50 protein-coding genes and 4 pseudogenes are annotated in these 54,105 nt (G+C 70.0%); 32 read left to right on the top strand and 22 right to left on the bottom strand.

The features are described 5' to 3' along the window. Nucleotides 1-91: 91 nt before the first annotated feature. From crcB (ACZ7OO_RS40535) to ACZ7OO_RS40515, 5 genes are all read right to left on the bottom strand, one after another. A complete protein-coding gene (crcB, locus tag ACZ7OO_RS40535; protein ID WP_471512423.1) occupies nt 92-466 on the bottom strand; it encodes a fluoride efflux transporter CrcB in 375 nt (124 codons plus the stop codon). 46 nt (nt 467-512) lie between these two features. After that, on the bottom strand, nt 513-974 hold the full coding sequence (crcB, locus tag ACZ7OO_RS40530) for a fluoride efflux transporter CrcB (protein WP_471512422.1): 462 nt from the start codon (nt 972-974) through the stop codon (nt 513-515). Nucleotides 975-1,043: 69 nt separating this feature from the next. Next, entirely contained in the window at nt 1,044-1,997 is a 954-nt protein-coding gene (locus ACZ7OO_RS40525; RefSeq protein WP_471512421.1) for an SMP-30/gluconolactonase/LRE family protein, read from the bottom strand. A gap of 382 nt (nt 1,998-2,379) precedes the next feature. Beyond that, complete coding sequence (locus ACZ7OO_RS40520) at nt 2,380-3,939, bottom strand: glycosyl hydrolase 53 family protein (protein ID WP_471512420.1); 1,560 nt, start codon at nt 3,937-3,939, stop codon at nt 2,380-2,382. 149 nt (nt 3,940-4,088) lie between these two features. Continuing rightward, a complete protein-coding gene (locus ACZ7OO_RS40515; RefSeq protein ID WP_471512419.1) occupies nt 4,089-6,110 on the bottom strand; it encodes a beta-galactosidase in 2,022 nt (673 codons plus the stop codon). A 235-nt stretch (nt 6,111-6,345) separates the two neighbouring features. Between ACZ7OO_RS40515 and ACZ7OO_RS40510 the strand changes: the two genes are divergently transcribed. The 3 genes from ACZ7OO_RS40510 to ACZ7OO_RS40500 are packed head-to-tail and all read left to right on the top strand — an operon-like array spanning nt 6,346 to nt 9,490. Then, complete coding sequence (locus ACZ7OO_RS40510) at nt 6,346-7,665, top strand: ABC transporter substrate-binding protein (protein ID WP_471512418.1); 1,320 nt, start codon at nt 6,346-6,348, stop codon at nt 7,663-7,665. After that, nucleotides 7,662-8,588, top strand: coding sequence for a carbohydrate ABC transporter permease (locus ACZ7OO_RS40505; protein WP_471512417.1), 927 nt, complete (start codon nt 7,662-7,664; stop codon nt 8,586-8,588). The genes ACZ7OO_RS40510 and ACZ7OO_RS40505 overlap by 4 nt, the downstream gene beginning before the upstream one ends. Continuing rightward, on the top strand, nt 8,585-9,490 hold the full coding sequence (locus ACZ7OO_RS40500) for a carbohydrate ABC transporter permease (RefSeq protein WP_471512416.1): 906 nt from the start codon (nt 8,585-8,587) through the stop codon (nt 9,488-9,490). The genes ACZ7OO_RS40505 and ACZ7OO_RS40500 overlap by 4 nt, the downstream gene beginning before the upstream one ends. A gap of 36 nt (nt 9,491-9,526) precedes the next feature. Here the strand turns inward: ACZ7OO_RS40500 and ACZ7OO_RS40495 are convergent, their stop codons facing one another. Then, nucleotides 9,527-10,732, bottom strand: coding sequence for an RNA-guided endonuclease InsQ/TnpB family protein (locus tag ACZ7OO_RS40495; protein ID WP_471512415.1), 1,206 nt, complete (start codon nt 10,730-10,732; stop codon nt 9,527-9,529). Between the two features lie 148 nt (nt 10,733-10,880). Between ACZ7OO_RS40495 and ACZ7OO_RS40490 the strand changes: the two genes are divergently transcribed. The 3 genes from ACZ7OO_RS40490 to ACZ7OO_RS40480 all read left to right on the top strand — a co-directional run bounded on the left by ACZ7OO_RS40490 (nt 10,881) and on the right by ACZ7OO_RS40480 (nt 12,875). Then, the gene (locus ACZ7OO_RS40490; RefSeq protein WP_471512414.1) at nt 10,881-11,909 is read left to right on the top strand and encodes a LacI family DNA-binding transcriptional regulator; all 1,029 of its coding nucleotides are present in this window, start codon (nt 10,881-10,883) and stop codon (nt 11,907-11,909) included. A gap of 119 nt (nt 11,910-12,028) precedes the next feature. Further along, entirely contained in the window at nt 12,029-12,379 is a 351-nt protein-coding gene (locus tag ACZ7OO_RS40485) for a VOC family protein (protein WP_351322685.1), read from the top strand. Nucleotides 12,380-12,476: 97 nt separating this feature from the next. Next, nucleotides 12,477-12,875 (top strand): MarR family winged helix-turn-helix transcriptional regulator, encoded by a 399-nt coding sequence (locus tag ACZ7OO_RS40480; protein ID WP_471512413.1) that lies wholly within the window; start codon nt 12,477-12,479, stop codon nt 12,873-12,875. Here ACZ7OO_RS40480 and pqqB read toward each other — a convergent pair. The 4 genes from pqqB to ACZ7OO_RS40460 all read right to left on the bottom strand — a co-directional run bounded on the left by pqqB (nt 12,872) and on the right by ACZ7OO_RS40460 (nt 16,007). After that, nucleotides 12,872-13,762, bottom strand: a complete 891-nt coding sequence (pqqB, locus tag ACZ7OO_RS40475) for a pyrroloquinoline quinone biosynthesis protein PqqB (protein ID WP_471512412.1) — start codon at nt 13,760-13,762, stop codon at nt 12,872-12,874. The genes ACZ7OO_RS40480 and pqqB overlap by 4 nt on opposite strands. Before the next feature lie 62 nt (nt 13,763-13,824). Continuing rightward, nucleotides 13,825-14,937, bottom strand: coding sequence for a hypothetical protein (locus ACZ7OO_RS40470; protein ID WP_471512411.1), 1,113 nt, complete (start codon nt 14,935-14,937; stop codon nt 13,825-13,827). Between the two features lie 49 nt (nt 14,938-14,986). Then, nucleotides 14,987-15,388, bottom strand: coding sequence for an SseB family protein (locus ACZ7OO_RS40465; RefSeq protein ID WP_471512410.1), 402 nt, complete (start codon nt 15,386-15,388; stop codon nt 14,987-14,989). Between the two features lie 268 nt (nt 15,389-15,656). Beyond that, entirely contained in the window at nt 15,657-16,007 is a 351-nt protein-coding gene (locus ACZ7OO_RS40460; RefSeq protein WP_471512409.1) for a hypothetical protein, read from the bottom strand. A 106-nt stretch (nt 16,008-16,113) separates the two neighbouring features. Here ACZ7OO_RS40460 and ACZ7OO_RS40455 point away from each other — a divergent pair, with 106 nt between their 5' ends. Then, nucleotides 16,114-17,073: an ATP-binding protein gene (locus ACZ7OO_RS40455; RefSeq protein ID WP_471512408.1), complete on the top strand. Its 960-nt coding sequence runs from the start codon at nt 16,114-16,116 to the stop codon at nt 17,071-17,073. Between the two features lie 73 nt (nt 17,074-17,146). Next, nucleotides 17,147-17,536, top strand: a complete 390-nt coding sequence (locus tag ACZ7OO_RS40450) for an SCO5389 family protein (RefSeq protein WP_471512407.1) — start codon at nt 17,147-17,149, stop codon at nt 17,534-17,536. Nucleotides 17,537-17,653: 117 nt separating this feature from the next. Here the strand turns inward: ACZ7OO_RS40450 and ACZ7OO_RS40445 are convergent, their stop codons facing one another. Continuing rightward, nucleotides 17,654-18,622 carry a threo-3-hydroxy-L-aspartate ammonia-lyase gene (locus tag ACZ7OO_RS40445; protein WP_471512406.1) on the bottom strand — a complete coding sequence of 323 codons (969 nt, stop codon included), beginning with the start codon at nt 18,620-18,622 and terminating at the stop codon, nt 17,654-17,656. Nucleotides 18,623-18,759: 137 nt separating this feature from the next. Between ACZ7OO_RS40445 and ACZ7OO_RS40440 the strand changes: the two genes are divergently transcribed. Then, entirely contained in the window at nt 18,760-19,446 is a 687-nt protein-coding gene (locus ACZ7OO_RS40440) for a helix-turn-helix transcriptional regulator (RefSeq protein WP_471512405.1), read from the top strand. A gap of 14 nt (nt 19,447-19,460) precedes the next feature. Here ACZ7OO_RS40440 and ACZ7OO_RS40435 read toward each other — a convergent pair. Both ACZ7OO_RS40435 and ACZ7OO_RS40430 read right to left on the bottom strand, forming a co-directional pair. After that, nucleotides 19,461-19,789, bottom strand: a pseudogene (locus tag ACZ7OO_RS40435) (VWA-like domain-containing protein); the annotation flags it as partial. Between the two features lie 38 nt (nt 19,790-19,827). After that, a complete protein-coding gene (locus tag ACZ7OO_RS40430) occupies nt 19,828-20,625 on the bottom strand; it encodes an SAM-dependent methyltransferase (RefSeq protein WP_471512404.1) in 798 nt (265 codons plus the stop codon). Between the two features lie 179 nt (nt 20,626-20,804). On the opposite strand from ACZ7OO_RS40430, the gene ACZ7OO_RS40425 reads away from it, so the two are divergent. The 3 genes from ACZ7OO_RS40425 to ACZ7OO_RS40415 all read left to right on the top strand — a co-directional run bounded on the left by ACZ7OO_RS40425 (nt 20,805) and on the right by ACZ7OO_RS40415 (nt 22,059). Then, the gene (locus ACZ7OO_RS40425) at nt 20,805-21,257 is read left to right on the top strand and encodes an ester cyclase (RefSeq protein WP_471512403.1); all 453 of its coding nucleotides are present in this window, start codon (nt 20,805-20,807) and stop codon (nt 21,255-21,257) included. Nucleotides 21,258-21,367: 110 nt separating this feature from the next. Continuing rightward, nucleotides 21,368-21,757 (top strand): cold-shock protein, encoded by a 390-nt coding sequence (locus ACZ7OO_RS40420; protein WP_352221831.1) that lies wholly within the window; start codon nt 21,368-21,370, stop codon nt 21,755-21,757. A 128-nt stretch (nt 21,758-21,885) separates the two neighbouring features. Next, complete coding sequence (locus ACZ7OO_RS40415; RefSeq protein ID WP_471512402.1) at nt 21,886-22,059, top strand: hypothetical protein; 174 nt, start codon at nt 21,886-21,888, stop codon at nt 22,057-22,059. Between the two features lie 154 nt (nt 22,060-22,213). On the opposite strand, the gene ACZ7OO_RS40410 is transcribed toward ACZ7OO_RS40415, so the two are convergent. The 5 genes from ACZ7OO_RS40410 to ACZ7OO_RS40390 all read right to left on the bottom strand — a co-directional run bounded on the left by ACZ7OO_RS40410 (nt 22,214) and on the right by ACZ7OO_RS40390 (nt 26,515). Then, nucleotides 22,214-23,356, bottom strand: a complete 1,143-nt coding sequence (locus ACZ7OO_RS40410; RefSeq protein ID WP_471512401.1) for an LLM class flavin-dependent oxidoreductase — start codon at nt 23,354-23,356, stop codon at nt 22,214-22,216. Between the two features lie 36 nt (nt 23,357-23,392). Then, nucleotides 23,393-24,577 carry an SfnB family sulfur acquisition oxidoreductase gene (locus ACZ7OO_RS40405; protein ID WP_471512400.1) on the bottom strand — a complete coding sequence of 395 codons (1,185 nt, stop codon included), beginning with the start codon at nt 24,575-24,577 and terminating at the stop codon, nt 23,393-23,395. A gap of 4 nt (nt 24,578-24,581) precedes the next feature. Beyond that, entirely contained in the window at nt 24,582-25,136 is a 555-nt protein-coding gene (ssuE, locus tag ACZ7OO_RS40400) for an NADPH-dependent FMN reductase (RefSeq protein WP_471512399.1), read from the bottom strand. Nucleotides 25,137-25,194: 58 nt separating this feature from the next. Beyond that, a complete protein-coding gene (gene sfnG, locus ACZ7OO_RS40395) occupies nt 25,195-26,316 on the bottom strand; it encodes a dimethylsulfone monooxygenase SfnG (RefSeq protein ID WP_471512398.1) in 1,122 nt (373 codons plus the stop codon). Between the two features lie 118 nt (nt 26,317-26,434). Next, nucleotides 26,435-26,515: a putative leader peptide gene (locus tag ACZ7OO_RS40390; protein WP_471512424.1), complete on the bottom strand. Its 81-nt coding sequence runs from the start codon at nt 26,513-26,515 to the stop codon at nt 26,435-26,437. A 140-nt stretch (nt 26,516-26,655) separates the two neighbouring features. Here ACZ7OO_RS40390 and ACZ7OO_RS40385 point away from each other — a divergent pair, with 140 nt between their 5' ends. After that, entirely contained in the window at nt 26,656-27,588 is a 933-nt protein-coding gene (locus ACZ7OO_RS40385) for a LysR family transcriptional regulator (RefSeq protein WP_471512397.1), read from the top strand. Between the two features lie 39 nt (nt 27,589-27,627). Here ACZ7OO_RS40385 and ACZ7OO_RS40380 read toward each other — a convergent pair whose 3' ends face one another. Further along, nucleotides 27,628-29,415, bottom strand: a complete 1,788-nt coding sequence (locus tag ACZ7OO_RS40380; protein WP_471512396.1) for a PucR family transcriptional regulator — start codon at nt 29,413-29,415, stop codon at nt 27,628-27,630. 394 nt (nt 29,416-29,809) lie between these two features. On the opposite strand from ACZ7OO_RS40380, the gene dnaK reads away from it, so the two are divergent. From dnaK to ACZ7OO_RS40315, 13 genes and pseudogenes are all read left to right on the top strand, one after another. After that, on the top strand, nt 29,810-31,726 hold the full coding sequence (dnaK, locus tag ACZ7OO_RS40375) for a molecular chaperone DnaK (RefSeq protein WP_471512395.1): 1,917 nt from the start codon (nt 29,810-29,812) through the stop codon (nt 31,724-31,726). Between the two features lie 10 nt (nt 31,727-31,736). Then, the gene (locus tag ACZ7OO_RS40370; protein WP_471512394.1) at nt 31,737-32,324 is read left to right on the top strand and encodes a nucleotide exchange factor GrpE; all 588 of its coding nucleotides are present in this window, start codon (nt 31,737-31,739) and stop codon (nt 32,322-32,324) included. A 6-nt stretch (nt 32,325-32,330) separates the two neighbouring features. After that, the gene (locus ACZ7OO_RS40365) at nt 32,331-33,263 is read left to right on the top strand and encodes a DnaJ C-terminal domain-containing protein (protein WP_471512393.1); all 933 of its coding nucleotides are present in this window, start codon (nt 32,331-32,333) and stop codon (nt 33,261-33,263) included. Continuing rightward, a complete protein-coding gene (locus ACZ7OO_RS40360; RefSeq protein ID WP_471512392.1) occupies nt 33,263-33,637 on the top strand; it encodes a chaperone modulator CbpM in 375 nt (124 codons plus the stop codon). Before ACZ7OO_RS40365 ends, ACZ7OO_RS40360 begins: the two co-directional genes overlap by 1 nt. After that, nucleotides 33,628-36,180 carry an ATP-dependent Clp protease ATP-binding subunit gene (locus ACZ7OO_RS40355; protein ID WP_471512391.1) on the top strand — a complete coding sequence of 851 codons (2,553 nt, stop codon included), beginning with the start codon at nt 33,628-33,630 and terminating at the stop codon, nt 36,178-36,180. The genes ACZ7OO_RS40360 and ACZ7OO_RS40355 overlap by 10 nt, the downstream gene beginning before the upstream one ends. Next, a pseudogene (locus tag ACZ7OO_RS40350) lies at nt 36,177-36,479 on the top strand (thioredoxin family protein); the annotation flags it as partial. The gene ACZ7OO_RS40355 and the pseudogene ACZ7OO_RS40350, both read left to right, overlap by 4 nt. A gap of 133 nt (nt 36,480-36,612) precedes the next feature. Next, nucleotides 36,613-39,681: a Tn3 family transposase gene (locus tag ACZ7OO_RS40345; protein ID WP_471512390.1), complete on the top strand. Its 3,069-nt coding sequence runs from the start codon at nt 36,613-36,615 to the stop codon at nt 39,679-39,681. Between the two features lie 110 nt (nt 39,682-39,791). Continuing rightward, nucleotides 39,792-41,993 (top strand): S9 family peptidase, encoded by a 2,202-nt coding sequence (locus ACZ7OO_RS40340; protein WP_471512389.1) that lies wholly within the window; start codon nt 39,792-39,794, stop codon nt 41,991-41,993. A 181-nt stretch (nt 41,994-42,174) separates the two neighbouring features. Beyond that, nucleotides 42,175-42,372: pseudogene (locus tag ACZ7OO_RS40335) on the top strand (thioredoxin family protein); the annotation flags it as partial. 6 nt (nt 42,373-42,378) lie between these two features. Next, on the top strand, nt 42,379-42,642 hold the full coding sequence (locus tag ACZ7OO_RS40330) for a UBP-type zinc finger domain-containing protein (protein ID WP_471512388.1): 264 nt from the start codon (nt 42,379-42,381) through the stop codon (nt 42,640-42,642). Further along, on the top strand, nt 42,642-44,432 hold the full coding sequence (locus ACZ7OO_RS40325) for an FAD-dependent oxidoreductase (protein WP_471512387.1): 1,791 nt from the start codon (nt 42,642-42,644) through the stop codon (nt 44,430-44,432). Before ACZ7OO_RS40330 ends, ACZ7OO_RS40325 begins: the two co-directional genes overlap by 1 nt. A gap of 62 nt (nt 44,433-44,494) precedes the next feature. Beyond that, nucleotides 44,495-45,004: an Hsp20/alpha crystallin family protein gene (locus ACZ7OO_RS40320; protein ID WP_471512386.1), complete on the top strand. Its 510-nt coding sequence runs from the start codon at nt 44,495-44,497 to the stop codon at nt 45,002-45,004. Nucleotides 45,005-45,074: 70 nt separating this feature from the next. Further along, on the top strand, nt 45,075-45,503 hold the full coding sequence (locus ACZ7OO_RS40315) for a DUF2267 domain-containing protein (protein WP_471512385.1): 429 nt from the start codon (nt 45,075-45,077) through the stop codon (nt 45,501-45,503). Nucleotides 45,504-45,600: 97 nt separating this feature from the next. On the opposite strand, the gene ACZ7OO_RS40310 is transcribed toward ACZ7OO_RS40315, so the two are convergent. Then, a complete protein-coding gene (locus ACZ7OO_RS40310; protein ID WP_471512384.1) occupies nt 45,601-46,917 on the bottom strand; it encodes a helix-turn-helix domain-containing protein in 1,317 nt (438 codons plus the stop codon). 185 nt (nt 46,918-47,102) lie between these two features. Between ACZ7OO_RS40310 and ACZ7OO_RS40305 the strand changes: the two genes are divergently transcribed. After that, complete coding sequence (locus tag ACZ7OO_RS40305) at nt 47,103-47,834, top strand: DUF4232 domain-containing protein (protein ID WP_471512383.1); 732 nt, start codon at nt 47,103-47,105, stop codon at nt 47,832-47,834. A gap of 62 nt (nt 47,835-47,896) precedes the next feature. Beyond that, nucleotides 47,897-48,028: a hypothetical protein gene (locus ACZ7OO_RS40300; RefSeq protein ID WP_471512382.1), complete on the top strand. Its 132-nt coding sequence runs from the start codon at nt 47,897-47,899 to the stop codon at nt 48,026-48,028. Between the two features lie 126 nt (nt 48,029-48,154). On the opposite strand, the pseudogene ACZ7OO_RS40295 reads toward ACZ7OO_RS40300, so the two are convergent. After that, nucleotides 48,155-48,584: pseudogene (locus tag ACZ7OO_RS40295) on the bottom strand (ricin-type beta-trefoil lectin domain protein); the annotation flags it as partial. Nucleotides 48,585-48,758: 174 nt separating this feature from the next. Between ACZ7OO_RS40295 and ACZ7OO_RS40290 the strand changes: the two are divergent. Together ACZ7OO_RS40290 and ACZ7OO_RS40285 are read left to right on the top strand one after the other, a co-directional pair. Next, entirely contained in the window at nt 48,759-49,967 is a 1,209-nt protein-coding gene (locus ACZ7OO_RS40290; protein WP_471512381.1) for a L,D-transpeptidase, read from the top strand. Nucleotides 49,968-50,550: 583 nt separating this feature from the next. Beyond that, on the top strand, nt 50,551-52,428 hold the full coding sequence (locus ACZ7OO_RS40285; RefSeq protein WP_471512380.1) for a CocE/NonD family hydrolase: 1,878 nt from the start codon (nt 50,551-50,553) through the stop codon (nt 52,426-52,428). A 269-nt stretch (nt 52,429-52,697) separates the two neighbouring features. Here ACZ7OO_RS40285 and ACZ7OO_RS40280 read toward each other — a convergent pair whose 3' ends face one another. Further along, nucleotides 52,698-53,423, bottom strand: a complete 726-nt coding sequence (locus ACZ7OO_RS40280; RefSeq protein ID WP_471512379.1) for a TetR/AcrR family transcriptional regulator — start codon at nt 53,421-53,423, stop codon at nt 52,698-52,700. Here ACZ7OO_RS40280 and ACZ7OO_RS40275 point away from each other — a divergent pair. Then, the gene (locus ACZ7OO_RS40275) at nt 53,415-53,714 is read left to right on the top strand and encodes a zinc-binding dehydrogenase (protein ID WP_471512378.1); all 300 of its coding nucleotides are present in this window, start codon (nt 53,415-53,417) and stop codon (nt 53,712-53,714) included. The genes ACZ7OO_RS40280 and ACZ7OO_RS40275 overlap by 9 nt on opposite strands. Nucleotides 53,715-53,740: 26 nt before the next feature. Then, a complete protein-coding gene (locus ACZ7OO_RS40270) occupies nt 53,741-53,899 on the top strand; it encodes a hypothetical protein (RefSeq protein ID WP_471512377.1) in 159 nt (52 codons plus the stop codon). Nucleotides 53,900-54,105 lie beyond the last annotated feature (206 nt).

Below are 54,105 nucleotides of genomic sequence, written 5' to 3'. Positions count from 1 at the left end.
GCGTCCGACGAACGATCTGAATCACGGGGCTGTGTCGTGGCCACAGCCAGAGCCTCCCATCACTCCGTGATCCAGATCTAGCCCTGTAGTACTAGGCCCACACCGCCTGGGCGATCGCCGCCCCGGCGAAGGCCGCCCCCAGCCCCGCCGCGACGCTCGCGACGACGTTGGCCGCAGCGTAGAGCCCGGCGCCGGTCTCGGTCAGCCGCAGGGTCTCGTACGAGAACGTCGAGTATGTCGTGAGCGCCCCGCACAGCCCGGTGCCCAGCAGCAGCTGGAGGTGAGGGCTCGCGGCGCCCGCAGAGGCCGCGCCGGTGAGCAGGCCGAGGATCAGGCACCCGGTGACGTTGACCACGAAGGTGCCCCAGGGGAAGACGGAGCCGTGCCTGGCCTGGACGGCGCGGTCGGTGAGGTAGCGCAGCGGAGCACCGACGACGGCACCGGCGACGACCAACAGCCAATTCATAACGACTTCTTACTCTTGGCGTCCGCTTTACCGGAGTTCAGGTTTCTCATCGCTTCCTCCGGGCGAGGACACGGCGGGTCGCGGTGGCCGCGCACCACACCGCGGCGAGGGCGGCGCACAGGGTCGCGGCGAGGTAGGCGAGGCCGGTGGCGGGCCGGCCGTGGTCGACCAGTTTCTGGATGTCGACGGCGTACGTGGAGAAGGTCGTGAAGCCACCGAGGACGCCGGTGCCGAAGAAGGGGCGCACAAGGCGGTGCGCGGGGAGTCCTTCGGTGATCAGTACCAGGAACGCGCCGATCACCGCGCAGCCGATGACGTTCGTCCAGAACGTCGCCCAGGGGAATCCGCCCGCTGCCGTGGGCAGGGCCAGGGCGAGGGCGTAGCGACCCGTCGCGCCAAGCGCGCCGCCCGCGGCGACCGCTGCGACGACCGGTGCCTGGGTACGCCATTCCGGCCGCCGCCGGGGGCTCGGCTGGGCACGGAGGCTCTCGGCTTCCGGGGCTGTCATGGGTCGTACGTCTCCTGTTCGGCACCGCCCCGACGGGTGCACCAGGGTACCGCCGGGTCTACCCGCCGGTCACTTCGCGGTGGGCGCGGCGCAGACGGCGACCCCGGGCTCCCAGACGCTGCCGAGGACCAGGTGGCGGCCGGTCACACAGACGCTGGTGGCCATACGGAAGCCGGAGTGTTGGCGGGCGAGGTGGTGCACGACCCTGCCGTGGTCGTCGAGAGCCGTCACGGCGATAGTGCCGGTGGGGCGGTAAGGGGCGTGTACGACGGCTCGGGCGGCCGCCCTGCGGACGGCGGGCGGGGTGCGGTGGAAGAGGTCGAGCGGCGGGTTGCGCGGACCGGCCAGGGCGACCCAGGTCAAGTCGCCGTCGCGCCACATGTTGTCGGGCATGCCGGGGAGCTCGGCGAAGAACTCGGCGCGGCCGGTCCGCGGGCCGGTGAGCCAGTAGCGGGTGAGACGGTACGCGCCGGTCTCGGCGACGATCAGAAAGGTGCCGTCGCCGCTCACGGCCAGCCCGTTGGCGAACTGGAGACCGTCGCAGGCCACTTCGGCCGTACGGGCGCCGGGCGCGAGGCGCAGCAGGCGGCCGGTGGCGCTGTGCTCGACGATGTCGCCGATCCAGCGGTCCAGCGGGAAGCGGCGGCTGGAGGCGGTGAAGTACACGGTGCCGTCGGGCAGGGCGACCACGTTGCTCGCGAACCGCAGCGGCTCCCCCTCGACCGAGTCGGTGAGGACGCGGACGGCACCGTCGGTGAGGCCGACGCGCAGCAGGCCGCGCTCCGCGTCGCAGACCAGCAGGTCGCCGTCCGGGAGGAGTTCGAGGCCGAGCGGGCGGCCGCCGGTCCGGGCGAGCTCCCGGACCCGCGGGGTGTCCGGGTCGCCGAGCCCGTCCAGGCGCAGGATACGGCCGTCCTCGACGCCGGTCAGGACCCCGCCGTCCGGATCCGTCACAACGTCTTCGGGGCCGCGGCCGCCAATGGCGACGTAGTGGAGCGGGACGAGGCGCGCGGGTCGGTCCATGAACCCCATAGTGACAGGCGGAACCGGTCTCACCAGCCCTTTTCGAAGATCCGGGCCACCTCGGTGATCCGGATCCTGTCGCGCCGGTAGTAGGTGCGGTGCCGGATGCGCCTGGTGCGCACCTGCCCGAGCCGGGTCAGCATGCCCAGATGGGTGCCGGCGAGAGCCAGTCCGGAATGTCCGGGCGACTCACGCTCGTGGAGTTCCTCGGCATCCGACCAGCCTCCGTCCGTCCCCGGCCTCCTCGTAGTTCGTCTTCCCACTGTTCCGCGGCCGAAGCTCCCATGTCAGGGACTCGGTGAGCGTTGTCCGAGACCGAACGGCGGACAGGGCGGAGGGGCCCGGCCGTCCCCTTACGGCCGGTCCCCTCGTCAGTGGTGGTTCAGCGGTGGCTGAACCACGCCATGGAGGACAGCGCCTTGTCGTCGTAGCCGAACAGGGCCTGGTTCTCCCAGCCGTTGCCGGAGGTGGCGTCGGTCGGGTCCCAGCCGTTTCCGGTGACGGCGGTCCAGGTCGCCTCCCAGTAGAAGACGCCGAGGCCACGGCCGTTCGGAACGGCCTCGACGATGTTCGCGACGGCGTTCATCCAGGCCAGCTGGCCGGCGGCGGTGGCCGGGTAGCCGGTGACCAGTTCGCCGCTGGTGTCGATCTGGTTCTCCAGCGAGTCGTCCTGGGCGAGGGTGAACGGGTAGGCGGTCTCAGCGACGAAGACGGGCTTGGAGTAGCGGGAGGCCACATCGTCCAGGGTGGTCTGGGCGGCGGCCAGCGAACCGTGCCAGTAGCCGTAGTACGACAGCCCGATCACGTCGTAGTTGATGCCGTAGGTCTTGGCGTTGTCGAACCACCAGCGGACGGTGGCGTCGTCGCCCGCGTTGGCCAGGTGCAGGGCGACCCGGGTGCTGGAGGAGACCGCCTTGGCCGCGCTGTAGCCGGAGTTGATCAGGCCGGCGAGCTGGGACCAGTTGTCGGTGGAGCCCTCGGACCAGAGCATGCCGCCGTTGATCTCGTTGCCGATCTGGACCATGTCGGCGGTGGTGCCCTGAGTCTTCAGCGCGTTGAGGACGTCGTACGTGTGGTTGTAGACGTCGGTCTTGAGCTGGCTGTAGGAGTGGCCGGTCCAGGCGGCGGGCTTGGTCTGCTTGCCCGGGTCGGCCCAGCTGTCCGAGTAGTGGAAGTCGACCAGCAGCTTCATGCCGGCCGCCTTGACGCGCTTGGCCATGGCCAGGACGTGCGCCTTGTCGTTGTAGCCGTCCGCCGGGTTGACCCAGACCTTCAGCCGCGCGTAGTTCATGCCGGCGCTCTTCAGGATGGTGACCGCGTCTCCGGTGGTGCCGGAGCTGGTCTTGTAGACACCGCCCTTGGCCTCGCTCTTGGCGAGTGACGAGATGTCGGCGCCCTTGATGGACAGGCCCGTCGAGCCGGAGGCGAAGGTCAGGTCGTCGGCGTTGATCCAGTTGCCCGCGTTGGCATCTGAGTTGATGCTGATCGTGCACTGGTTGTTGGTGACCGCGATCGAGGTGACGATCCGCACCCAGCTGCTGGTGGAGACCGGCAGATCGGTCCTCTGCTCGGAACTGCCGCAGTTCTTCAGGGATATGTAGGCGGAGTTCTGCCCGCCGCTGGAGCGGACCCAGGCGGTGAGGGTGTAGGTGCCGTTGGTCAGGCCGGAGAGGTACTGGTACGTCTCCACCTTGTAGGCGGAGGCCGAGTAGTGGCTGAGGCGGTAACTGCCGCTGTGGCCGCCGGACTCGGTGTACGAAGCGCCCGTGTCGCCGTACTCCGACCAGCCGGTGGGCGAGGCCACTCCGGCTCCGTCGGACTCGAAGCCGCCGTTGGTGAGCGTGCCGGCCGCCTGCGCGGTCTGCACGGGAAGGGCGGTGAGGGCGAGCCCGGCCAGAAGCGGCAGCAGCAGGGCTCTGATGGTGCGTCTGGGATGGAACATCATCGTCCGTCGTCCCTTCGACGTGACTGGGGAGGGGTGTCCTCCGGCGGGGCCGGAGGAGGCCCCTCCGCCCACGGCTCTCGTGGCACGCGCGGGCGGAGGGGAGTCTCGGTGGACGCGGGTGCGGCGGCCCGGTCCACGGCCGGGGCTCAGCCGTCGAGTCGTACGACCCGTACGGCACCCGCCGGGACCGCGAGGCGGCCCGCAGCGCGTTCGCCCGTCAGCAGTTCGGTGCCGTGTGCCTCCAGAGGCACCTTGGCGTCGGTGGCGGTGTGGTTGACGGCGAAGAGGAAGGTGCCGTGGTCACCGGTGCGCCGGACCACCTCGACATCGCGGGGCAGGTCGGCGCGGGGTGCGATCCGGGCGTCCTCGGCGGCCCAGCCGAGCAGGGCGTCCAGCCCGTTCGTGTCAAGGCGGGTCGACACATACCAGGCGGTGCCCTCCCCCAGCTGGTGCCGGGTGACGGCCGGGTGGCCGGCGGTGAGGCCGTCGGCGTAGGTCCAGACGGTCTCGGCGCCGCGCGGGACGACGAACTCGGTCCACACGTCGCCGGTCAGCTCGGAGCCGTCCGGGCCGGTCAGCCGCACCCGCTGGTCCCGGAGGAGGGGTGAGAACTCCTCGACGGCGAGGCCGAGGGCGTCGCGCAGGGGGCCCGGATAGGCGCCCTCGTGCACGGCGTCGTGCTCGTCGACGATGCCGGAGAAGTACGAGACGACCAGGGTGCCGCCGCTCTCGACGTATTCCTTGAGATTGTTCCCGCCCGCCTCCGTCATCAGATAGAGAGCCGGTACGACGACAAGGGGATAAGCCGACAAGTCGCTTTCCGGGTGGGCGAAGTCGACCGTGAGGTGCCGGTCGTAGAGAGCCTCGTAGAAGGCGTCGGCGCGCTCGCGCGGGTCGTGGTCCTCGCTCGGGCGCCACTGGAGGTTCTGCGCCCACCAGGACTGCCAGTCCCACAACACGGCCACGTCGGCCTGGGTGCGGCTGCCGCGGATCTGCGCCAGCGAGTCGAGGGACGCGCCGAGTTCGACGACCTCGCGCCACACCCGGGTCCCGGTGCCGCCGTGCGGCAGCATCGCCGAGTGGAACTTCTCGGCACCGCGCCGGGACTGCCGCCACTGGAAGAACATGGCGCCGTCGGAGCCGCGGGCCACATGGGCCAGGGAGTTGCGGGCCATCTGCCCGGGAGCCTTGGCCGGATTGCGCGGCTGCCAGTTGACGCCCGAGGTGGAGTGTTCGAGCAGCAGCCAGGGGGCGCCGGCGGCGACGGAGCGGGTGAGGTCGGCGGCCATCGCGAGGTTGACATGGGTGCGGCGGCCGTCGGTGATCAGGTAGTGGTCGTTGGTGACCAGGTCGACCTCGCGGCCCCAGGCCCAGTAGTCCATGGAGTCGCACTGGCTGAGGGCGGTCATGAAGTTCGTCGTCACCGGGACGCCCGGCGAGAGGCGGTGCAGGATGTCCCGTTCCGCGCGGAAGTTCTCGCGGATGGTGGTGTCCGTGAACCGCTTGTAGTCCAGGGCCTGGCCCGGGTTGCCGACGGTCGGGGTGGCGCGCGGCGGGTTGATCTGCGCCAGGTCGGTGTAGTGCTGGCCCCAGAAGGCCGTGCCCCAGGCCTCGTTGACCGCGTCGATCGTGCCGTGGGTGTCGGTCAGCCAGCGGCGGAAGTGCGCGGCGCAGGAGTCGCAGTAGCAGGCGGAGACGGGGACGCCGTACTCGTTGTGGACGTGCCACAACGCGAGGGCCGGGTGGTCGCCGTAGCGCTCGGCCAGCCGGGTGGTGATGTTCGCGGCGGCCGCGCGGTAGTCGGTGTTGCTGTGGCAGATGGCGCCGCGCGAGCCGAACTCGTAGCGCACGCCCTCCGCGGTCACCGGCAGGGCCTCGGGGTGCGCGCGGTAGAACCAGGCGGGCGGCGCCACGGTGGGTGTGCCCAGGTCGACGCGGATGCCGTTCTCGTGCAGCAGGCCGATGATCCGGTCCAGCCAGCCGAAGTCGTACTCCCCCGGCGCCGGCTCCAGCAGGGCCCAGGAGAAGATCCCGACGCTCACCATCGTGACCCCGGCCTCGCGCATCAGCCGGACGTCCTCGTGCCAGACGCTTTCCGGCCACTGCTCGGGGTTGTAGTCCCCACCGAAGGCGAGCCTGGTCAGGCCCCTGGGGGTGGTCTCCGGCATGGATCTCTCCCGTTTTATCGATCATCTGGGAACGTGCACACACATTGGTCGTGGCGTAAGCCCAACATAACCGCACAGCAACAACCATTGACAAGTGTCCGGGATGTTTCTCTACTGTGAACGCTCACAGAGCAGGACACGGCTCGCGACGGGCGATGCTCCGGGTCCGAAAACGCTCGGTATCTGCATGGCAGGCCCCCGCGTCGGGCGGGGGCCCAGGTCAGGGGAGAGATCCATGCCGCACACGAAGCGCCGCCGCCTCGTGACAACCGCCGTCGCCGTCTCGCTCGGCGCCACCGCCCTCGCCGCCTGCGGCTCGTCCGGCGACGACAGCAAGGCCGACTCCGGTCCGGTCTCGCTCACGTACTGGGCCTGGGCGCCCGGTATGGACAAGGTCGTGGACCTGTGGAACAAGGGCGAGGGCAAGAAGGAGCAGATCACCGTCACGGTGAAGAAGCAGGCGTCCGGCGACACGCTGGTCACCAAGATTCTCACCGCCCACAAGGCGAAGAACGGCCCGGACCTGGTGCAGGCCGAGTACCAGGCGCTGCCGACGCTGGTCAGCAACGACGCCGTCGCCGACATATCGAAGAGCGTCGGTGACGCCAAGTCCAAGTTCGCCGACGGCGTCTGGCAGCAGGTCACGTTGGGCACGGACGCGGTGTACGCGATGCCGCAGGACATCGGACCGATGATGTTCTACTACCGCGCGGACCTCTTCAAGAAGTACGGACTGACCGTCCCCACCACCTGGGAGCAGTTCGCCGAGACCGCCCGCGCGCTGAAGAAGAAGGCGCCGGACGTCGACCTGACCACCTTCTCCGCCAACGACTCCGGCCTGTTCGCGGGCCTGGCCCAGCAGGCCGGCGCCAAGTGGTGGACCACCTCCGGTGACAAGTGGAAGGTCGCCATCAACGACGCGGCCACCCAGAGGGTGGCCAAGTTCTGGGGCGGCCTGGTCAAGGAGGGCGCCGTCGACAACCAGCCGATGTACACCCCGGCCTGGAACAAGGCGCTCAACACCGGCAAGCAGATCGCCTGGGTCTCCGCGGTGTGGGCGCCCGGCACGCTGACCACGGCCGCGCCGGACACCAAGGGCAAGTGGGCGATGGCCCCGCTTCCGCAGTGGTCCGCGTCCGAGGACGTCACCGGCAGCTGGGGCGGCTCCTCCACCGCGGTCACCACCGACTCCAAGCACCAGGAGGCCGCCGCCAAGTTCGCCGCCTGGCTGAACACCGACGGCGACGCCCTCAACGCGCTGGCCAAGGAGAGCGGCATCTACCCGGCGTCCACCTCCGCCCAGCTCAGCGGCGCCTTCTCGAACCCGCCGGACTACTTCTCGAACCAGGCGGACTTCTACACCAAGGCCGCCGAGATCGCGAAGACCACGGCGCCCTCCGCGTGGGGCCCGAACGTGAACGTCGCCTACACGTCCTTCAACGACGCCTTCGGCGCCGCCGCCAAGAACAAGTCGGACTTCGTGACCGCCCTGAACACCATGCAGGACGCCACGGTCGCCGACATGAAGAAGCAGGGCTTCGAGGTCTCACAGTGACCAGCCCCACCAGCCGGAAGTCGTACGGGGTCAAGGGGGCCCCGTATGCCTTCCTTCTCCCCGCCACCGTCCTCTTCGCCCTGTTCTTCGCGCTGCCCATCGGGTACGCGGTCTGGCTCAGCTTCCGCAAGGTGCACGTCTCCGGCCTCGGCCTGGGCGCGGGCGCCCGCACGGAGGTCTGGGCCGGCCTGGAGAACTACACCGGCGCCCTCACCGACAACGAGTTCTACGACGGTGCGCTGCGTGTCCTCGGCTACGGCTGCATCGTCGTCCCGGTGATGCTGGGCCTCGCCCTGCTGTTCGCCCTGATGCTCGACTCCGAGCGGGTCCGGCTGGCCCCCTTCACCCGGCTCGCGATCTTCCTGCCGTACGCCATCCCCGGCGTGGTGGCCGCGCTGCTGTGGGGTTTCCTGTACCTGCCGGACGTGAGCCCCTTCTACTACGTGCTCGACAAGCTGAGCCTGCCGCAGCCGAACCTGCTGGACGGCGGGCTGCTGTACCTGGCCCTGTCGAACATCGCGGTCTGGGGCGGCACCGGCTTCAACATGATCGTCATCTACACCTCGCTCAGGTCCATCCCGGCCGAGGTGTACGAGGCGGCGAAGCTGGACGGCGCCACCCCGCTGCAGACCGCGCTCAGGATCAAGATCCCGATGGTGGCGCCCTCGCTGGTGCTGACCTTCTTCTTCTCGATCATCGCCACGCTCCAGGTCTTCAACGAGCCGACCACCCTCAAACCCCTCACCAACTCGGTCAACACGACCTGGAGTCCGCTGATGAAGGTGTACGAGGACGCCTTCCGAAAGGGGGACATCTACTCGGCGTCGGCCGAGGCGACGCTGATCGCCCTCGCCACGCTGGTGCTGTCCTTCGGGTTTCTGCGGGCCGCGAACCGCCGCAACAAGCAGGAGGCAGCCCAGTGAGTTCTCTTGCCGTTCGCAAGGCCGCCCCCGCGGCCGGTACGACGCCGGGCACCGCCCAGGGCCCGCCGCTGCGCCGCCGTATCGCCCTGATCCCGACGCTCACCCTGCTGCTGGGCGCGATCTACACCCTCCTCCCGGTGGCCTGGGTGGTGATCGCGTCCACCAAGTCCGGCAGCGAGCTGTTCTCCACGTTCACCTTCCTGCCCGGCAGCGGCTTCATGGACAATCTCAAGGACCTCAGCGCCTACCGCGAGGGCATCTACTGGAGCTGGATGGGCAACTCCGCCCTGTACGCCGGTCTGGGCGCCCTGCTGTCGACGTGCGTGTCCGCCTTCAGCGGCTACGCACTCGCGACCTACCGTTTCCGCGGCCGTGAGACGATCTTCAACGTGCTGCTCGCGGGCGTGCTGATGCCGCCCGTCATCCTCGCCATCCCGCAGTACCTGCTGCTCGCCAAGGCGAACCTCACGGACTCCTATCTGTCCGTGCTGCTGCCGCAGATCCTCTCCCCGTACGGCGTCTACCTCTCCCGCATCTACGCGGCGGCGGCCGTGCCGACCGACGTGGTCGAGGCCGGGCGGATGGACGGGGCCAGTGAGTGGCGGATTTTCACGCGGATCGCGATGCCGATGATGATCCCCGGCATGGTGACGGTGTTCCTGTTCCAGTTCGTGGCCGTCTGGAACAACTTCCTGCTGCCGTACATCATGCTGAGCGACGACGAGAAGTTCCCGCTCACGCTCGGTCTGTACACGCTCCTCGAGCAGGGCGCCAACACTCCGGCGCTGTACACCCTAGTGATCACCGGAGCGTTCCTGGCCGTGCTGCCGCTGATCGCGCTGTTCCTGGTCATCCAGCGGTTCTGGAGCCTTGACCTGCTGTCCGGGGCCGTAAAGTCATGACCTTGGCTTCCTCCCCCTCGTGAACGAGGGGGATTCCTACGGCTCGCGCCGTGGGTTTTTCTGCTTCGTCGCCGACTGCCCGCCCGGAGTTCTCCGTTGAGGTCTTACACCGGCTCCACAGACCGACACCGCCAGCCCGGCGGCCAGCAGGTTGTTCGCCGCGTTCACGTCCCGGTCATGGGTCGTACCGCAGCCGTCGCACGTCCACGTACGGACGCCGAGCGGCATCTTCTCCTGCAAGGTGCCGCACGCGGAGCACAGCCTGGAGGAGGGGAAGAAGCGGTCCACGGCGATCACTTCCCGCCCGTACCAGGCAGCCTTGTACTCCAGCATGGAGCGGAACTCGCTCCAGCTCGCGTCCGAGATCGCCCGGGCGAGCGTGTGGTTCCTGACCATGTTGCGCACGGTCAGGTCCTCGATCACGAGCGTTTGGTTTTCACGCACGAGTCGGGTGCTGAGCTTGTGCAGGTGGTCACGGCGCCGGTCGGCGATCCGGGCGTGGATCTGGGCGACCTTGCGCCGGGCTTTGCGGCGGTTGGCGCCGTCCCCCCTCGCCTTGCGGGACAGCTCCCGCTGGGCCTTGGCGAGACGGACACGGTCACGGCGCTCGTGCCGGGGATTGGCGACCTTCTCCCCTGTGGAGAGGATCAGGAGATGGTTCAGGCCAACGTCGACCCCGACCGCCGTGTCAAGGGCGGGAAACGGTCCGACGGTGGGGTCGTCGCACAGCATGGAGACGAACCAGCGTCCGGCCGCGTCCTGCGACACGGTCACGGTGGACGGCCGCACCCCTTCGGGCAGCGGCCGGGACCACACGATGTCCAGCGGGTCCGTCATCTTCGCCAGCGTCAGCGCGCCGCCGTGGAAACGGAAACCGCTGGTGGTGTACTCGGCGGACTTACGCGACTTCTTCCGCGACTTGAAACGCGGGTACTTCGCCCGCCTGGCGAAGAAGTGGGTGAACGCGGTCTGCAGGTGCCGCAGTGTCTGCTGCAACGGCACCGAGGAGACATCGTTGAGGAACGCCAGCTCCTCGCTCTTCTTCCACGCCGTCAGCATGGCCGAGGTGGCGTTGTAGTTGACCCTCTCCTGCCGCGCCCACGCCTCGGTACGGGCCGCCAGGGCCAGGTCGTAGACCTTCCGCACACACCCGAACGTGCGCGACAGCTCAGCTGCCTGCGCATCGGTCGGATGGAAGCGGTACTTGAACGCCCGCTTCACATGGCTCGTGGTCACGCTCACAAACTAAACTTGTTGCAGGTGAGGTTCAAATCTGCCGGTCAGAGCACTGCGATCCGCCCTGGCGGCGAATCCCCGCTCCCTGCCCTGCTCCGCAGGGGTCTCGATTCCTCCCCCGGCTGAAGCCGGGGGTATCCACGAAAGGACTCAGATGAGCAGCAATGCGGGGGGCCGGCGCAGACCGCCGACGATCCACGACGTGGCGCGCGAGGCCGGTGTCTCACGGGGAACCGTCTCGCGCGTGCTCAACGGCGGACACTACGTCAGCCCCGCCGCGCAGGAGGCCGTCAACGACGCCATCCGCCGCACCGGGTACGTCGTGAACCGGCACGCCCGTTCGCTGATCACCGGACGTTCGGACTCGGTCGGCTTCCTGCTGACGGAGCCTCAGGAGAGGTTCTTCGAGGACCCCAACTTCAATGTCCTGCTGAGCGGTTGCACCCAGGCGCTGGCCGGGCACGACATTCCGCTGCTGCTGATGCTGGCGGGCACCAAGGACGAACGGCGGCGCATCACGCGGTACATCACCGCCGGGCATGTCGACGGGGTGCTGCTGGTGTCCAGTCACTCCGGGGACCGGGTCGCCGAGGAACTGCGCGAGGCGGGTGTGCCGCTCGTCCAGTGCGGCAAGCCCATGGGGCCCGGCTCCAAGGTGAGTTACGTGGCGGCGGACGACCGGGACGGTGCCCGTGACATGGTGCAGCACCTGCTGTCGCGGGGCCGCCGCCGGATCGGCATGGTGAGCGGTCCCCTGGACACCCCGGGTGGTGTCGATCGCCTCGCCGGCTACCAGGAGGTGCTCACGGAAGCGGGCATCGAGATCGACGAACGGCTCATCGTCTCCGGCGACTACAGCCGGGCCAGTGGCGAGGCGGGCGCCGAGCGGCTGCTCACGCAGGCCCCGGACATCGACGCCCTCTTCGTGGCCTCCGACCTGATGGCGCAGGGTGCCCTGGCAGTGCTGCAGCGGTCGGGCCGCCGGGTGCCCGAGGACGTCTCGGTCGGCGGCTTCGACGACTCCGCCGCCGCGACGGAGGCCACCCCCGCCCTCACGACGATCCACCAGCCCTACGACCGCATCAGCGCCGAGATGGTGCGGCTGCTGCTCGCCCAGATAGGCGGCGAGGACCCGGCGGCGGTGATCCTGCCGACGGAGCTGGTGCGGCGCGAGTCGACCTGAGGCGTGGGGCGGTACGGCAGGCGGTCAGTTTTCGAGAAGCCGTACCGCCCCGCGCGCTCCTAGCGTGGGAACCACCGGACGGACCACGCCGGCAGCCACGCACAAGGAGCGAGAACACCATGACCGCAGGTATCCAGACGATCATCTACCCCGTGAAGGACGCGGAACGGGCCAAGGCCCTGTTCGGCGCGCTGCTGGGCGTCGAGCCGTATGCCGACGAGCCGTACTACATCGGGTTCAAGGCCGCCGGGCAGGACGTCGGGCTCGACCCGAACGGGCATGCCCAGGGGCTGACCGGGCCGACGCCCTTCTGGCACGTCACCGATCTGCGGGAGCGGCTCGCGGCGCTGCTGGCGGCGGGCGCGGAGCTGGTACAGGACGCCCGGGACGTCGGCAACGGGCGGCTGGTCGCCTCGGTGAAGGACGCCGACGGGAACATGGTGGGGCTGCTCCAGGATCCGGTGGCCTGACCGGCGTACTCCTCCGTAGTACTTCTCGTAGGACGACTGTTGCACCCGCACTAGTTGCACACTCAACGATTGGCCGGATCGGTGCTACGGTGCGGGTATGGCAGTCAAGACGGCCGAGGCCCGGCTGGAGGAACGCTGGCGGGACATCCTGTCGGTGCACGCGCGCACGATGTGCGAGATCGACCGGGTGCTGCATCCGCACGGGCTGGGCGCCAGCGACTTCGAGGTGCTCGACCTGCTGGCCACCGAGTCGCCCGTCGAGGGTGACCACTGCCGGGTGCAGAACCTGGTCGGGCGGGTCCATCTGAGCCAGAGCGCGCTGTCCCGGCTGATCGGGCGGCTGGAGAAGGACGGCCTGGTGGAGCGGTCGGTCTGCATCGAGGACCGGCGGGGCGTGTGGGTCGCACTCACCTCCAAGGGCCGCGCCCTGCACGCCGAGGTACGGCCGCTGCAGCGGGCCGCGCTGGAGCGGATGCTCGACGGTCCGGCCGGCTAGAGCGCGAACTCGATGCCGTCCGGAAGTACTTCGATCCCCTCCTCGGCCAGCTGGGCCCGGGCCCGGGAGGCCGGGTCGACCAGGGGGTTCGTGTTGTTGAGGTGGGTGTAGATCCGGCGGGCGCGGGGATGGCGGGCCAGGGCGGCGAGGCTGCCGTGCGGGCCGGAGACCGGGAGATGACCCATGGCGGCCTGCCCGGGCCCGGAGCGGACCGTGGTGCCCATCTCGTCGGCGGTGAAGAAGGTGCCGTCCAGCAGGACGCAGTCGGCCTCCGCGCACAACTCGTCGAGTACGTCGCTCCAGGCGCCGACGCAGGGTGCGTACAGCAGGACTCCCCCGGTGGCCAGGTCCTCGATGCGATACGCCGTGACCCAGCGGCCGTCGGCCTCGGCGAGCGCGGCCGGGACGTACTTCGGGGCCTTGGCGCTCACCGGGTGGGCGGTCACGACCAGGCCGCCGGCCAGCACGAAGCCGCCGTCGGCCAGGCTGTCGGCCCACTCCCAAGGGGCGTAGCGGTCGAGGGCACCGCGGGCCGGGGCCAGCACCGTCCGCACGGGCGGGGCCGCGTACACCTTGAGGCCCGGTGCCCCGCGCAGCACGGTCAGTCCGGTGACATGGTCGGCCTCGGCGTCGGTGAGCAGCACTCCGCGCACCGGGGTGTCCCGAGGGCCCGGGCCCGGCCACAGCACCGCGGTGGCGGTGAGCTGGGCGCGGATGTCCGGCGAGGCGTTGAGCAGCCACCAGTCCCGGCCGTTGCCGGTCATGGCGACACACTCCTGGGTACGGGAGGGCAGCTTGCCGTCCCGGGCGGCGGCGCACAGCGCGCAGGCGCAGTTCCACTGCGGGAACCCGCCTCCGGCGGCGGTGCCCAGCAGGACGACCCTCACGACGATCCGCCCCTCTCGGTTTCCCCGACCCCTGCTGGGATCTTCCCTCAGGATGCGCCGCGCTACCCGTGGCCGGGAGGAACTTCCGGCCGTCCTTGGGGGGGCTGCCGGTCCACCGGGCGCATCGGCGGGATCGGTTCCGACGGGAAGTCGCGCCCGCCGGTCCACAGCGCCGGTACGGCGTCGCACCGGCGGCACAGTTCATAGGCCACGGCCTCGTAGTTGACCCGCCAGCCGTGGAAGTGCGGCCAGGCCTCCTTCGTGCCGCGTTCGGCGCGGAAGCCTGTCTTCTCCAGCATGTTCACGGCCGCCTCGAACTCGCCGTAGGTCAGCTCGATGTCGGCGTCCGGGGCCGGGTCGGTTTCGAAGGTCGCCCGTACGGAGGCGGCGATGTCGCGCAGGGCGGTGAAGCCGGCACGCAGCACCAAGCGGGCCTCCGGAGGGGCGGCCTGTGGGGTGAGCGCGAGCTGCATGGCCGCCGCGTCCAGGACAGCGATCAGGCTGACCAGCCAGCTGCGGTAGGGGCGGGGCGAACGGAACGCCAGCAGCACCGGGTAGGTGGCGTGGCTCTCCCCCATGTCCGCGGCCAGCCGTTCCCAGGCCCGGTACAGCTGGGGCAGCGCGACCTCGGTGTCGACCAGCCACTGCCGGGCGAGGATCTCCGGGCCCCAGGCGGGCTCGCCGGCCCGGGACTGGAGGAGGGTGACCTCCAGTTCGCGGCGGCTGTAGGCGGCGTACAGCGTGGGGAGATAGGCGATCTGCAGGGCGATCACGACGGGGCCGGTGGCGGCGGCGACGAAGTCGAGCGCGGACAGCCGAAGCCGGGCGCTGCTGGCGAAGCCGAGGGTGAACAGGCTGGAGCCGGCCTCACGGAACGAGGTGCTCCAGGACAGCGGCAAGAACCCGTACAGCAGCATGCCGAAGCCGAGGAACGCCCCGCCGAGCCAGGCGGTGAGCATGCCGATCAGCATCAGCGGGGCGAGCCAGGTCTCCGCCCGGTCGATCGCCCGGTAACCGCGGCCGCGCGCGGTGAGGCAGAGCAGCCGCCGCAGGCCCCACCACAGCCGGTACACCAGCACGGAGTACAGGCCCCGGGGGACCACGAGGGTGCGCAGAATGCTGCGCAGGACCAGGATCAGTACCAGCCCCCCGGCCACTCCGGAGATCCATCCCATGGGGCCATTCTGACCCGGATGGCGACGTCCCGGTGACCGGGACCCTTGGTCAGCCCGCCGGCCGGGCCAGCAGGGTGCGTACGCCCTCGGAGGTGAGCGTCAGCGCGTGTGCCGAGCTGCCGTCGATGGCGAGCGACAGGTTGTCCTCGGGCCACTGTGAGGCGAGCGCGCCCAGCGGCACCAGGCGGTAGCGGGAGACCGTCGGCAGCAGGCCGGTCAGCTCTCCCTCCGAGGTGAACACGGGGACGACGGGGTCGCCGTCGGGCCGTTCCAGGACGGGCAGCGCGATCATCGCGGGGTCGGCCGCCTCCGCCGCGTCGTCCGGGACCGGGACCAGCACGTCGCTGTGTGCGAGCGTGTCCAGCGCGTCACGGTCCTCGGCGTTCACGGCCAGCGTGTCGAGCGCCTGCTGGGCCGGCGTCGGAAAGTCGTCGTGTGCGGGTGTCTCCATGACAGATCCCCAGGTAGTGGTGGTACGGGCCGCAGGGACCGGTAAGCACCGGGCGGCCACGCCACGCGTACCCGATCGGGGCCGGGGCATGCGTCCGGGATCCCGGGGCCCGGGTGGCCGACGGGCACCGCCGACCGGGGGCGGCGGTGCGGGGCGATGCCGGGAGGAGGAGGGCGATGCCCGGGACGGGGGGCCGGGGCAGTGCGGGGACCGTTCCTGGGGGACGTACCGCGTGGCGCGATGGCGCTCGGCGGCCCTGGCGGGATGGTCAGGGGGCCGTCACGGGAGGGTCGGGGCCTGCCTCTCCTGGGCATGGATCCGGCCGCGGGCCGGACGCCAGGGTGCCGGCGAAGCCGAGCGTCAGCGCGGCCAGGACGCCCAGGTTGGCGTACGCCCAGGCGCCCCACTTACCGCCGAGGCCGAGCGGGCCCAGCAGATGACCGGAGACGCCGACGGCAGCCGGTTCCCGCGGACGCCGCGCCCGGCCCGGCTGGGCACCATCGTGGGTGCCGAACCGCGCGATCACGTCGAGGCCCTGGGTCTCCACCTGGAGCTGCCGGCCGGGTTCCCGTGCGTCCGCCACGCCGCCCGCCGCCCGCCGGACCTGGGGCTCCGTCAACTCCTCGGGTCCGCAGCCCGGTTGGGCCACCTCGATTTGACACCGCCCGGCACCCCCTCCAATCTATGATCATGACTTCCATTTTCAAGATGAGGGACGGTTAGCGATGCGCGTGGCTTTCGTCGGCAAGGGCGGCAGCGGCAAGACCACCCTGTCGGCCCTCTTCGCCCGCCGACTGGCGCGGTCCGGCGCGCCGGTCGTCGCTATCGACGGCGACATCAACCAGCACCTGGCCCACGCCCTCGGTCTCGACGAGGACGAGCTGTTCACGGCGCCGCCGCTGAGCGCACGGACCGGCGCGATCAAGGACTATCTGCGCGGCACGAACCCCCGGATCGCGTCCCGGGAGGCCATGGTCAAGACGACACCGCCCGGCCGCGGCTCACGGCTGCTTCGGCTGCTCGGCGACGACGAGGTGCACTCCCACCACGTCCAGGAGGTCGGCGGGGTGCCGCTGATGGTCACCGGGGCGTTCGCCGAGAGCGACCTCGGGGTGGCCTGCTACCACTCCAAACTCGGCGCGGTGGAGCTCTACCTCAACCATCTGGTGGACGGCCCCGGCGAGTACGTCGTCGTCGACATGACGGCGGGCGCCGACGCCTTCGCCTCCGGGCTGTTCACCCGCTTCGACATGACGTTCCTGGTGGTCGAGCCGACCCGCAAGAGCCTGTCCGTGTACCGCCAGTACCGGGACCACGCGGCCGAGTTCGGCATCCCGGTCGCCGTGGTCGGCAACAAGGTGACCGGGGCGGACGACCTCGCATTCCTGCAGGAGCGGGTGGGCGACGACCTGCTGGCCCACTGCGAGCTGTCGTCGTACGTCCGCGCCCAGGAGCAGGGCCGGGACGGCGGTGCGCTGGAGCCGCACAACTCCCGGGCCATGGACCGGCTGCGGGCCGCCGTGGACGCGCGGGCCAAGGACTGGGACGCCTTCCAGCGGCACGCGGTGGAGTTCCATCTGCGCAACGCCGCCGCCTGGGCGAACGCGGCCACCGGCCAGGATCTGGCCGACCAGGTCGACCCGGACTTCCGGCACGGACCGGCGGCCCTGCCCGCCTTCGCCTGAGACCTCGGTTCCCTCTCACTCCCTTTCGAGCACCCACCCCTTGACCGCCTTGAACAGAACAGGACACAGCAATATGTCGCTCGACGTCTCCCCGCAGTTGCTCGCCGAAGCCGAGAAGGGTGCGGTGCGGGAGGAGGACTTCGTGGAATCCGTCCGTACGTCGCTGCCGTACGCCTACCACCTCATCGCCCGGCTGACCTCCGAACTACGCGAAGGTGACAGCGAGTTCGCCGACAACCAGACCCCGCCGTCGGAGAAGGAGCGCGGGCAGCTGCTGCGGGCGCTGTCCTCCGACGCGATCCGGGGCAGCCTGGAGCGGCACTTCGGGGTCGCCCTCGCCTTCCAGAACTGCCACCGGGTGGCGGTGTTCCCGCCCGAGGCGCGCGGCGGTCGGACCTACACCCGCTTCACCTCGACGCGCTCGCAGATCCTCAACCAGTCACCCGAGTTCCGCGACTGCTGAACCGGGGTGCCGGGCGCCCTGCACCCCGGCGCTGGGCGCCTCGCGGGCGGTGCGGTTCTGCTGGAGGATTTCGTGGTCCGGGAGGCCCGCGCCGGCGAGCCGATGCTGCTGCTGTCCTCAGCCGGCCACGATCTCCGCGAACCGCTCCGCGTTCACATTGCCCCCGGACAGGATGACCCCGATCCGGCGCGGCAGCGGCGTCACCCGGTGGGCGAGCAGCGCGGCCAGACCGCTGGCGCCGCTCGGCTCCACGACGGTCTTCATCCGCTCGAAGGCGAACCGCATCGCGTCCCGGATCTGGTCGTCGCTCACCAGCGAGATGTCGTCCACCAGACGCTGGTTGACGGAGAAGGTCAGCTCGCCGGGGATGTCGGCCGCCTGGCCGTCGGCGATGGTCCTCGGCACCGGGATGGACACCCGGTGCCCCGCCTCCAGGGACCGCCTGGTGTCGTCCCCGGCCTCGGGCTCGACCCCGACGACCCGGATCCCGGGCAGCAGCCCCTTCGCCGCGGTGGCACTGCCGGCGATCAGCCCGCCGCCTCCGACCGGCACCACCAGGGCGTCCAACTCACCGACCTCCTCGATGAGTTCGAGTGCGGCGGTGCCCTGTCCGGCGATCACATGCGGGTGCTCGTACGGCGGGACCAACGCGAGTCCTCGTTCGGCGGCGAGGGCCTCGCCGATGGCCACGCGGTCGCCGGTGTAGCGGTCGTAGGTCACGATCTCCGCGCCGTACCCGGCGGTCGCCTCCAGCTTGGAGCGCGGGGTGTCCTCGGGCATCACGATCACGGCCGTGGTGCCGAGTTCGCGGGCGGCGAGGGCGACGGCCTGGGCGTGGTTGCCGGAGGAGTAGGCGGCCACGCCCTTCGCCAGCTGCTCGGCCGACAGCCGTGACACGGCGTTGTAGGCACCCCGGAACTTGAAGGCGCCGATGCGCTGGAGGTTTTCGCACTTCAGGAAGACCTCCGCGCCGACCAGCTCGTCCAGGGTGCGCGAGCGCAGCACGGGGGTGCGGTGGGCCACTCCCTTGAGCCGCGCGGCCGCGTCCTGCACGTCCTGGAGGGTCACGGGCGGGGTGTCGGGCATGTTCGTCCTCCGTTCTGGGCGCCGCCGGGCGCCGGATGGGCTTCGAACACAGCCGTTCGACGCCGATCGTATGGAATTATTGTCTATCACCTGGACGTAAAGTCCAGACCCGGTGGGCGGGACACGGAGGCGAGCCGATGGCGCAGGAAGCGACGGGTACGGCGGGCGAGGCGGCGGCGCGGGCAGAGCAGGACGCGATCATCGCCGCGCTGGCCCCGGTCGTCGACGGGATCGTGGCGACCTTCGGTGCCTTCTGCGAGGTCGTCATCCATGACTTCCGCCGCCCGGAGCGCTCCGTCGTCGCCATCGCCGGATCGGTCACCGGCCGCGCCGTCGGCGGGTCCATGAGCGAGATCGGCATGAAGCTGCTGGCGGCCGGGGACGCGGCGGCCGACGAGCTGAACTACCTCACCCGCACCCGGGACGGAAAGCTGGTCAAGTCCTCCACGATGGTGCTGCGCGACTCGGCCGGCACGGCGTTCGGGGCGCTGTGCGTGAACCTCGACGTCACGGCCGTGGCCCAAGTGCACGCGCTGGTCGGCGACCTGGCCGGGGTCGCGACCGGGCCCGAGGCGCCGCCGACCACGACGTTCGGCGACGACATCACCGCCGTAATGGACTCGATCGTCGACGCCCGCCAGCTGCGCGAGACCAAGCCGTGGCCCCAACTCACCCGCGAGGAGCGCCTGGACCTCTTCCGCGACCTCGACCGCCAGGGCGTCTTCGCGGTCCGCGGCGCGGTCCAGCAGGTGGCCGCCCGGCTCGGTATCTCCCGGGCCTCCGCGTACAACTACCTGGCGGCGACCCGAGCGGACCGGCCTTAGGGCCATAGGCAGCGTCATCCGATGCGTGCGACCCGGGCCCACGCGGGCGGTTCGTCCGGTACGTAGTCGGGGTTGTTCTCGCTGTACGGCGTGCAGGTGTACTGACGGGGGAACAGTCCGACCACGGTCCGGCAGGCGGCTGGGTCTGCGGCCAGGGCGTCTGTCCGTCGGTCGACGCCACCACCACGTCACGGGCGGGACGGCCTCGCAGCGCCCTGGCGAAGCCCGCGCGCAGATCCGTACCGCCGCCGCCCGGCAGCGCGATGCCCTCCGTGCGGTACAGCGGGTGCACGGTCCGGGCGGCCGCGTCGCAGGACACCACGCTGACCAGGTCCCGGCGGCCGCGAGCTCGGGGTGCCCTGAGGCACCCCTCGTAACGGCTCAGCCCTTCTTGACAGCCACTCCGCCGTAGAAGCCGATCTCCTCGGAGCCCTCCGGCGGGGTGGCCTCCGGGCGCCAGAACGGGACCTGGACCACGCCGGGTTCGACCAGTTCGAAACCTTCGAAGAACTGCTCGATCCGGGCGCGCGGGCGCAGGTTCATAGTGGCGGTCGCGTTGTTGTAGACGGCTTGGGCCTCGCTGCGTTCGGCGAAGTCGTCCGTGGCGTGCGAGAGCACCAGGAAGCTGCCTGCCGGGAGCGCGTCGCGCAGGGTGGCCACGATCCGCTCGGGCTCCTCCGCGTCGCGGATGAAGTGCAGGATGGCGACGAGGAACAGGGCGACGGGCTGGTCGAAGTCGATGATCCGGCGGACCTCGGGGTGGTCCACGACGGACTGCGGGTCGCGCAGGTCGGCGAGGACGATGCTGGTGGTGCCGGCCCGGTTGAGCAGCGCGTCGGCGTGCGCCTTCACGATCGGGTCGTTGTCGACGTAGGCGACGCGGACGTCCGGGGCGGCCTCCTGGGCGATCTCGTGCACGTTCGGCGAGGTGGGCAGCCCGGTGCCGACGTCCAGGATCTGTCGGACCCCGCTGTCGATGACATGCCGGACGGCGCGCTGCAGAAAGCCGCGGTTGGCCCGCACCGAGATCCACACCTCGGGCGCGACGGCGGCGAGCTGGTCACCGGCCTTGCGGTCCACCTCGTAGTTGTCCTTGCCGCCCAGCAGGTAGTCGTAGATCCGCGCGGGATGCGGCTTGCTGGTGTCGATCTGCACGGGGCGAGTACCGTCCTGCGTCACGTGTGCTCCTCTCGATGACCGCCCCGGCCCCCCTTGGCACACCGACGGCTGGCGACAGCTTTCCATATCAACTTCCGTGTCCGCGCACCGAGTTCCCGCTACGCCCCGAACGGCGGTTGACCTTGTCGCGACGTCACGGTCCGTACTGACGGTGCCACCCACCCAGAGACGCAGGCACCATGACCACTTCGCCCACGCAGCGGCTCGACCGGTCCCCCGTCGAGCTCGTCCGCAGCGCCTTCGACGCCCTCAACCGTGGAGATCTCGACGCGTGCACCCGGCTGATGACGGAGGACTTCGCGATCAACATCGCGGGGCTGCCGTTCCGGATGTACGGCCGTGACACCTGGCGGCGGAAGACGATGATGCTGCGCACGGCCTTCCCCGACTTCCGGACTCATATCGACGACATCTTCGGGTCGGGTGACCGGGTGGCGGTCCGGCTCACCAGGCGGGGCACGCACCAGGGCGAGTTCCGGGGCGTCCCCGCCACCGGCCGAGCCGTCGAGTACTCCAGTACCGAGCTCTACCGGATCGCCGACCGCCTGCCGGCCGAGGAACGGATCGCTTCGGACATGGAGACGCTGATGAGCCGGCTCAGCGGATCCGGGGCACCGGACCCGGATGCGTGACCCCCGGCTCCGCCGCCCGGCGGTGAGTGGAGTCGCCCGACCGGGGCCGACCTGACTACCATCTGGGCCAGGTGTCCGGGCAGGTGGCCCGGTTTGGTTGGGGGTTTCACATGGTTACCGGTCGTGTGGTGCGGTTCGACAGCACGCGCGGATACGGGTTCATCGCTCCGGACGGTGGCGGAGAGGACGTCTTCCTGCATGTGAACGACATGCAGATGCCGGAGTCCTACGTCCGCCCTGGCGTTGCCGTGGAGTTCGAGATCGAGAGCGGCGAGCGCGGGCCGAAGGCGTCCGGCGTCCGTCTCGCCCGGGGAGCCGACGTCCGGACGCTCGGCCCGGACGACGACTCGCTGTGCGATCTGCTCAGCGCGGACGAGTTCACCCGCGAGGTCACCGAGACGCTGCTTGCGTCGGCGCCCACGCTCACCGCCGAGGAGATCGTGCGGGTCCGGGGCGCGCTGGCCCAGTTCGCGAAGAACCACGGCTGGATCGAGGGCTGACCCACCCACGGCAGGCAGGGCGGCCGGTTCAGGCGTCGCGGGAGCGGAGCAGCCGTCCGCCCGCCGTGAGGGCGGCGACCGCCCAGAGGGCCAGTACGCCCGGTCCCTGCCAGGGGCCGACGGGCACATTGTCGACACTGACGGTGGCCTGCAAGGCCAGGCCTGCCGTCATCGGCTACCCCGAGCACTGCCCGCCCACGGTGGCCTGGCTGATGACGCTGGACGAGGCCGTGCGGATGCACCGGCTGCGGCTCTTCCGTCCCCGGCCGCTGCCGACCATGGAGCTGCTTCCGGTGCTGTGACCCGACAGGGCTGCTCCCGGCGCCGCGGCCCGTCAGGCACCGGAGGCAGCGGTCGGCCGGTCGACTCTCACCCCTGCTGGACCGGCTTGTGGCACGTGGCCGCGTCACCAAGAACACGGATCCCGGCAACCGCCCCACGCCTGGCCCGCAGACCTCAGGACGCGAACGGCACCTGCGCCGACGGAACGTCGTTCGTCCCGAAGGGATGCCGCCACAGCCCCTCCGCGGCCAGGCGCGGCAGGACGCCCTCCCCGAACCAGTACGCCTCCTCAAGATGCGGATACCCGGACAGCACGAACTCCTCGATCCCCAGGGCCGCGTACTCCTTGATCCGCGCGGCGACCTCTTCGTGGGAGCCGACCAGAGCGGTGCCCGCGCCCCCACGTACCAGCCCGATGCCCGCCCAGAGGTTGGGATGGATCTCCAGTGCGTCCCGTCGGCCCCCGTGCAGCGCCAGCATGCGCTGCTGTCCCGCGGACTCACTGCGCGCGAGCCCGGTCTGCACCGACCGTACGGTCTCCGGATCGAACCCGTCGAGCAGCCGGTTCGCCTCAGCCCAGGCCTGTTCGGAGGTGTCCCGGGTGATGACATGCAGCCGGATCCCGAACCGCAGGGTGCGCCCGTGTTCCGCCGCCAGCCCGCGGATCCAGGCGATCTTCTCGGCGACCTGGGCCGGCGGCTCACCCCAGGTCAGATACACATCCACATAGCGGGCCGCGACCTTCCCCGCGGCCGGCGAGGACCCTCCGAAGTACACCTCGGGAACCGGATCCGGCACCCGGGCCAGTTTCGCCTCCTCGACCCGAAGGTGCTCCCCTTCCAGATCGACGGTCTTGCCCTCCCACAACTGCCGTACGACCTCGAGGAATTCACCGGTACGCCGATACCGGGCGTCCTTGTCGAGGAAGTCGCCGTAGGCCCGCTGCTCGTGGCTCTCGCCCCCGGTCACCACATTGAGCAGCAGCCGTCCCCCGGTCTGCCGCTGGAAGGTGGACGCCATCTGCGCGGCGAGCGTGGGCGAGACGAAGCCCGGCCGGAAGGCGACCAGGAACTTCAGCCGTTCGGTGTGCCGGCTGACCATGGCCGTGGTCAGCCAGGCGTCCTCACACCAGGCGCCTGTGGGGGTGAGCGCCCCCACGAAGCCGAGGTCCTCCGCGGCCTTGGCGATCTGGCTCAGATAGGCGACCGTAGGCGGCCGGTCCCGGCCAGAGGCCGTCGCCGGGGTGCCGTGGCCGCCGCCGACGACATGGCGGCTGTCCCCGTTGGTGGGCAGGAACCAGTGGAAGGTGAGGGACACGAGGGATCTTCTCCGATCGCGTGGGGCCTGAGGGCGTCACAGGAGTCCGTGGCGGGGCGGCAGGGTGCCGCTGAGCACATACCGGCCGATGTGCTGGATCTTCCAGCGGGTCGGATCGTGCAGGGTGTGGGTGCGGGCGTCCCGCCAATATCGGTGCAGATTGAGGGAGTTGAGTGCGGAGCGGGTCCCGGACACCTCGAAGAGCGCGCCGGCGACGGCCACGGCCGCCTCGGCCGCCCGCACCTTCGCGGCGGCCACGGCGATGGATGCCTCGGCGGCCGACTCGTCGGTGAGCTGAGCGCCCGCCGCATCGACCGCGCGTGCTCCCTCCCGCAGCAGCGCCTCGGACGCCCATACCTGGAGGGCGAGTTCACCGAACCGCTGGATCAGCAAGGGATCCTCGACGGCGGTCTCCGCCCCGCTCTCGAACCACGGCCGGCTCTTGGTGCGCACGAACTCCGCCGCCTCGGCCAGGGCCGCCCCGGCGATCCCGACGTCGATCGCGGCGTGCAGCAACTGAGCCACCGCACCATGGAGTTGCGGCCCCTGGAAGGTCAGATGGTGGGGCAGCACCCGGTCGGCGGGCACGGCGACGCCGTCCAGCCGGACGGTCCCGCTGGCGGTCGTCCGCTGCCCCATGCCGTCCCAGTCGTCGACGACGGTCAGGCCGGGCGCGTCCCGAGGGACGTACGCCACATGCAGATTGTCGTCCTCGGCGCGGGCGAGGACCGGGATCCAGTCGGCGAAGAGGGCCCCGGTGGAGTAGTGCTTGACGCCCCGCAGCACATACGATCCGTCCGCCGCGCGCTCCAGCCGGGTCCGGATGTCCTGGACGTGCCTGGTCCCCGCCTCGGACTGGGCGTTCCCGAGACGGCTGCCCGCGAGCAGCTCGGCGAAGAAGAACTTCCGCTGCTCCTCGGTTCCCTGACGGCGAATCACGTTGACGTAGACGAAGTGGCTCTGCGGGATCTGGGAGAGACTGGCGTCGGCGGAGGCGAGCAGCCGGAAGATCTCGGCGAGGGTGACGGCCCGGATGTCGGCGCCGCCGTACTCGGCGGGCACGGTCACACCCAGCAGGCCCGAGGCCGAAAGCCGGTCCAGTTCGGCGCGGGGCAACCGGCGTTCGGCGTCCCGCTCGGCCGCCCCGGCCCGGAACTCCTCGGCCAGAGCCCCCGCGACGGCGAGTGCCTCCGTGTCGTCGGTGATGACGTGCGCGGCCATCGGTTCAGCCCGCCGCGGCGAGGACGGGCCGCCGGCCGAGCGCGGCCGAGAACTGGTCCACGATCGGGGTGAGCGCCTCGGCGGCGGCCGGTGCGAGGGCGAGCGTGCCGTCCTCCCGTACGGTGATGTCCTTGTCGAGGGTGAACCAGCCCTGGACTATATGGGCGGCGCCCATGGAGCTCAGCACCGGGCGGAGCGCGTAGTCGATGGCAAGGACGTGCGCGGTGGAACCGCCGGTGGCCAGGGGAAGCACGGCCTTACCGGTGAGTGCGTACTGCGGGAGCAGATCCAGCAGGGCCTTGAGCACACCGGAGTACGACGCCTTGTAGACCGGGGTGCCGACGACGACCCCGTCGGCGCGGGCGAACAGCTCGGTCGCCTCGACGATCGCCGGGTGCCGGAAGTCGGCGCCCAGCAGGGCCTCGGCTGGGACGGTGCGGACGTCGAGCGGGATCACCTCGTGTCCCTGGGCGATCAGCCGCTGGTCCAGATGGCGCAGCAGCCGGGCGGTGCGGGAGGAGGCGGAGGGGCTGCCGGAGACGGAGAGGACGGTGGCCATGGGTGCCTCTTTCTGGGAGCCCGGGCACCCGTGCGGGACGGGCGCCCGGCCGGGGGGGTCAGGCGTGGGCCTGGGCGGACTTGGGCTCGCGGTCCGGGAGGTCGGCCTCCAGTTCGCGGACCAGGGGCAGCACACGCTTGCCGAAGTACTCGACCTCCTCGTGGTAGTGCAGGAAGCCGAGCAGAAGGAGGTCGACGCCGAGTTGCTTGTAGGCGACGATGCGCTCGGCGATCTGCTCGGGGGTGCCGATCAGCCCGGTGCGGAAGCCGTCGTTGTACTGGACGAGGTCCTCGAAGGTGGAGTCCTGCCACATGCCCTTGCCGTCGGCGGTGGACCGGCCGGCCTGCTTGACGGCCGCCCCGAAGCCCTCCACGGCCTCGCTGTCGGCCTTTGCGATGATCTCGCGGAGGGTGTCGCGGGCCTCGGCCTCGGTGTCACGGGCGATGAGAAAGCCGTTGAGGCCGAACTTCGGTGCCGTGCGACCGACTTCGGCGGCGGACTTGTGGACGTCGCTGATCTGCTCGATCACCCCGTCGAAGTCCTTGCCGTTGGAGAAGTACCAGTCGGAGACCCGGCCGGCCATGGCGCGTGCGGCGGTGGAGTTGCCACCCTGGAAGATCTCGGGGTGCGGGCGCTCGGGGGTGTTGAGCGGCTTGGGCTTGAGGGAGAAGTCCCGCAACCGGTAGAAGTCGCCGGCGAGTTCGGTGTGGTCCTCGGTCCAGATCCGGGTCAGGGCACGGATGAACTCCTCGGCACGGCGGTAGCGCTCGTCGTGCTCGAGCCAGGGCTCGCCGAGCGCGGTGAACTCCCCCTTGAACCAGCCCGATACGACGTTCACGGCGAACCGGCCGTTCGAGAGGTGGTCGGCGGTGGCGCCCAGTTTGGCGAGGACACCGGGGTGCCACAGGCCGGGGTGGACGGCGGCGATGACCTTCAGGCGCTCGGTGGCGAGCAGCAGGGCGAGGCTGAAGCTGGTGGACTCGTGCTGGAACTCGGCGCCGTAGCTGGCCATGTAGCGGACCTGGCTGAGGGCGTACTCGAAGCCGTTGTTCTCGGCGAGGACGGCGAGTTCGCGGTTGTATTCGTATCCCCAGTCGGTGCGCTGCTCGATCCTGCTGGTGACGAGTCCTCCGCTGACGTTGGGGACCCAGTAGGCGAATTTCACGGGCGCGGCAGGCATGCGGAACTCCTGTTGCGTGATGTTTTCGGGTACGCCGAATTCACGGGGTGCACCAGGTCACGGGCACGCTGAATTCAGGCGGGAAATTGGAGGGGCGCGGCGGATCTCGGAGAGGTGATCAGGCCGCGGCGCAACAGGAGGCGCTGGAGACGCGCGCGAGATCGACATGGCGTCGCCGCGTGAGGTCCAGTCGCTTCATCATGCCGTCGATGGTCGCAGTCGGCGCAGAAGACCGTCAAGGAAAACCCGACCGGTCTCGTATCGCGGACCATTGAATTTCACGAACGTGTGACAGGGAAACCCTTGAACCCACCTCGATCGGCGACGCATTCTGCCGGGGTGCGGACCGAACAGCTGGAATACATAGCGGCCGTGACCCGGCTCGGCTCACTGCGCCGGGCAGCCGACGAACTGCGCCTTTCACAGCCCGCGTTGAGCGAGACCGTCCGGAATCTGGAGCGGGAGCTGGGCGTCGACCTGCTGGAGCGCAAGCGCACCGGGGCGACCATGAGCGCGGCCGGGCAGGAACTGATGCCGCGCATCGTCGAGGTGCTGGAGGCGGTGGACCGGCTGCGGGTGGCGGCGGGCGAGCAGCACCGCATCAGCCGTATGGTGCGCGTCGGCACGGTCAACGCGGCGACCGTGCCGCTGCTCGTCCCGGTGCTGCGGGACTTCCGGGCCACGCATCCGGTCACCCAGGTCGAGGTGGTGGGCGCGCAGCAGACGGAGATCCACCGGGGCCTCGCCGAGGGCGGTTTCGACCTGGGGCTTGTGAACCAGCTGGACGGCGACGACGTGCCCGCCGGCTTCGAGGCCACCGAGCTGCTGCGCGGACGGCCGGTGGTGTGCGTACGGCCGGACAGTCCGCTCGCCGACCGGGCCGAGGTGTCGGTCGACGATCTGCTTGGCGTGCCGTTGATCGCCATGCGCACGGGTTATGTGATGCACCGCTATGTGCACCGGCTGCTGGCGAACCGTACCCCCGTCTTCTCGTACTCGACCGACGGTGCCGAGATGGGGAAGCTGATGGTCGCGGAGGGGCTCGGGGCTACCGTCCTGCCGGACTTCAGTGTGGTCGGGGACCCGCTGGAACGCGACGGGACCATCGTGTGCCGCCCACTGGCCGGGGACACCACCCAGGTGGTGCTGACGCTCCAGCGCCGACGGGCCGAGTCGGTGCCGAAGGCGGCGCAGGATCTGCTGGAGACGTTCGTGCACCGGGCACGCCAACTGGGCGGGCACGTTCCGCGGCTCCCTACCGCGACGACGTGACGATGCGGGTTCGCGGCCCTCGGGCGAGCCGGCCCGGCCTCACGGTGAGCTCCGCCCGCCCAGCAGGATCCTCCATATCCGTGTCGCCACCTGGAGATTGAGCCGGGTGTCCACGTCCGCGAGGTCGCGGTCGCTGATCTCACGGATGCGCTGGAGCCGGTAGCGCAGGGTGCTGCGGTGGACGGCCAGGGTGCCGGCGGTCTCGTCGTAGTTGCCACCGCAGTCGAAGTACTGCGTCAGCGTCTGGACCATGTCCGTGCCGTGCTTCCCGTCGTAGTCGAGGAGCGGACCGAGCCATTCCCGCACGAACTCCTCCAGTTCCGTGCGGTCCTGGACTGGTCCGAGCAGCCGGAACAGACCCAGGTCGTCGTAGAAGGTCGTGCCGTACTGCTGACGCGACTGCCGGCGCACTTCCAGGGCCCGTTGTGCCTCCTCGTAACAGCGGGGTATGCAACGTGGGTTGGCGCAGCGGGCACTCACACCGACCGCCCCGCCGGGCGTTCCCAGTTCCCGGGCCAGCGCATCATGCAGGGCGGTGCCCTGAGGTCGTTCTTCGGTCAGCAGCACCATCCGGCCGCCGCGGCGCGTCACCAGCGGCCGCATGCCCAGCGTCGCCACGGCCCGTTCCACGGCGCGGACGAGGAAGTCGTCCGCCGGCCTGCCCGGCCAGTGCACGACGATCACGTAGTGGGGGCGGTGAAGGTCGTGGCCGACGGCCTCCGACCGGGCATAGGCGCTGGCCTCGTCCGTGCCCTCCAGCAGGTCGTCGACCAACTGGCGGCGCAGCCGCAACTCGACCTGGGCCAGGCTGCGCAGATGCATCAGCTGCAGGGTGAGTGACTGCACCGCATGCTCCAGAGCGAACAGGTCACGCTCCTCCACCCTGCCGTCGGGGTCCACCAGGGCCAGTACACCCAGGACCTCGCCGCCCTGCCGGGCAACAGCGACCACCCGCCCCTTGATGCGTACGGGTTCCTCCGAGAGGGTCACCTGCCGCAGCATGTCGCCCTGCCGTGTGGGCGCCCGCGCCGGATAGGGGTCGGGCCGGCCCGGACCCGCCCAGGAGCGGAGGTTGCCGAACCGGTCCTCGACGAGCGCCGGTAGCCCGGTGAGCTCGTGCAGGGCACAGGTGATGCCGTCTTCGCCGCCGCCCGAGGCCGCGACCGCGTCGAGTGCTCCGTCGACGCGCCGCTGGTGCTTCAGCTCGGATCGCAGATCGATCAGCTCTCTGTGCGAGGTGTCCTGCTCGCTGCGCAGTCGGTCCAGTTCACGACTGTCGGCATCCCGGCGGTGCTGTGCCGAGGCGAGGGACAGGGCCACCGAGGTGAACCCGATGACCGTCATGAGCAGCGACTGCTCCTCTTCGGTGGGTACGGAGGAGGACGACACGACCAGCGCTCCCAGCAGGTTGCCGAACAGGCGCAGACCCCACACCCGGCTCCACAGTCGCCCGGAGACGGTCACGGGGCCGTCCGCCCCGGCGAGCTCCCGGACCTGGAGGTCGAGGGGGCCTCCACTGCCATGGCCCGCCTGCGGCGGCGTGCGGGTCAGATCTTTCCCGACCATGAGGTAGCCGCCCTCGGCACGGTACGGTCCCAGCCCGCCGAGGTGGGACATGGAAAGGCGGATGATCTCGCTCTCGTCCTCGGTGCCGAACAACGTGCGGGACAGGGCCAACAGCCCGAACGGGTCCCGTGCGGGCCGGCCCGGAGCCGACCCTGGGCGGCGCAGCTCGTGGTGATGGGCGCGAGGGGCGTATCCCTGGTACCGGGCGGCTGCCTGATCGGGCCGACGACGGGACACCTGCCGCTTCGGACAGCCGACCATGAGTTCACTCCGTTCTCCCCCTCGGAGTGGCGATCGAGCGAGCCCTGTATGCCCACACGGGAACGCCCCACAGTGCGGATACCCAGCCGACCCCACCCCACCCGAATTACCGGGATAAATCTGATTTACCCCGAGAGGCTGAGCGGCGCAGCCGTTTTTCGCCCCGCCAGGCGCAGACGTGCCGCCCGCCGAATCGCAAGGCTGGGCGTATGGGCAGTACGGGGCGCGCTGTCGGCAGGAAGAACTGCAGGAAGAACTGGCCGACGCGGGAGCGGTCCGCGGACGCCCAGCTCGTTGCCCACCCGAACAGGCGTGCAGGACCGGGCGGAATCCGGCCCGGAGGGCGAAGGACGCCGAAAGACGCAGCTCGGCGCCGTGGAAGGAGTTCCTCATCATGGCCAAGGCAGTCGGAATCGATCTGGGCACCACCAACTCGGTGATCGCGGTGTGGGAGGGCGGCGAGCCGACCGTCGTGCCCAACAGCGAAGGCAACCGCACCACACCGTCCGTGGTGGCCTTCACCGACACGGGAGAACGCCTGGTGGGCCAGCTGGCCCGGCGCCAGGCGATCCTCAATCCCAAGGGCACCATCTACTCGGCCAAGCGGTTCATCGGCCGCCGCTTCGACGAGATCTCCGAGGAGGCCAAGGCGGTCGCGTACGACGTGGTCGAGGGCGAGGGCGGCGCGGCCCGCTTCAAGGTCCGCGACAAGCTGTACGCGCCGGAGGAGATCAGCGCCCAGGTGCTGCGCAAGCTCGCCGACGACGCGGGCAAGCAGTTGGGCGAGCGAGTCACCGAGGCCGTCATCACCGTGCCCGCCTACTTCAACGACGCCCAGCGCACCGCCACCCGTGACGCCGGCCGGATCGCCGGCCTCGAGGTGCTCCGGATCATCAACGAGCCGACGGCGGCCGCCCTGGCCTACGGCATGGACAAGAAGGAGCACGAGACGGTACTCGTCTTCGACCTCGGCGGCGGCACCTTCGACGTCAGCATTCTCGACGTCGGCGACGGCGTGGTCGAGGTGCGGTCCACGGCCGGCGACAGCCACCTGGGGGGCGACGACTTCGACCGGCGTCTGGTGGATCATCTCGCGGACGGGTTCCAGAAGGAGAACGGCATCGACCTGCGCCAGGACCCGCAGGCCCTGCAGCGCCTGTTCGAGGCGGCGGAGAAGGCGAAGACCGAGCTCAGCTCGGTGACACAGACGCAGGTCAGCCTGCCCTTCATCACGGCCGACGCCTCCGGGCCGAAGCACCTGACCACGACGATCATGCGGTCGACCTTCGAGCAGATCACCGGGGACCTGGTGGAGCGCTGCCTCGGCCCGGTCCAGCAGGCCATGGAGGACGCCAAGGTCGGCGAGAACGACATCGACGAGGTCATCCTCGTCGGCGGCTCCACCCGCATCCCGGCCGTCCAGGCCCTCGTACGCCGCCTGACCGGAGGCAAGGACCCCAACATGAGCGTCAACCCCGACGAGGTCGTGGCGATGGGGGCCGCGATCCAGGCCGGGGTCCTCAAGGGCGAGGTCAAGGACGTCCTGCTGCTCGACGTCACCCCGCTGTCGCTGGGCGTGGAGACCGCCGGCGGCGTGATGACGAAGATCATCGAGCGGAACACCACCATCCCGGTGCGCCGCACCGAGACCTTCACCACGGCCGCCGACAACCAGCCCGCCGTCGACGTCGTCGTCCTCCAGGGCGAGCGCGAACTGGCCGCGGACAACCGTGTCCTCGGCCGCTTCCAGCTCACCGACATCCGCCCCGCGCCCCGGGGCGAGCCCCAGATCGAGGTCACCTTCGACATCGACGCGAACGGCATCCTCAACGTCACCGCCCGCGACAAGGACACCGGCAAGGAGCAGGGCATCACCATCAGCGACACCTCCAACCTCGACCGGAGCGAGGTCGAGCGCATGGTGGAGGAGGCCGAGCGCAACCGGAACCAGGACCAGGCGCTGCGCGAGGCGATCGACGCCCGCAACGAGCTGGACTCCATCGCCTACCAGGTCGAGAAGCGGCTCGGCGAGCTCGGGGAGGCCGCCCCCGCGCACGAGAAGGCGCGTGCCGAGATGCTGGTCACCGAGGCGCGCGAGGCGGTCAAGAACGAGGCGGGGGTGGACAGGGTCCGGCCGCTGATCTCCGAGCTGCAGCAGATCTTCGCGGGTCTCGCCGCCCACCAGGCGGGGGCAACGGCGGAAGGTCCGGCCGGCACCGGATCGCCGGACGGCTCGGCACCGGGCGGTGCCGCGGCAGGCGGCTCCGGCGGGGACGACGACGTGATCGACGCCGAGTTCGACAAGGGGTGAGGTGGCCACCATGCCGTATCCCTCTCCCCAGGACCGGCAGTCCGACCCGCCGCCGGAAGGTGCGGAGCGGCCGCCGCGCGGAGACCTGCCCGAGCCGGGACCGCACGCCGAGGACGCCGAGCCGGGCCCCGACGCGGCGACCGGCCAGGGCGGCCCCGAGGACGAGTACGCGGCCGCGCTCAAGGAGGTCGAGGACCGCTGGCGCCGCGCCCTGGCGGACCTCGACAACCTGCGCAAACGCCATGCGAGGGAGCTGGAGCGGGAGCGTGTGTCCGAGCGCGCCCGCACCGCCGCGGCCTTCCTGCCGGTCATCGACAACCTGGAACTCGCCCTGGCCCACGCGGGCGCCGACCCGGACGCGATCGTCGAGGGCGTCCGGGCCGTGCGCGACCAGGCCGTGAACATCCTCGAAGGCCTCGGATACGTCCGCAACGCCGGCACCGGAGTGCCCTTCGACCCCGCCCGGCACGAGGTCGTCGGCGTGGTCGAGGACCAGGGCGCCGAACCGGGCACCGTGGTCCAGGTGCTGCGCCCCGGCTACGGGGAGGCCGAGCGTCAGCTCAGGCCGGCCGCCGTGACCGTCGCCAAGCGGGAGTGAGCGCCCATGGCACGCGACTACTACGACGTTCTCGGTGTCCCGCGCACCGCGGACCGGGACGAGCTCCAGCGGGCCTACCGCTCCCTGGCCCGCAAGTACCACCCGGACGTGAACAAGGACCCGGCGGCCGAGGAGCGGTTCAAGGAGATCAACGACGCCTTCAGCGTCCTGTCCGACCCGAAGCAGCGAGCCCGTTACGACCGCTTCGGCGAGGACTTCCGCAAGGTCCCGGAGGACTGGGAGGAGCGGGTCGCCGCAGGTGCGGGAGCCGGCAGCGGCTTCCGCGGGTCCGCCGGGGGCGGTCCGCGCGTGCGGTACACGACGTCCGGCTTCGGCGAGGAGGGCATCGACTTCGAGGACCTGTTCGGCTCGTTCTTCGGCGGTGCCGGGCGGATGCGCACGCCCGGCGCCGACCAGGAGGCCGAACTGCCGCTCACCGTCGAGGAGGCATACCGGGGCGGCCGTCGTACCGTCACCCTCGCCGGGCCGTCCGGACCGCGCAGCTACGAGGTGAACGTGCCGCGTGGCGTCACCGACGGGCAGCGCATCCGGCTGGCGGGCGAGGGCGGCCGCGGAAGTGGCGAGGCGCCCGCCGGTGACCTCTATCTGCGGGTGCGGATCCTGCCGCACCCGGTGTTCCGTGTCGAGGGCCGCGACGTCCACGTTCAGCTGCCGATCACGCCGTGGGAGGCGGCGCTGGGCGCCACCGTGCCCGTGCCCACCCCGAGCGGCACCACGGCGAAGGTGACCGTGCCCGCGGGATCCTCCAGCGGCCGGCGGCTGCGGCTGCGCGGCGAGGGCATGCCCAATCCCCGGGGCGCCGACGGGGACCTTTACGCCGAACTGCGCATCACGGTGCCGCCCCGGCTCAGCGACCGGGAGCGTGAGCTGTTCGAGGAACTCGCCGCTGTCTCCTCGTTCGACCCCAGGAGGACCTGATGAGCGACCGACCGACCGAGTCGCCCAGCCGGCCGCCGCTGACGGCTCCGGCGGGGAGGCGCGTTCAGTACGCGATCGTGCCCGTGCCCAGGCTCTCCCTGGACACCGTCGCCCGCCGCTCGGGCATCCACCCCGAGCTGATCCGCCGGTTCGTGGCGCTCGGACTCGTCGACGCCGACCGCGACGCCGCCGGACGACTGGTCTTCTCCCCGACCGCGCCGGCCGCCCTGGCCCGCGTCCAGCGGCTGCGCACCGGGTTGTGCCTCAACTACGCATCCATCGGACTGGTGCTCGACCTGCTCGACCGCATCAGCCTGCTCGAAGCCGCGCTGCGCCGCACCGGCACGAGGAGTGATCCCCCACCATGGACATGAACCGCCTGACCCAGAAGTCCCAGGAGGCCCTTCAAGAGGCCCAGACCGCCGCCGTCCGCATGGGGCAGACCGAGGTCGACGGCGAACACCTGCTGCTCGCTCTCCTCGACCAGGAGGACGGCCTGGTACCCCGACTGGTGCAGCAGGCCGGAGGCGAACCCAAGGAACTGCGCGCCGCCGTGAAGGAGGACCTATCCCGGCGTCCCCGGGTCACCGGACCCGGCGCGGCGCCCGGGCAGGTCTTCGTCACCCAGCGCCTGTCCCGTCTGCTGGACACCGCCGAGCGCGAGGCCAAACGCCTCAAGGACGAGTACGTGTCCGTGGAACACCTGCTGCTCGCCCTGGCCGAGGAGGGTTCGTCGACCGCCGCCGGACGGCTGCTGAAGGAGTTCGGTGTCACCCGGGAGTCGTTCCTCGGCGCCCTCACCCAGGTCCGCGGCAACCAGCGCGTCACCTCCGCCAACCCCGAGGTCGCCTACGAGGCGCTGGAGAAGTACGGCCGGGATCTGGTGCTCGAGGCCCGGACCGGCCGGCTGGACCCCGTGATCGGCCGGGACGCGGAGATCCGCCGCGTCACCCAGATCCTCAGCCGCAAGACCAAGAACAACCCCGTCCTCATCGGCGACCCCGGTGTGGGCAAGACCGCCATCGTCGAGGGCCTGGCCCAGCGCATCGTCCGCGGTGACGTACCCGAAGGGCTGCGCGACAAGACGGTGTTCGCCCTGGACATGGGCTCCCTGGTCGCCGGCGCCAAGTACCGCGGCGAGTTCGAGGAACGCCTCAAGGCCGTCCTGAGCGAGGTCAAGGCCGCCCAGGGCCGGATCCTGCTCTTCGTCGACGAGTTGCACACCGTCGTCGGCGCGGGCGCTGCCGAGGGTGCCATGGACGCGGGCAACATGCTCAAGCCGATGCTGGCCCGCGGCGAACTCCACATGATCGGCGCCACCACCCTGGACGAGTACCGCAAGCACATCGAGAAGGACGCCGCCCTCGAACGCCGCTTCCAGCAGGTCCTGGTCGACGAGCCGAGCGTGGAGGACACCATCTCCATCCTGCGCGGTCTGCGTGAACGCCTGGAGGTCTTCCACGGCGTGAAGATCCAGGACACCGCGCTGGTCGCCGCGGCGACCCTCTCCCACCGCTACATCACCGACCGGTTCCTGCCGGACAAGGCCATCGACCTGGTCGACGAGGCCTGCGCCAGGCTGCGCACCGAAATCGACTCCATGCCGGCCGAACTCGACGAGATCACCCGCCGGGTGACCCGCCTGGAGATCGAGGAGGCGGCCCTGTCCAAGGAGACCGACGCGGCCAGCAAGAACCGCCTGGAGGAACTGCGCAAGGAACTGTCCGACCTGCGCGCCGAGGCCGACGCAAAACACGCCCAGTGGGAGGCCGAACGACAGGCCATCCGCAGGGTCCAGGAACTGCGCCAGGAACTGGAACAGGTCCGGCAGCAGGCCGAGGAGGCCGAGCGAAGCTACGACCTCAACCGGGCCGCCGAACTGCGGTACGGCAAACTCCGGGAACTGGAGCGCCGGCTGAAGGCCGAGGAAGAGCAACTGGCCGCCAAGCAGGGCCCGAACCGGCTCCTGCGGGAAGTCGTCACCGAGGAGGAGATCCTGCGTGAGCGGGTCATCGGCCAGGACGAGGCGGTCAAGCTGGTCGCCGACGCCATCATCCGGGCCCGCTCCGGCATCCGCGACCCGCGCCGGCCCATCGGCTCGTTCATCTTCCTCGGCCCCACCGGAGTCGGGAAGACGGAGCTGGCCAAGACACTCGCGGCGGCTCTCTTCGACTCCGAGGAGAACATGGTCCGGCTGGACATGAGCGAGTACCAGGAGCGGCACACTGTCAGCCGTCTGATGGGGGCGCCCCCCGGATACGTCGGCTACGAGGAGGGCGGCCAGCTCACCGAGGCGGTGCGCCGCAAGCCGTACTCGGTGGTGCTGTTCGACGAGATCGAGAAGGCGCACACCGACGTCTTCAACACGCTGCTGCAGGTCCTCGACGACGGCCGCATCACCGACGCCCAGGGCCGTACGGTCGACTTCCGCAACACCGTGATCATCATGACGTCCAACATCGGCTCGCAGTACCTCCTCGACGGCGTCACGGCCGACGGCGAGGTCAAGCCGGACGCCCGGGCGCTGGTGATGGGCGAGCTGCGCGGGCACTTCCGGCCGGAGTTCCTCAACCGTGTCGACGACATCGTGCTGTTCAAGCCGCTCGGCGAGGCCCAGATCGAGAAGATCGTGGAGCTGCAGTTCGACGAGCTGCGCCGCAGGCTCGCCGAGCGCCGTATCGCCGTCGAACTGACCGACGCGGCCAGGGAGTTCATCGCCCGCCAGGGCTACGACCCGGTGTACGGGGCGCGGCCGCTGCGCCGCTACATCTCCCACGAGGTGGAGACGCTCGTCGGACGGGCCCTGCTGAGCGGCGACGTCCAGGACGGCGCCACCGTCCGGGTCGACGCCCGCGAGGGCGAGCTGGTGGTCACTTACGAACGACCGCGGGCCGATGAGGAGGCGATGGCGGCATGAGCACCATGCAGGCCACGACCGTCCGCTGCCCGCACTGCGGACGCACCAACCGTGTCCCCTCGGTCGCGGAGGGCAGCCCGAGGTGCGGGAACTGCAAGCAGCCGCTGCCCTGGACGGTCGACGTGGGCGACGACGACTTCTCCGAGGTGGTGGAGAAGTCCACCGTGCCCGTCGTGGTCGACCTGTGGGCGACCTGGTGCGGCCCCTGCCGCCTGGTCAGCCCGGCCCTGGAGAAGGTCGCCGCCGACCTCGCCGGACGGATCAAACTGGTGGGTGGAGGAGATACGCGTAATAGCCGCCACTTCACAGCAGAGCGTGACGCTCAAATACGGTGAGTATGCGTACGCTCCGTGATCTGACCCTGGCCCCGCTACCGGGATCGTCGCTGTTTATGGTGGCCGCTGTCAGGCGGTTGGGCGTGGGGCGGTTGGTGTGGCGTCGCTGGAGCGGACGGCGTATCCGAGGTTCAAGAGGCTGATCTCGGAACGGGAGTTGCGGGAGTACTTCACGCCTTCGGCGGAGGAGACGGCGTGGGCTCGTGAACGTACGCATGACCGCCCGGGCCGGGTCTTGGCGCTGCTGGTGATGCTGAAGTCCGCCGCGCGGCTGGGCCGTGTCCCCAAGATTGGGGAGATACCCGAGGTGGTCGTGGCCCATGTACACGATCAGGCGGGGCTCGCTGCGGGGACAGTGCCAGAGGCAGACTCCGAGCGGAGCGAGGAGCGCTACCGGTCGGCCGTACGTGACCGCCTGGAGCTAAAGTACAGGCCAGGTGAGGCCCGCGCGGTCGCGGAGGCGGCGATGCGGGCGGCGGCGCCGGTGAAGGCGCATACCGCGGACCTGGTGAATGTGGCGCTGGAGGAGCTGGTTCGGCAGAAGGAGCGGCTGGAGCTGCCGACGTTTTCCACCCTGGACCGGATGGCTTCCCGTATCCGTTCCGAGGTGGAAGCCTCGCAGTGCGAGGCGATCGTCGCGCGCATGAGTGATGCGGCGCGGGAGCGGGTCGCGGGCATGCTGGAGGTCGCCGAGGGCGAGTACCAGAGCCTGTTCGCGTGGGTCAAGCAGCCCGCCCGGCGGGCGACCTGGTCGCGGTTTAGGGCTCATGCGGAGCGGATGGAGAGGGTGGACGGGCTGGGGGATGCCGTCTTCTGGGTGGGGAAGACACCGCCGGCGAAGGTGGCCGCGCTGGCCGAGCAGGCGAGGGTGCTGTCGGTGGGCGAGATGAAGGACATCGCCGAGCCCCGCCGCACCGCGCTGACTGTGTGCCTGCTCGCGCAAGTGCAGGCGGCGGTGCGGGACGAGACCGTGGTGATGCTCTCCAAGCGCATGTCCCGGCACCTCAAGCGGGCCCAGGAAGAGCTGCTGGAGATCGAGAAGCGGCAGAAGGAGACTACCGAGCAGCTCCTGGCTACCTTCCGGGACGTGCTGACCGCCCTGCGCGGCAGCGGCGAGGCCGCTCCCGGCGTGTGGGAGGGGGAGGCGTCTCTGGATGACCTGCTGGCGCTGAAGAACGCCCGGGCTGCGGTCGAGTCGGCGGGCGGGTTCGAGGCCCAGCTGGCGGAGCTGGAGGCCCTGGACGCGTATCGGGGCAGCAACTACACGGCGCTGGTGGAGCGCTTCTTCAAGCCGGACCGACCAACCATGTTCAAGATCGCCCGCCGTCTGTCGTTCACCGCGACCTCGACCGACCGCAGCGTGCTGGACGCGCTGGACCACGTCCTCGCCCACCGGCACCTCACCCGGCCCCTCGTCTGGGACACGCATCCCACCCGCAGGGACGAGAACGGGGAGTTGGTACGGCTGGACCTCTCGTTCGCACCGAAGATGTGGCGGAAGACCGTCTACTCCCGTGAACAGCCGGGGATGCTGGTCCGGCGGCATTTCGAGGCAATGGTGTTCGCCTGTCTCGTGGAAGAGCTGCGCTGCGGTGATGTCGCCGTGATCGGCGCCGAGGACTACGGTGACTGGACCCGCATGCTCCTGCCCTGGGAGCAGTGCGAGTCCAAGCTCGCGGGCTTCTGCGAGCAGGCCGGCCTCCCCAGCACCGCGAGCGAGTTCACCGTTCGGCTGCGCGAGCGACTCACCACGATCGCCGAAACCGTGGACGCCGGGTACCCGGACAACAAGGACCTCACCATCGACCTGGTCACCGGCGTCCCCTCTCTTGCCGTACGCAGAGCAGGCGAGCGCACCGCCTCCGCGGAGAAGCTGGAAGAAGCTCTTTCCGAGCGGCTTCCCGCCCGCAGCGTGCTGGAACATCTGGCGCGGGCGGCGCACTGGACGGAGTGGTGGAAACGGCCCGGCCCACGCTCGGGCAGCGAGCCGAAGTTGAAGGAACCCCTGCCGCGCTACGTGACCACCGCGTTCGTCTACGGTTCCGGACTCGGCCCTGCCCAGGCGGTGCGCCACATGCGGGGCAGTGTGACGGCGCACGAGCTCGGCGCGATCGCGAAACGCCACTTCACCATCCCGGTCCTCAACCGGTGCGGGGCCGACGTGGTCAACGCCCATGCCGACCTGGATCTGACGGCGGCGTGGGGTGACGGGTCGGTGGCGGCGGTGGACGGCACCATGATGAACACCGTCATCGACAACCTCCTCGCCGAGACCTCGATCCGCTATGGCGGCTACGGTGGGATCGCCCACCATCTCGTCTCCGACACCTACGTTGCGCTCTTCTCCCGGTTCATCCCGTGCGGGGTGTGGGAGGCCGTCTATCTCATCGACGCGTTGCTGTCGAATGAGTCGGAGGTCAGGCCGGAGACCGTGCACGCCGACACCCAGGGGCAGTCTTTCCCGGTCTTCGGGCTCGCCCACCTGCTCGGCATCGACCTGCTGCCGCGGATCCGGAACTTCCAGGACCTCACCTTCCACCGCCCCGATCCGCGAGCACGCTACCGGCATATCGACGCGCTGTTCTCCGCAGATCCGCGTACCTGCATCGACTGGCAGCTCATCGAGAACGGCTGGAAGGACCTCATACAGGTCGGCCTATCGGTACGGGAAGGCACCGTGTCCTCCATCACCCTCCTGCGGCGCTTGAACAACCACTCCCACAAGAACCAGATCTACCGGGTCTTCCGCGAGGTCGGCCGCGCCGTGCGGACGATCGTTTTGCTCCGCTACCTGTCGGACCCACAGCTGCGGGAGCAGATCACCAGGGCGACGAACAAGGCCGAGGCATACAACGGGTACACCAAGTGGCTGCACTTCGGCGGGGACGGCTACCTGCGCTCCCGTGATCCCGAACTCCAGGAGAAGGCCGTCAAGTTCCTCGACCTGATGGCCAACAGCATCATCTTCTCCACCACCGTCGACATGACCGACACACTGCGCCAGATGGCCGCACAGGGCTGGGAGCTGAGCCCTGACGACATCGCCGCGCTCAGCCCGCACCGCAGGGACAACGTGCTGCGCTTCGGCGACTACGACACCGCCACCCTCCACATCCCGCCCGGGCCGTACGACAGCGCGCTTCGCTTTCCTGCGGATGACTTTTGACGGTCTCCTCAGATCCCCGGTTGATTCAACACGCCTGGTGCGAGGCTGCCACCGGTTTCGGCACGGCTGTCTGAGCCGGTCACGAGCGAGTCGGCATTATGAAGTCCACGGTGAACGAACTCGATATTCCCATGCTGTTATACCGAACGAATGGCACAGTGCCAGGCATGGTGACATCCCCACTTCTGCGACAGCTCGCCCGCACCCGCCGCTTCACCCTCGGCGCACCCGCCCGTTTCACCGTGGCGCCGGACGGTACCTGTGTCCTGTTCCTGCGGAGCCGGGCCGGGGACGATCCGGTCGGGTGCCTGTGGACGCTCGACCTGGCAACCGGCGCGGAGCGACTGCTGGCTGACCCCGCGGTGCTGCTCGGCGACGAGACCGATGAGGTGCCGGAGGAGGAGCGCATCCGGCGCGAGCGCGCCCGGCAGCAGGCCGCCGGGATCACCGACTACGCCACCGACACGGCCGCCCAGGTCGCCGCGTTCGCCCTCTCTGGGCACCTGTGGGTGGTGGATACAGGATCCGGCGCCGTCCGGCAACTGCCCGCCCGGCAGCCGGTGGTGGACCCTCGCCCGTCCCCGGACGGCCGGAACATCGCCTACGTCTCCGGCGGCGCGCTCCGGGTGATCGGCGCCGACGGCAGTGGCGACCGAACGGTGGCCGCGCCCGAGCCAGCGGAAGGTCCGGACGTCTTCTTCGGCCTGCCGGAGCATGTGGCGAGCGAGTCGATGGGCCGCTACCGAGCGTACTGGTGGGCACCGGACGGGGAGCGGCTACTGACCACCCGGGTGGACAACCGGGAGGTCGGGCTGTGGTACATCACCGATCCGGCCGACCCCGCCAAGCCGCCGCGCACGATGCGCTACCCGGGGGTCGGTACTACCAACGCCGAGGTCACGCTCTGGATCGCCGATCTGGCGGGCAACCGCACCGAGGTCCGCTGGGACCGGACCGGCTTCGAGTACCTGCCCGCAGCCGGCTGGGACGGGCACGGTCCGTTCGCCGCCGTCCTCAGCCGCGACCAGCGCACGCTCCAGGTACTGGCCGTCGACCCGGCAGACGGTACGACCAGCCTCCTGGCCGAGCGGCACGATGAGCGCTGGGTGGAGCTGCTGGTGCCCGGAGTGCCCGCGCGGACAGCTACCGGCCGGCTCGTCGATTACCTCGACCGGAACGAGACCCGGCACCTGAGCATCGACGGCACGCCGGTCACGCCGGACGGGCTGCAGCTGCACGAGGTGCTTGCGGTGGACGGCGAGACGGTGCTTTTCACGGCGGCTGCAGAACCCACCGAGCGCCATGTGTGGAGGTACCGTCCGGGCCAGGGCATACACCGGTTGACCGAGCAGCCGGGGGTGCACTCCGGCGCATTCTGCAGCGGCACGTTTGTGCACACCACGCGCACGCTGGATCTGCCGGGCTCGCACACCGCCGTGCACCGCCTGACCCGGGACGGCCGACCGGAACCAGATGGCCCCGCGCCCGTCGAAATCAGCTCGCACGCCCAACGCCCGCTGCTGCAACTGCGTGTCGAATCCGCCGCCGTCGGGCCGCGTGAACTGCGTACACACCTCTTCCTGCCGTCCTGGCACAAGGCCGGTGATGCCCAGCTGCCGGTACTGGTCGACCCCTACGGCGGCCCCGCAATGCAGAAGGTGATGGCCGAACAGACCTCTCACACCTTCGTCTCGCAGTGGTTCGCCGAACAGGGCTTCGCGGTGCTGGTGACGGACGGCGCCGGCACGCCCGGACGCGGACCACGCTGGGAGAAGGAGATCTTCGGTGACCTGATCGGCCCGACCCTGGACGACCAGGTTGCCGCCCTGCACGCGACCGCCGAGCGCCACCCGGAGCTGGATCTCGACCGGGTCGGCATCCGCGGCTGGTCGTTCAGCGGGATGTTGGCCGCCGCTGCGGTGCTGCGCCGACCCGACACCTTCCACGCCGCAGTGGCCGGCGCCCCGCTCACCGACCAGCATCTCTACGACGCCTGCTGGAAAGAGCGCTTCCTCGGTCTGCCCGACCAATACCCGGAGCATTATGAGCTGTCTTCGCTTCTTGCCGACGCTCCAAAGCTCAGCCGTCCGCTGCTGCTGATGCACGGACTGGCAGACGACAACGTCTTCGTGGCCAGTACGCTGCAACTCTCCAGCGCTCTGCTGGCCGCGGGGAAGCCGCACGAGGTGCTGCCGCTAAGCGGGATGACACATGCCGCACCGGCCAACGACACGTTCGCCCGGCTACTGGGGCACCAACTGGAATTCCTCCAGCGGCACCTGGTCGGCCGCCCCGCCACGGTGCCCTGCTAGGCCCGATACTCCCGAAGCCACGGGCAGGTGCCACTTGGCGCCTGCCCCACGGTCTTCCTGGCTGCCATCACTCTGTGTATTCGCTAGGTGGGGGATACCCCCAACAGCAAGGCCCGGGGTCTTTGGAGGAGATATCCGCGAAGCGGCCCCCGCGGGGGCCGCTTCGCGGATATCTCCTCCAAAGACCAAACTGGCCAAGGTCGACGTGGACAGCAACCCGCGGCTGGCCAGGAGGTTCGAGGTCCAGGCCGTGCCGACGCTGCTGGTCCTGGACCACGGCAAGACCGTGGCCCGGCAGGCGGGCGCCGCACCCGCCCCCGCGCTGCGCCAGTGGGTGGAGCAGTCGATCTCGGGCCGCGCGCCGGCCCAGGAAGGATGATGCGCGATGACCCTGCACGCCGACCCTCATCTCGCCCTGGTACGGCCCGTCGCGCCGCGCACCCCCGAGGGCTGTGAGGAGTGCCTGCTGCTCGGTTCCCCGTGGGTCCATCTCCGGCTCTGCCTGACCTGTGGCCACGTCGGCTGCTGCGACTCCTCGCCCAACCGGCACGCCCGGCGGCACGCCGCCGCCGACGCCCATCCCATCGCGGCATCGCTGGAGCCCGGCGAGAACTGGCGGTGGTGCTTCGTCCACGAGGCGTTCGTGTGATGTCCGGGGACGAAGCCCGGCCGGACCCGGCGCCCGCGACCGACGGCACCGACGACGCGGACGAGGTCGTCCCGTTCGAGACCCCGGACGTCTACGGCGCGTACCCCCGCCTGAGCGACGACCAGATGGCCCGCCTCGCGGAACACGGCCAACGGCGCTCCGTGAACGCCGGCGACGTGCTGATCCAGGAGGGCGAGCGCTGCGAGGCGTTCTACGTCGTCCTCAGCGGCTCCGTCGCCGTCATCGAGGACTACGGGACACCGGAAGAACACCTGCTGCGCGTCCACGGCCCCGGCCGCTTCATCGGCGAACTCGGGCTCCTGCACGACCAGGTGGCCTTCTACACCGCCGTGGTCCGCGACCCCGGCGAGATCATCGCCCTGTCCCTGGACCAACTGCGCCGCCTGATCACCCGGGACCCCGCTCTCGGCGACGTGGTGCTGCGCGCCTGCCTGGGCCGCCGCGCCCTGCTGGTCGGACAGGGCGCGGGCTTTCGCATCATCGGCTCGCGCTACTCGCCGGACACCCGGCGGCTGCGCGAGTTCGCCACCCGCAACCGGCTGCCGCACCGCTGGATCGACCTGGAGACGGACCAGGAGGCCGAGGAACTGCTGCGGCGCTTCGGCGTCGGCCCGCAGGAGACACCGCTGGTCATCTGGCGCGACACCACCCTGCTGCGCAACCCCAGCAACGCCGAACTGGCCCGGCTCATCGGCCTGCCGCCGCTGCCCGCCGAGAACGGCCGCGGCGACCTGCTGATCGTCGGCTCCGGCCCGGCCGGCCTCGCCGCCGCCGTGAACGCCGCCTCCGAGGGCCTGAGCACGACCGTGGTCGAGTCCCTGGCCACCGGCGGCCAGGCCGGGACCACCTCCAGGATCGACAACTGCTTCGGCTTCCCCTCCGGGATCTCCGGCGCCGAACTCACCGAGCGCGGAGTGCTCCAGGCAAGCAAGTTCGGCGCCCGCTTCGCCGTTCCTGCGGAGGCCACCGGCATCGAGCCGCGTGACGGCCACTACGCCGTCGCATTCGCCGACGGCAGCGAGATCACCGCCCGTGCGGTCCTGCTGGCCACCGGCGCCCACTACCGCCGCCTCCACGTACCCGGCATCGAGCGCCTGGAGGGCACCAGCGTCCACTACTCGGCCACCGTCTACGAGGCCCAGCAGTGCCGCACCGATCCCGTGGCCGTGATCGGTGGCGGCAACTCCGCCGGCCAGGCGGTGCTGTTCCTCGCCGGCTACTCACCTCAGGTGAACCTCCTCGTACGCGGTTCCTCCCTGGACGCACACATGTCCCGCTATCTGATCGACCAGGTGGAACGCCATCCGAAAGTAAGGGTGCTGCTGCACACCGAGGTGACGGAGGTGATCGGCGACGAGGTGCTGCAGGCGGTGGAGGTGGTCGACCACCGCACCGGCGAACACCACCGCATCGACGTGCGGGCCCTGTTCGTCTTCACCGGGGCCGACCCGTACACGCAGTGGCTGTCGGGCACGCTCGCCCTCGACGCACGCGGATTCGTCCTCACCGGGGCCGATGCCCAGGCCCGCTCGGGCGCCGGTCTCTGGCAGAGCCAGGGACGCGGCTGCATGGCCCTGGAGACCAGTCTGCCCGGGGTCTTCGCGGCCGGCGACGTCCGCAGCGGCTCGGTCAAACGCGTGGCCTCCGCCGTCGGCGAAGGCGCGATGGCCGTCCATTTCGTCCACCGCTACCTGGGCCACGCGGCCGCGCCCGGCGGCACGGACACCTCACCGCACACCCGACCCAAGGAATCCGCATGGCTCGCCTGACAGAAGGCGGCCGATCACATCCGGAGAGTTCACATCGCGAGAAGGAGAAGGAGGCGATGGGCATGGCAACGCCCGTCCGACGCCACCGCGGTGGCGGAATGCAGCAAGGGCACGTCGGCTTTGCACGGAACCCGCTCGTGGAGTTCGACCAGCTGCTCAACGAGATGAGCGGACTGCTCGAATCCACGGTCGCCACCGCGGCACCCGTGGTGGCGTGGACCCCCCTCGCGGACGTCACCGAGTCCGACGACGCGTTCCACGTGGAAATCGAACTCCCCGGCGTCAAGGCCAAGGACATCAACGTCGAGGCCAGCGGCCAGGAACTGGTCGTCACCGGAGAGATCAAGGAAAAGGAACGCAAAGGCATCCTGCGCCGCAGCACCCGCCGGACCGGATCGTTCGAGTACCGGCTGCAACTGCCCGGAGACCTGGACACCGAGAAGGTCAAAGCCGACATCAAGGATGGCGTGCTCTCGGTCACCGTTCCCAAGGCCGAGGCGGCGAAGCCCCGCCGCATCGAGATCACTGAGACGAGCGAAGGCGGCCAGAGCACCGACAGCGACGCCCACTGACGCCGCGCGATCCGGTGGGCCGGGCGGTGTACGTCCGGCCCGCCGGGTCCGACAGCGAAAGGCGTGCGGAATGGTTGAGACAGGTTTTTCCTCTTTCGACACCATGGTGGACAAGGCCAACCGGGTCCTCAAGGACGTCGAGGAGGCCTTCGGATGGCCCAAGGACCGGCGCAAGCAGTCGTACGCGGCCCTGCGTGCCGTGCTGCACCCCCTCCGGGACCGTCTCCCGGTCGAGACGGCGGCCCAGTTCGGTGCGCAACTGCCGACCATCATCAGGGGCATGTACTACGACGGCTGGAAGCCTGCCGAGACTCCCGTGAAGATGAGCAACAAGGAGTTCTTCGAACGGATCCGGCACGAGTTCCCCTACGCCGTGGAGGGCGGCGACGAGCACCTGGTGCGCACGGTCCTGAAGTCTCTGGAACGCCACGTGAGCGAGGGGGAATGGCAGCACCTCAGATCCCGGATACCGAACTCGCTTGCCGAACTCCTGCCATGATCCGGTCTGGTACCGGCCAGCCTGCGATTCGCGGCGGCGACCAGCACGACCTCGCCGTGGCGTCGGGCCGTCTTCGGCGCGGGCCGCCCGGATCCTGTCAGCTCTCCCGTTTGATCCACTCGCTGCCGCCCAGTGGGTAGTCGTAGCCCGGGCGGGCCATGTCGGCGCTGGTGCGGAACGCGGTGCCGTTGTTGTCGATGCGGACGGTGCCGCGGCGGCTGCCGTCGGACCAGTCCAGGGTGAGGTCCCAGCGGACGTCGTGCGCCGTGGTGTGGGCGGTGACGTAGAAGACCTCCGGGTCAGACTCGCTGACCTTGTACGGGAAGTCGCGCTGGCCGTTCTTGACCGTGACGGTGGGACTGCCGTTGTCGAGATCGACGTCGAACGACTTGGTGTCGACGCCGCCGCCGCAGCCGACACCCATCGAGTAGTCGTTCCAGGCGAGCGGCGCGCCCTTGGCGAGGACACGTATGTGCAACGCCTCCAGGACGACCGTCTCCTCGCCGGTGCCCTGGACGGTGAGGGCGACCCGCTGTTCGCCCGAGGACACCGCCCCGTACGCGGCGGCCCAGCGCGGGGCGTCCTGCTCGTTCGCCGGCGGGCCGACCTGCTCGGGTTCGCTGTCGACGAGGAAGTGCTGGCTGCACGGGTTGTCGTAGACGTAGGGGCGGGTGCCGACGGTGAGCGGCACAGTGGTGGTGACGGCGGTGGGGGTGGTGGCGGTGGGCTCCGCCGTCTTCTGCTTGCCGTCGTCCTTCGAGGGGTCGGCCGCTGTGGATACGGACGGCTTGTTTCTCTTTCCGCTCGGGGTCGGGATGGCGGACGGCTTCCCGAGGTCCGGCGTGCCGGTGATCGAGGCTGCGGCGCCGGCCTCCTGGCGGCCCCCCGTGTCGTCCCCGCCGGTCGGCAGACGTATGGCGAGCGCCACGGTTCCCAGCACTACGGCCACCGCGGCGGAGGCGACCAGCACGGTACGACGACCAGGGCGCGGACGTGACGGCCCGCCTGGGTGGGCTACGTCGACGACAACCACGGCGCCGTCGCCGTCACCGTCCCCTTCGTTCGATGCCGGCGCGTCAGCCACAGCAGTCGCACCGGCCGGAGCGGGCCCCAGCGTCGAACTCGCCGGCGCGGCCGCCTGGTCCCCCCTGCGCCCCCGTGCCGCGTCCGCCAGGATCCAGCGTCGGTGCAGTTCCACCAGCTCCTGCGGCGTTGCCCGGCACAGCCTCGCGAGGCGCTCCACGGGTGCGTAATCGTTCGGCACCACGGTGCCGTTGCAGTAGCGGTGCAGCGTCGACGTACTCATGTGCAACCGCTTGGCCAACGCCCCGTAGCTCAGTCCCGAGCGGTCCTTGAGTTCGCGCAGCTGCCGTGCGAAGGCCTCCGTCTCCTCGGCCCCTGTTGCCTCCGACACCCGTTCCTCCATGCCCCGTGTTCCAGTCGCGCGTTCCAGGGCCAGTGCTTTCTCCCTGGTCAGAGCCCATTTCGCCGTTCCAGTGTCCCCAACTGGCCGCCAGGCGTGGCGGCTGGGACGGATCACCTCACAAGCTTCGGTCATCCAATCACCACCCCGCCCCAACACCGAAAGGGATCAGTCACATGTCCGACATCCGCACCTCCCGCACCCGCCTCGTCGCCGCCGCCGCGACCGTCGTACTCGCGGCGCTCTCCCTGACCGCGTGCAACGACGGAACAGGCACCAAGGACCACGGCGCCGCGGCGAACACCTCCAGCACCTTCCACAACTCCACCGCTTCCGCGACCACGTCCCCCTCTTCCGACGCCGGCGTTGGCGCCGGCGCCAACGCCTCCTCCTCGGACTCGGACGCCAAGTCGGTCCCCACCGGTTCGACGACCGCCACGCACAACCCCGCCGCGAAGACACCCGCCGTCTCCTCCGGCAAGCCGGTCACCTGCGAGGGGTCGAACACCAAGACGGTCGCGGCCCCGCTGACCCGCCCCGTGAACCACATGCTGCTCACGGTGACCAACACCGGCAGCAAGAGCTGCTTCCTCCACGGCTACCCGGCCGTCCGCTTCGGCGAGGCCCAGGCCGTGCCCCCGGTCATCGACGACTCCCAGCCGCAGGCGGTGGTCACGCTCAAGCCGGGCCAGTCCGGCTACGCCTCCGTGAACCTGTCCGCCGCCGACGGCAGCGGCTCGAACGGCTATACCGCGAAGTCCCTGACCGTCTACTTCTACGGCCCCTCCCTCAGCGGAAGCGTCGGCGCGGCCGCCCGTCCGTCCCTGCCCGCGAAGGGCGTCTACGTCGACGACTCGCTCAAGGTCACGTACTGGCAGCAGTCGATGGACGACGCCATCAGCTGGTGATGTCCGACAACGCGCTCGACGGGGAACAGCGGCCCACAAACCCGGTAAGGCAGGTACCGCACATGAACAGCACCCGCAAGATCTCCCGTTTCGTGACCATCTTCGTCGGCGCGGCCTTCCAGGTGATCGTCCTGGGCGGCACCGGCGACCTCGCTGAGGAGGCTGGGGTCGTCCGGCGGCGCCACCCGGCCTGAACATGCTGGCTGCCGGTGCGGACCTCGTCCGGCAGCACCCGGGCGTGGAGCTGGGTGAAGGGCCGCCCGGGCCCGGCGGACGGTTGACGCCGTCGTTGACCAGAGCAGAGCTGGTCAGCCCGGGCGCCACTGCTGGTTGGCGCCGCCGTTGCGGGTGTAGAGCTGCACCTTGGTCCCGGAGGCGGTGCCGGTGTCGTAGGCGTCCAGGCACTGGGTACCGCCGTAGAGCCGGAGTTCACCGGCGGCGGTGATGGTCACGGCCTGGTTGGCGCCTGAGCCGCAGTCCCAGATCTCGATCTTGGTGCCGGGGGCGGTCTGGTTGTCGTAGGCGTCCAGGCAGCGGTTAAAGGATGCGCCGATCAGCCGCCGGCGGTTTGGTCAGGACGTGGAGGCCGCCGGAGGAGGACACCTCGGTGCCCTGCTTGCCCAGGGAGTCCTGGTCCACGGCGATGACGTCCTTGTTGCCGTAGAGGGAGAGAGTGGCGGCGGAGGCCTTGCACAGGTCGGTGCCGGCGATCAGCGGCGCGGCCGTTTCCGACCAGAGGCTGAAGTGCGACGCGCTCGACAGCGCGTGGCCTTCACCACAGTTTCCTCATTTAAGGACAGATGGACCCATATAACTAGTTTCATAGTTAGCTGCACTCCCTCGACATCCGACTCCAGGGATCCCCGACGACCAGTGATACGGGAGAAGCGTTTGATCACGGCACGTAAAGGACGCACCCGGCTGATGGCTTCGGTCGGCGTACTCGCCGGTGCGCTCTCACTCACGGCCCTCGGCGGTACCAGCAACGCTGCTACCAGCGGTAACGATGGCGGGAAGCACCCGAAATCGCAGGCGCGAGCGGATCAGGCGGCCGCCCAGGAGGCTTCCGACGCCCGAATAAAGATCACGCCCAGGCAAGGTGCCTACGGCGTCGGGATCAACGGCCCCGTCAAGGTCACCGTCAGCAACGGCAAGCTCACCAAGGTGACCATGACCGCCGTCGCGACCGGTGCCGAGGTTCCGGGCACCCTGTCCGTCGACGGCACGTCCTGGAAGCCGAACGGCCGGCTGGAGCGGGCCACCAAGTATCAGGTCACCGCAGAGGCCAACGACGCCAAGGGCCGCTCCGCCACCGGAAACGCCACGATCACCACGGTCTCCCCGGCGAACAACTTCATCGGGCACCTCTCCCCCGAGGACGGCTCGACCGTCGGCGTGGGCATGCCGGTGACGGTCAACTTCGACAAGGCGATCAGCGACAAGGCCGCCATGGAGTCGAAGATCCAGGTCAGCTCCAGCAGCGGCCAGAAGGTCGTCGGCCACTGGTTCAACGGCGACCGCCTGGACTTCCGCCCCCAGAACTACTGGAAGCCCGGCTCCACCGTCACCGTCACGCTCAACCTCAACGGCATCCAGAAGACGGTCACGTTCAAGATCGGCCGGAGCCAGATCAGCACGGTCGACGCCAAGACGAAGCTGATGACCGTCGTACGGGACGGCAAGACGATCAGGACCATCCCCGTCTCGTCCGGCAGCACCGAGCACCCGACGTACAACGGCCAGATGGTCATCTCTGAGAAGTTCAGGCAGATCCACATGAACGGTGCGACCGTCGGCCTCACGAACAAGGACGGCAAGCCCGCCTACGACATCAAGGCCGTACCGCACGCCATGCGCCTGACCGACTCGGGCACCTTCATCCACGGCAACTACTGGGGTGCCGACTCGGTCTTCGGCAAGGTCAACACGAGCCACGGCTGCGTGGGCCTGAAGGACGTCGAGGGCGGCGGTGACGGCAAGCAGCCCGCCGCGTGGTTCTTCGACAACTCGATGATCGGCGACGTCGTCATCGTCAGGAACTCCGCAGACAAGACCATGCCGGCCCCGGACAACGGCCTCAGCGACTGGAACATGCCGTGGAGCGAGTGGGTCGCGGGCAGCGCGACCGGCTGACGGCACGCCACTCCCCGAACATCTGAATCTGAATCCCTGATGCCGCAGGCGGCGGGCGACACGGTGTCGCCCGCCGCCTGCGGCATCAGGGCGCTCGAGCAGCCCACGCCGCATGTGGGCCGCGCGGCGTTCAAGATCTCCCGGGGCCACAGGTCATGCGCGGCGTCGTCCATCTTGTCCCCCCTCCACGGTGCATCCCGCGGTCGGGCCGACAGGCGGCCAGGGCGTTCCCAGCTGCCTTCTTCAGGGGCGTGGCGGCGGGCCGGCGAAGCCCAGGCCGACATGGCGAACCAGCCCCATCCGCCGGGTTGCAGCAGACGTTTCCACTGTCGTCTTCTGCAACCTCCCCTGGCAGAAACTGACTTGGCCCCGTCCCATCAGGAACGCGACTGATACACAGCACCATTGACGCGTTTCGGTGCTGACCTTAGGCTCGCTCGCCATCGGTTCCGGCCAGGGTTCGCACACATGCCCCTGTTCCTGACATGCGCGCGACCGCCCGTCGTCGCCGCGATGGCGGGCAGGGTGCTGCCGCTCGACCGGAAACGCCGTTCCGCTCCGTTCCGACGACTCGGGAGAGCATGTGAACAGACGTCGCGCACCCGGCTGGGCAGCCTCGGTACTCGTCACCACTCTGGCGCTGACCGGCGCACTCGCCGGCCCCGTCGGCGCGTCACCGGCCGCCGCTTCCGCTCAGACCCCGACCACGGCGGTCGCCACCGCGACCGACGGCATCACGCACGAGCAGAACGACCGTGTCCCAAAGGGCTCGGTCTGGACCCAGCACTACTTCCCGTCCTCGGACGGCTCCGGTACCGAACTGCACGGCGACCTGCTGATGCCCGAAGGCGTACCCGCCATGCAGAAGGTGCCGGTCATCCTCTCCATCGGCCCGTATTTCGGGCACGCGGGCCAGACGAACCCCGAGGGCTGGACCCACACCGGTCCCTCGAATCGCTTCCAGGACTTCATCGAGGGCAGCGACCTCTTCGCCCACGGCTACGCGTTCCTCATGGTCGACCTGCGCGGCTTCGGCGGCTCGACCGGCTGCCTCGACTGGGGCGGCCCCGGTGAACAGGCCGACGTGAAGGCCGCGATCAACTGGGCCGCGAGCCAGCCATGGTCGACCGGCGCGGTGGGCATGTACGGCAAGTCCTACGACGCTGTCACCGGCCTCATCGGCAACGACCTGAAGCAGTCCGCGCTGAAGGCCGTCGTCGCAGGGGAGCCCCTCTGGGACATGTACCAGTACATCTACTCCAACGGCGTCCCCCGCCCCAATGTGACCGGAACCGCGAATGCCTACAACGGCATTGCCACGATGGCCCCGCTGTCGGACGACGACGAGCACTATCAGGCGAACGCCCGGTACGAGGACACCCACCCCGGGTGCCTGACCGAGAACTCGGCCGGCTACCGGATATCCGACCAGAACGACCCGTTCTGGACCTCCCGTGACCTGGCCAAGATGGCTCGGGGCACCAACACGCCCCTCTTCGTCACCCAGGGCTTCATCGAGAACAACACCAAGCCCGAGGAGATGCAGGAGTACCTCACCAACCACAAGGGCCCGGAGCGCGGCTGGGTCGGCCAGTGGGACCACGTGCGTGGTGGCGACCGGGTGAGCGACGGTCGCCTGGCCATGGGCCGCGGGGGCTGGTACGACGAGACACTGTCCTTCTACGACCAGTACCTCAAGGGAGTTCAGCCTTCGGTCCACTACCCGGCGTACTCCGTCGAGGACTCAACCGGTCACTGGCGGGCCCAGGGCACCTGGCCGGTGGTGGAGCGCCACGTCACCCTCCCGCTGGGGAGAGGCAGTTACCTCGACGACGGCGGTGCCTCTGCCCGCGCCGGCCTCGCCGCAGCCGGCACGCCGGCCCCCAAGGCGGTGCGGCCGTCGGGCAACTGGGACATGGAGAACGCCCCGGCGACCGAGCAGCCGGCGCCCAAGGGACTGGCCAAGGGGATCGCGCAGAGGCAGCAGGCCGGTAAGGTCGGCTCCAGCTTCTTCGTCTGGTCGCAACCGCTCGCCCAGGACGTACGCCTGACCGCCACACCGAACATCTCGCTGACCGCCAAGGGCGAGGGCAACGTCATGCTCAAGCTCTACGACGTCGGTCCGGACGGGAAGGCTGTGATGTTCGACGAGCAGGTCTCCCTGCTGAAGGCGGGGCGGATGAGCGTCGACCTCAAGGCGACCGACTGGACGCTGGCCGCCGGGCATGTGCTGGCCGTGGAGATCGGCTCGATCCAGACCGGGTCGTGGCGTGACATCCCATCGGGTCAGACCGTCAATGTCTCGGGCGCCGTGCTGAGGCTTTCCCTGGACGACCCGTCCGACGACGTGGCCACCCAGGGAGACCGCTCACCGTACCTGGACACCTACCTGCGCCAGTACACGGTGGACCTGCCGGCCGGTCCGGCATCCTTCACCGTGACGCCCGGCGGGCACATCTGATCCCACGCCCACCGGCCGGCGCCGGACGGCACGGCTCCCGACCGCACTCCGGAGCACCGTCCGGCACCGGCCCGGGCGCCGGGCACCGCCTCCCCCGATCAGTGCCTCGTCGTCCTGATCGTCTGTGGCAGGGGGAGTGACTCACTCGCGACGGCGCAGCAAGGGCCCAATGACCTCTCACTTCGCCGAGGCAATCATCCAGATCACCAGGGCGAGGAGACCGCGGCATCCATTGAGCTGCGGCGTGCCCAACATGGCCCGTCCCGGGGCTAGGAGGCGCCCGGGGGCCGACTGAGGCGGACCATGGCGCGGTAGAGCGCCGTGTCCGAGGGGGCGTCGGGCAGCGGGGGGAGCGGGGCGCCGGGGGCGGCGTAGGAGCGGAGCATATGCGCGACGAGGCGCTGCCAGGTGTCGGGGGCGGCGTCACCGGTGGCGTTGACGACGCCGGAGTTGGCCATGAGCAGGACGACGAAGTCCTGGCTGATGAAGTCCTCGCGCAGGTGACCGGTGGCCTTGGCCCGGGCGATGAGCTCCAGGAACCCTTCGTACGCCTCGGTTCGGCGGGCTTCGAGAGTTTGTGCGGCGGGGAAGGTCATGGTCAGGACGTCGGCGAAGCCGCGGTCGGCGGCCTGCATGGCGCATACGGCGTGGATGTAGCCGGTGAAGCCGTGCGACGGGTCGGGGTCGGCGAGCGCCTTGGTGGTGGCATCGGCAGAGGCGTCCATGCGGTCGGCGAAGACGGCGTTGATCATTTCCTCCCGGGTGGCGAAGCGGCGGGAGAGGGTCGCCTTGCCGACGCCCGCCTCGCGGGCGACCGACGCCATGGAAACGCCGAGCCCTTCGCGGGCGAACAGACGGCGGGCGGCGGCCAGGATGCTCCCGCGGTTGCGTTCGGCGTCGGCACGCAACCCCTCCCCGGGCTTGCCGATTACACCGGCGACCTTCACACGCAGATCCGCGAGCTCGCCCCGCACGGCGCCGACGCGGTGCTGCACCTGGCAGGCGACGGTCTCCAGCTGGCGGCCCTGCTGCGACCGGGCGGCCGGATCGCCTCCACCCTCGGCCTGACCCAGGACGCGGTCGACATCGCGGACATGGTGGACGTCGCCGTCCGCCCGATCATGGCCGACCCGAACCCCCGGACCCTGTCCGAGCTGGCCGCCCAGGCAGCCGACGGCAGGCTGCGGGTCCCGATCACCGCCACGTACCCGCTGACGCATGCGGATCAGGCGTTCGCCGCGTTCGGCGCAGGAGCCCTCAGCAAGATCGCCGTGACCTGTTCCTGACTCCCCCACCCCCACATGCACCCTCGGTGCAGGAAAGATGCAAGGAGCCCCTGCGGGACACCGAAAAGGAAACGGCCGCCCGGCCGACGGTGTTGGGGGCGCTGAGTTCGGGTGCGCTGGGCTCGGGCCAGTCGAACTCCTCGCTCTTCTTCCAGAACGCGACGGGCGTCCGCCCCGGTGTCTGACAGACGGCGACGACCTTCGCCCCCCGGTACGACAAGACCGCCACCTCCTACGAAGCGGCGGTCACACTCGCGTCGTTCCTGCTCTGGGCAAGATCCGTTCGAAGACGGACCCTAGTGCCGCATCAGGCAACGTTCGCCCTGCTGCGACGTCTCAGTTGGTGCTGTATCGCCGATGGGCTATGCCGTCCACGGTCAGACGTCAGTTC

Source organism: Streptomyces sp. NPDC111744, from assembly GCF_055634995.1.
The sequence above is the reverse complement of the archived record's forward strand: the minus strand, read 5'-3'. Positions and strand labels throughout refer to the sequence as shown.

What these genes read in the sequence shown, in the direction of transcription:
- crcB (WP_471512423.1), bottom strand. Translation starts at nt 466, where the DNA reads ATGAATTGGCTGTTGGTCGTCGCCGGTGCCGTCGTCGGTGCTCCGCTG.
- crcB (WP_471512422.1), bottom strand. Translation starts at nt 974, where the DNA reads ATGACAGCCCCGGAAGCCGAGAGCCTCCGTGCCCAGCCGAGCCCCCGG.
- ACZ7OO_RS40525 (WP_471512421.1), bottom strand. Translation starts at nt 1,997, where the DNA reads ATGGACCGACCCGCGCGCCTCGTCCCGCTCCACTACGTCGCCATTGGC.
- ACZ7OO_RS40520 (WP_471512420.1), bottom strand. Translation starts at nt 3,939, where the DNA reads ATGTTCCATCCCAGACGCACCATCAGAGCCCTGCTGCTGCCGCTTCTG.
- ACZ7OO_RS40515 (WP_471512419.1), bottom strand. Translation starts at nt 6,110, where the DNA reads ATGCCGGAGACCACCCCCAGGGGCCTGACCAGGCTCGCCTTCGGTGGG.
- ACZ7OO_RS40510 (WP_471512418.1), top strand. Translation starts at nt 6,346, where the DNA reads ATGCCGCACACGAAGCGCCGCCGCCTCGTGACAACCGCCGTCGCCGTC.
- ACZ7OO_RS40490 (WP_471512414.1), top strand. Translation starts at nt 10,881, where the DNA reads ATGAGCAGCAATGCGGGGGGCCGGCGCAGACCGCCGACGATCCACGAC.
- ACZ7OO_RS40485 (WP_351322685.1), top strand. Translation starts at nt 12,029, where the DNA reads ATGACCGCAGGTATCCAGACGATCATCTACCCCGTGAAGGACGCGGAA.
- ACZ7OO_RS40480 (WP_471512413.1), top strand. Translation starts at nt 12,477, where the DNA reads ATGGCAGTCAAGACGGCCGAGGCCCGGCTGGAGGAACGCTGGCGGGAC.
- ACZ7OO_RS40470 (WP_471512411.1), bottom strand. Translation starts at nt 14,937, where the DNA reads ATGGGATGGATCTCCGGAGTGGCCGGGGGGCTGGTACTGATCCTGGTC.
- ACZ7OO_RS40465 (WP_471512410.1), bottom strand. Translation starts at nt 15,388, where the DNA reads ATGGAGACACCCGCACACGACGACTTTCCGACGCCGGCCCAGCAGGCG.
- ACZ7OO_RS40455 (WP_471512408.1), top strand. Translation starts at nt 16,114, where the DNA reads ATGCGCGTGGCTTTCGTCGGCAAGGGCGGCAGCGGCAAGACCACCCTG.
- ACZ7OO_RS40450 (WP_471512407.1), top strand. Translation starts at nt 17,147, where the DNA reads ATGTCGCTCGACGTCTCCCCGCAGTTGCTCGCCGAAGCCGAGAAGGGT.
- ACZ7OO_RS40445 (WP_471512406.1), bottom strand. Translation starts at nt 18,622, where the DNA reads ATGCCCGACACCCCGCCCGTGACCCTCCAGGACGTGCAGGACGCGGCC.
- ACZ7OO_RS40440 (WP_471512405.1), top strand. Translation starts at nt 18,760, where the DNA reads ATGGCGCAGGAAGCGACGGGTACGGCGGGCGAGGCGGCGGCGCGGGCA.
- ACZ7OO_RS40425 (WP_471512403.1), top strand. Translation starts at nt 20,805, where the DNA reads ATGACCACTTCGCCCACGCAGCGGCTCGACCGGTCCCCCGTCGAGCTC.
- ACZ7OO_RS40420 (WP_352221831.1), top strand. Translation starts at nt 21,368, where the DNA reads ATGGTTACCGGTCGTGTGGTGCGGTTCGACAGCACGCGCGGATACGGG.
- ACZ7OO_RS40405 (WP_471512400.1), bottom strand. Translation starts at nt 24,577, where the DNA reads ATGGCCGCGCACGTCATCACCGACGACACGGAGGCACTCGCCGTCGCG.
- ssuE (WP_471512399.1), bottom strand. Translation starts at nt 25,136, where the DNA reads ATGGCCACCGTCCTCTCCGTCTCCGGCAGCCCCTCCGCCTCCTCCCGC.
- sfnG (WP_471512398.1), bottom strand. Translation starts at nt 26,316, where the DNA reads ATGCCTGCCGCGCCCGTGAAATTCGCCTACTGGGTCCCCAACGTCAGC.
- ACZ7OO_RS40390 (WP_471512424.1), bottom strand. Translation starts at nt 26,515, where the DNA reads ATGAAGCGACTGGACCTCACGCGGCGACGCCATGTCGATCTCGCGCGC.
- ACZ7OO_RS40380 (WP_471512396.1), bottom strand. Translation starts at nt 29,415, where the DNA reads ATGGTCGGCTGTCCGAAGCGGCAGGTGTCCCGTCGTCGGCCCGATCAG.
- dnaK (WP_471512395.1), top strand. Translation starts at nt 29,810, where the DNA reads ATGGCCAAGGCAGTCGGAATCGATCTGGGCACCACCAACTCGGTGATC.
- ACZ7OO_RS40370 (WP_471512394.1), top strand. Translation starts at nt 31,737, where the DNA reads ATGCCGTATCCCTCTCCCCAGGACCGGCAGTCCGACCCGCCGCCGGAA.
- ACZ7OO_RS40365 (WP_471512393.1), top strand. Translation starts at nt 32,331, where the DNA reads ATGGCACGCGACTACTACGACGTTCTCGGTGTCCCGCGCACCGCGGAC.
- ACZ7OO_RS40360 (WP_471512392.1), top strand. Translation starts at nt 33,263, where the DNA reads ATGAGCGACCGACCGACCGAGTCGCCCAGCCGGCCGCCGCTGACGGCT.
- ACZ7OO_RS40355 (WP_471512391.1), top strand. Translation starts at nt 33,628, where the DNA reads ATGGACATGAACCGCCTGACCCAGAAGTCCCAGGAGGCCCTTCAAGAG.
- ACZ7OO_RS40330 (WP_471512388.1), top strand. Translation starts at nt 42,379, where the DNA reads ATGACCCTGCACGCCGACCCTCATCTCGCCCTGGTACGGCCCGTCGCG.
- ACZ7OO_RS40325 (WP_471512387.1), top strand. Translation starts at nt 42,642, where the DNA reads ATGTCCGGGGACGAAGCCCGGCCGGACCCGGCGCCCGCGACCGACGGC.
- ACZ7OO_RS40320 (WP_471512386.1), top strand. Translation starts at nt 44,495, where the DNA reads ATGGCAACGCCCGTCCGACGCCACCGCGGTGGCGGAATGCAGCAAGGG.
- ACZ7OO_RS40315 (WP_471512385.1), top strand. Translation starts at nt 45,075, where the DNA reads ATGGTTGAGACAGGTTTTTCCTCTTTCGACACCATGGTGGACAAGGCC.
- ACZ7OO_RS40305 (WP_471512383.1), top strand. Translation starts at nt 47,103, where the DNA reads ATGTCCGACATCCGCACCTCCCGCACCCGCCTCGTCGCCGCCGCCGCG.
- ACZ7OO_RS40300 (WP_471512382.1), top strand. Translation starts at nt 47,897, where the DNA reads ATGAACAGCACCCGCAAGATCTCCCGTTTCGTGACCATCTTCGTCGGC.
- ACZ7OO_RS40290 (WP_471512381.1), top strand. Translation starts at nt 48,759, where the DNA reads ATGGCTTCGGTCGGCGTACTCGCCGGTGCGCTCTCACTCACGGCCCTC.